Annotated in this window: 38 protein-coding genes, 1 pseudogene and 1 riboswitch (2 of these 40 cut by a window edge); of the genes and pseudogenes, 24 read left to right on the forward strand and 15 right to left on the reverse strand. The window is 60.6% G+C overall.

The features are described 5' to 3' along the window. A protein-coding gene (gene putA / locus BLR16_RS14535) for a trifunctional transcriptional regulator/proline dehydrogenase/L-glutamate gamma-semialdehyde dehydrogenase (RefSeq protein WP_074806754.1) crosses the window boundary here: on the reverse strand, positions 1-2,949 show its 5' portion. 1,008 nt of this gene lie to the left of the window's left edge; only the first 2,949 of its 3,957 coding nucleotides appear in the window; it begins with the start codon at positions 2,947-2,949; its stop codon lies off the left edge, out of view. 448 nt (positions 2,950-3,397) lie between these two features. Here putA and putP point away from each other — a divergent pair, with 448 nt between their 5' ends. Further along, positions 3,398-4,885, forward strand: coding sequence for a sodium/proline symporter PutP (gene putP, locus BLR16_RS14540; RefSeq protein WP_074806757.1), 1,488 nt, complete (start codon positions 3,398-3,400; stop codon positions 4,883-4,885). An 83-nt stretch (positions 4,886-4,968) separates the two neighbouring features. On the opposite strand, the gene BLR16_RS14545 is transcribed toward putP, so the two are convergent. Then, positions 4,969-5,640, reverse strand: a complete 672-nt coding sequence (locus BLR16_RS14545; protein ID WP_003366199.1) for a polysaccharide lyase family 7 protein — start codon at positions 5,638-5,640, stop codon at positions 4,969-4,971. A 317-nt stretch (positions 5,641-5,957) separates the two neighbouring features. On the opposite strand from BLR16_RS14545, the gene BLR16_RS14550 reads away from it, so the two are divergent. From BLR16_RS14550 to BLR16_RS14560, 3 genes are read left to right on the forward strand one after another with little or no spacing between them, the layout of a single operon-like run. Then, on the forward strand, positions 5,958-8,096 hold the full coding sequence (locus BLR16_RS14550; RefSeq protein ID WP_003366201.1) for a putative bifunctional diguanylate cyclase/phosphodiesterase: 2,139 nt from the start codon (positions 5,958-5,960) through the stop codon (positions 8,094-8,096). Positions 8,097-8,128: 32 nt separating this feature from the next. Further along, positions 8,129-8,653 carry a M48 metallopeptidase family protein gene (locus tag BLR16_RS14555; protein WP_003366203.1) on the forward strand — a complete coding sequence of 175 codons (525 nt, stop codon included), beginning with the start codon at positions 8,129-8,131 and terminating at the stop codon, positions 8,651-8,653. 26 nt (positions 8,654-8,679) lie between these two features. After that, a complete protein-coding gene (locus tag BLR16_RS14560) occupies positions 8,680-8,976 on the forward strand; it encodes a winged helix-turn-helix domain-containing protein (protein ID WP_044309330.1) in 297 nt (98 codons plus the stop codon). A gap of 7 nt (positions 8,977-8,983) precedes the next feature. Here BLR16_RS14560 and BLR16_RS14565 read toward each other — a convergent pair whose 3' ends face one another. Further along, complete coding sequence (locus tag BLR16_RS14565; protein WP_002551760.1) at positions 8,984-9,442, reverse strand: GNAT family N-acetyltransferase; 459 nt, start codon at positions 9,440-9,442, stop codon at positions 8,984-8,986. A gap of 294 nt (positions 9,443-9,736) precedes the next feature. Between BLR16_RS14565 and BLR16_RS14570 the strand changes: the two genes are divergently transcribed. Continuing rightward, positions 9,737-10,492 carry a substrate-binding periplasmic protein gene (locus BLR16_RS14570; protein ID WP_092194331.1) on the forward strand — a complete coding sequence of 252 codons (756 nt, stop codon included), beginning with the start codon at positions 9,737-9,739 and terminating at the stop codon, positions 10,490-10,492. On the opposite strand, the gene yccS is transcribed toward BLR16_RS14570, so the two are convergent. The 5 genes from yccS to aceE form a co-directional block, all read right to left on the reverse strand. Then, positions 10,455-12,653: a YccS family putative transporter gene (gene yccS, locus BLR16_RS14575; protein ID WP_058397738.1), complete on the reverse strand. Its 2,199-nt coding sequence runs from the start codon at positions 12,651-12,653 to the stop codon at positions 10,455-10,457. The two genes, BLR16_RS14570 and yccS, sit on opposite strands and share 38 nt — an antisense overlap. A 137-nt stretch (positions 12,654-12,790) precedes the next feature. After that, a complete protein-coding gene (locus BLR16_RS14580) occupies positions 12,791-13,969 on the reverse strand; it encodes a BaiN/RdsA family NAD(P)/FAD-dependent oxidoreductase (protein WP_072365044.1) in 1,179 nt (392 codons plus the stop codon). 281 nt (positions 13,970-14,250) lie between these two features. Next, positions 14,251-15,630, reverse strand: coding sequence for an ATP-dependent RNA helicase DbpA (gene dbpA, locus BLR16_RS14590; protein WP_074806761.1), 1,380 nt, complete (start codon positions 15,628-15,630; stop codon positions 14,251-14,253). Positions 15,631-15,930: 300 nt separating this feature from the next. Further along, positions 15,931-17,577, reverse strand: a complete 1,647-nt coding sequence (aceF, locus tag BLR16_RS14595) for a dihydrolipoyllysine-residue acetyltransferase (protein ID WP_074806764.1) — start codon at positions 17,575-17,577, stop codon at positions 15,931-15,933. 142 nt (positions 17,578-17,719) lie between these two features. Next, positions 17,720-20,365, reverse strand: coding sequence for a pyruvate dehydrogenase (acetyl-transferring), homodimeric type (aceE, locus tag BLR16_RS14600; RefSeq protein WP_003431997.1), 2,646 nt, complete (start codon positions 20,363-20,365; stop codon positions 17,720-17,722). 384 nt (positions 20,366-20,749) lie between these two features. Here aceE and glnE point away from each other — a divergent pair, with 384 nt between their 5' ends. The 8 genes from glnE to BLR16_RS14640 all read left to right on the forward strand — a co-directional run bounded on the left by glnE (position 20,750) and on the right by BLR16_RS14640 (position 30,819). Beyond that, positions 20,750-23,707, forward strand: coding sequence for a bifunctional [glutamate--ammonia ligase]-adenylyl-L-tyrosine phosphorylase/[glutamate--ammonia-ligase] adenylyltransferase (gene glnE / locus BLR16_RS14605; RefSeq protein WP_058416736.1), 2,958 nt, complete (start codon positions 20,750-20,752; stop codon positions 23,705-23,707). A 128-nt stretch (positions 23,708-23,835) separates the two neighbouring features. Continuing rightward, a complete protein-coding gene (gene waaF, locus BLR16_RS14610) occupies positions 23,836-24,870 on the forward strand; it encodes a lipopolysaccharide heptosyltransferase II (RefSeq protein ID WP_003366215.1) in 1,035 nt (344 codons plus the stop codon). 2 nt (positions 24,871-24,872) lie between these two features. Further along, positions 24,873-25,937: a lipopolysaccharide heptosyltransferase I gene (gene waaC, locus BLR16_RS14615; RefSeq protein WP_003366216.1), complete on the forward strand. Its 1,065-nt coding sequence runs from the start codon at positions 24,873-24,875 to the stop codon at positions 25,935-25,937. Beyond that, on the forward strand, positions 25,937-27,058 hold the full coding sequence (locus tag BLR16_RS14620) for a glycosyltransferase family 4 protein (protein ID WP_003366217.1): 1,122 nt from the start codon (positions 25,937-25,939) through the stop codon (positions 27,056-27,058). The genes waaC and BLR16_RS14620 overlap by 1 nt, the downstream gene beginning before the upstream one ends. Then, a complete protein-coding gene (gene rfaP, locus BLR16_RS14625; RefSeq protein ID WP_003431990.1) occupies positions 27,058-27,864 on the forward strand; it encodes a lipopolysaccharide core heptose(I) kinase RfaP in 807 nt (268 codons plus the stop codon). The genes BLR16_RS14620 and rfaP overlap by 1 nt, the downstream gene beginning before the upstream one ends. Beyond that, entirely contained in the window at positions 27,864-28,598 is a 735-nt protein-coding gene (locus BLR16_RS14630) for a lipopolysaccharide kinase InaA family protein (protein ID WP_003431987.1), read from the forward strand. The genes rfaP and BLR16_RS14630 overlap by 1 nt, the downstream gene beginning before the upstream one ends. After that, the gene (locus BLR16_RS14635; protein ID WP_060708593.1) at positions 28,595-29,374 is read left to right on the forward strand and encodes a lipopolysaccharide kinase InaA family protein; all 780 of its coding nucleotides are present in this window, start codon (positions 28,595-28,597) and stop codon (positions 29,372-29,374) included. The genes BLR16_RS14630 and BLR16_RS14635 overlap by 4 nt, the downstream gene beginning before the upstream one ends. Next, positions 29,374-30,819, forward strand: a complete 1,446-nt coding sequence (locus BLR16_RS14640; protein WP_003431983.1) for a lipopolysaccharide kinase InaA family protein — start codon at positions 29,374-29,376, stop codon at positions 30,817-30,819. Before BLR16_RS14635 ends, BLR16_RS14640 begins: the two co-directional genes overlap by 1 nt. Positions 30,820-30,946: 127 nt before the next feature. On the opposite strand, the pseudogene BLR16_RS14645 reads toward BLR16_RS14640, so the two are convergent. Further along, a pseudogene (locus tag BLR16_RS14645) lies at positions 30,947-37,075 on the reverse strand (dermonecrotic toxin domain-containing protein). 301 nt (positions 37,076-37,376) lie between these two features. On the opposite strand from BLR16_RS14645, the gene BLR16_RS14650 reads away from it, so the two are divergent. The 7 genes from BLR16_RS14650 to BLR16_RS14680 are packed head-to-tail and all read left to right on the forward strand — an operon-like array spanning position 37,377 to position 45,501. After that, positions 37,377-39,134, forward strand: a complete 1,758-nt coding sequence (locus BLR16_RS14650; RefSeq protein ID WP_003431977.1) for a carbamoyltransferase family protein — start codon at positions 37,377-37,379, stop codon at positions 39,132-39,134. After that, the gene (locus tag BLR16_RS14655; RefSeq protein WP_054081295.1) at positions 39,118-40,248 is read left to right on the forward strand and encodes a glycosyltransferase; all 1,131 of its coding nucleotides are present in this window, start codon (positions 39,118-39,120) and stop codon (positions 40,246-40,248) included. Before BLR16_RS14650 ends, BLR16_RS14655 begins: the two co-directional genes overlap by 17 nt. After that, positions 40,248-41,144 (forward strand): antimicrobial resistance protein Mig-14, encoded by an 897-nt coding sequence (locus BLR16_RS14660; protein ID WP_054081296.1) that lies wholly within the window; start codon positions 40,248-40,250, stop codon positions 41,142-41,144. Before BLR16_RS14655 ends, BLR16_RS14660 begins: the two co-directional genes overlap by 1 nt. After that, positions 41,141-42,550, forward strand: coding sequence for a PIG-L family deacetylase (locus tag BLR16_RS14665; RefSeq protein WP_072365029.1), 1,410 nt, complete (start codon positions 41,141-41,143; stop codon positions 42,548-42,550). Before BLR16_RS14660 ends, BLR16_RS14665 begins: the two co-directional genes overlap by 4 nt. A gap of 30 nt (positions 42,551-42,580) precedes the next feature. Then, positions 42,581-43,537, forward strand: a complete 957-nt coding sequence (locus BLR16_RS14670) for a glycosyltransferase family protein (RefSeq protein ID WP_074806768.1) — start codon at positions 42,581-42,583, stop codon at positions 43,535-43,537. Between the two features lie 31 nt (positions 43,538-43,568). Next, entirely contained in the window at positions 43,569-44,342 is a 774-nt protein-coding gene (locus tag BLR16_RS14675; RefSeq protein ID WP_074806771.1) for a glycosyltransferase family 2 protein, read from the forward strand. Continuing rightward, complete coding sequence (locus tag BLR16_RS14680) at positions 44,332-45,501, forward strand: hypothetical protein (protein ID WP_074806773.1); 1,170 nt, start codon at positions 44,332-44,334, stop codon at positions 45,499-45,501. Before BLR16_RS14675 ends, BLR16_RS14680 begins: the two co-directional genes overlap by 11 nt. A gap of 48 nt (positions 45,502-45,549) precedes the next feature. On the opposite strand, the gene BLR16_RS14685 is transcribed toward BLR16_RS14680, so the two are convergent. Then, complete coding sequence (locus BLR16_RS14685; protein WP_003366239.1) at positions 45,550-46,188, reverse strand: BUD32 family EKC/KEOPS complex subunit; 639 nt, start codon at positions 46,186-46,188, stop codon at positions 45,550-45,552. Between the two features lie 178 nt (positions 46,189-46,366). Here BLR16_RS14685 and msbA point away from each other — a divergent pair, with 178 nt between their 5' ends. Together msbA and hldE are read left to right on the forward strand one after the other, a co-directional pair. Next, positions 46,367-48,169, forward strand: coding sequence for a lipid A export permease/ATP-binding protein MsbA (gene msbA / locus BLR16_RS14690; protein WP_003431965.1), 1,803 nt, complete (start codon positions 46,367-46,369; stop codon positions 48,167-48,169). A gap of 128 nt (positions 48,170-48,297) precedes the next feature. Beyond that, positions 48,298-49,719 carry a bifunctional D-glycero-beta-D-manno-heptose-7-phosphate kinase/D-glycero-beta-D-manno-heptose 1-phosphate adenylyltransferase HldE gene (hldE, locus tag BLR16_RS14695; RefSeq protein ID WP_044309307.1) on the forward strand — a complete coding sequence of 474 codons (1,422 nt, stop codon included), beginning with the start codon at positions 48,298-48,300 and terminating at the stop codon, positions 49,717-49,719. A gap of 65 nt (positions 49,720-49,784) precedes the next feature. On the opposite strand, the gene BLR16_RS14700 is transcribed toward hldE, so the two are convergent. From BLR16_RS14700 to BLR16_RS14715, 4 genes are read right to left on the reverse strand one after another with little or no spacing between them, the layout of a single operon-like run. Further along, entirely contained in the window at positions 49,785-50,747 is a 963-nt protein-coding gene (locus tag BLR16_RS14700) for a hypothetical protein (RefSeq protein WP_003366246.1), read from the reverse strand. Between the two features lie 36 nt (positions 50,748-50,783). Then, positions 50,784-51,599, reverse strand: coding sequence for an aldo/keto reductase (locus tag BLR16_RS14705; RefSeq protein ID WP_003431963.1), 816 nt, complete (start codon positions 51,597-51,599; stop codon positions 50,784-50,786). After that, entirely contained in the window at positions 51,596-52,771 is a 1,176-nt protein-coding gene (locus BLR16_RS14710) for an NAD(P)/FAD-dependent oxidoreductase (protein ID WP_003431962.1), read from the reverse strand. The genes BLR16_RS14705 and BLR16_RS14710 overlap by 4 nt, the downstream gene beginning before the upstream one ends. A gap of 48 nt (positions 52,772-52,819) precedes the next feature. After that, positions 52,820-53,152: an SMR family transporter gene (locus tag BLR16_RS14715; protein WP_002551789.1), complete on the reverse strand. Its 333-nt coding sequence runs from the start codon at positions 53,150-53,152 to the stop codon at positions 52,820-52,822. A gap of 69 nt (positions 53,153-53,221) precedes the next feature. On the opposite strand from BLR16_RS14715, the gene waaA reads away from it, so the two are divergent. Continuing rightward, positions 53,222-54,502 carry a lipid IV(A) 3-deoxy-D-manno-octulosonic acid transferase gene (waaA, locus tag BLR16_RS14720; RefSeq protein ID WP_072365025.1) on the forward strand — a complete coding sequence of 427 codons (1,281 nt, stop codon included), beginning with the start codon at positions 53,222-53,224 and terminating at the stop codon, positions 54,500-54,502. A 191-nt stretch (positions 54,503-54,693) separates the two neighbouring features. Here waaA and BLR16_RS14730 read toward each other — a convergent pair whose 3' ends face one another. After that, positions 54,694-56,133, reverse strand: coding sequence for a TolC family outer membrane protein (locus BLR16_RS14730; RefSeq protein WP_003366255.1), 1,440 nt, complete (start codon positions 56,131-56,133; stop codon positions 54,694-54,696). A gap of 167 nt (positions 56,134-56,300) precedes the next feature. Then, positions 56,301-56,405: riboswitch (TPP riboswitch) on the forward strand. A 154-nt stretch (positions 56,406-56,559) separates the two neighbouring features. Between BLR16_RS14730 and thiC the strand changes: the two genes are divergently transcribed. Then, positions 56,560-57,671, forward strand: partial view of a phosphomethylpyrimidine synthase ThiC gene (thiC, locus tag BLR16_RS14735; protein ID WP_060708598.1) — the 5' portion only. It continues 778 nt past the right edge of the window; only the first 1,112 of its 1,890 coding nucleotides appear in the window; the start codon lies at positions 56,560-56,562; its stop codon lies off the right edge, out of view.

Here is a 57,671-nt window from a genome sequence, read left to right on the forward strand (position 1 = left end):
CTGGTAAACCGTGCGGCCCTTGTCGCGCATGGCCTGGATGTGTTTTTCGATACCTGCCTTGGCCTCTGCGTCGATGACCGGGCCGATGTCCACGGACAGGCGCTCCGGATTACCGAGGCGGTTCTCGGCCATCGCGCCCTTGAGCATTTCAATGACGCGGTCGGCAGAGTCTTCCTGCAGGCACAGCACGCGCAGTGCCGAGCAGCGTTGACCGGCGCTGTCGAATGCCGAAGACACCACGTCGATCACCACCTGTTCGGTCAGCGCCGAAGAGTCGACAATCATTGCGTTCTGGCCACCGGTTTCGGCGATCAGCGGAATGGGGCGACCCTGCGAGTCGAGGCGACCTGCCACGTTGCGCTGCAGCAGGCGGGCGACCTCGGTCGAGCCGGTGAACATGACACCTTTGACGCGTTCGTCGCCGACCAGCCCGGCGCCTACGGTTTCGCCACGACCGGGCAGCAATTGCACCACGCCTTCCGGGATGCCCGCTTCAAGCAGCAGACGTACGGCCTGCGCGGCGATCAGTGGTGTCTGCTCGGCAGGTTTGGCCAGCACCGGGTTACCTGCGGCCAATGCAGCCGCCACCTGACCACTGAAAATCGCCAGCGGGAAGTTCCACGGGCTGATACAGACCACCGGCCCCAGCGGACGGTGACCGTCGTTGGTGAAGTCGTTGCGCGCCTGCACGGCGTAGTAACGCAGGAAGTCCACGGCTTCGCGCACTTCGGCGATGGCGTTGGCGAAGGTCTTGCCCGCTTCACGGACCAACAAGCCCATCAACGGCTGGATTTCAGCCTCCATCAAGTCAGCGGCACGCTCCAGAATCGCGGCGCGCTCGACAGGCGGGGTGGCCTGCCAGATCGGACCGGCGCTCAAGGCGCACTGGATGGCGTTATCGACATCTTGCAGAGACGCTTCCTGCACATGACCGACCACGTCACGCAGATCCGATGGATTCAACGCAGCACTCAACGTGCCTGCGCTGGCCGGACAGCCCAGCATCGGGGCGGCTTTCCAGTCGTTGTGCGCGGTAGCCAGCAGGGCCGAAGACAGCGACGCCAGACGATGCTCGTTGGCCATGTCGATGCCGCTGGAATTGGCGCGTTCGGTTCCGTAGAGGTCTCGCGGCAGCGGAATACGTGGATGCGGCAGGCCGAAACCGCCTTCCTGGGTGGCCATGCGTTCGATCTGGCTGACCGGATCGGCGACCAGTTCCTGTATGGAGATCGAGTGGTCGGCAATCCGGTTGACAAACGACGTATTGGCGCCGTTTTCCAGCAGACGACGCACCAGATAGGCCAGCAGCGTTTCATGAGTGCCAACCGGGGCGTACACGCGGCATGGTCGATTCAGTTTGCCGTCGGCGACTTTGCCTACAACCTGTTCATACAACGGCTCGCCCATGCCGTGCAGGCACTGGAATTCATACTGGCCGGGGTAATAATTCTGACCGGCGATCTGGTAGATGGCCGCCAGGGTATGGGCGTTGTGCGTGGCGAATTGCGGATAGATGACTTCCGGTGCCGCGAGCAGCTTGCGCGCGCAGGCGATGTAGGACACGTCGGTGTACACCTTGCGCGTGTACACCGGATAGCCTTCCAGGCCTTCGACCTGGGCGCGCTTGATCTCGCTGTCCCAGTAAGCGCCCTTGACCAGACGGATCATCAGGCGATGGCGGCTGCGGCGCGCCAGATCGATCACGTAATCGATCACATAAGGGCAGCGCTTCTGGTATGCCTGAATCACGAAACCGATACCGTTCCAGCCGGTGAGCTGTGGTTCGAAACACAGGCGCTCGAGCAGATCCAGCGACAGCTCCAGGCGATCGGCTTCTTCGGCGTCGATGTTCAGGCCGATGTCGTATTGCTTGGCCAGCAGGGTCAGCGACAGCAGGCGCGGGTACAGCTCATCCATCACTCGCTCGTACTGGGCGCGGCTATAGCGTGGATGCAGTGCCGACAGCTTGATGGAAATCCCCGGACCTTCGTAGATGCCGCGGCCGTGGGAGGCTTTGCCGATGGAGTGGATGGCCTGCTCGTAGGACGCGAGGTACTTCTGCGCGTCATGTTCGGTCAGCGCCGCTTCACCCAGCATGTCGTAGGAATAGCGGAAGCCCTTGGCTTCGAAGCGGCTGGCATTGGCGAGGGCTTCACCGATGGTTTCGCCGGTGACGAACTGCTCGCCCATCAGGCGCATGGCCATGTCGACGCCCTTGCGGATCATCGGTTCGCCACTTTTGCCGATAATGCGGCTCAACGAGGACGTGAGGCCTGCCTCATTGTGAGTGGCAACCAGCCTGCCGGTGAGCAGCAGGCCCCAGGTGGCGGCGTTGACGAACAGCGATGGGCTGTTGCCCAGGTGCGGCTGCCAGTTGCCGTTGCTGATCTTGTCGCGAATCAACGCATCGCGGGTGCCCTTGTCGGGAATACGCAGCAGTGCTTCGGCCAGGCACATCAGCGCAACGCCCTCCTGAGAGGACAGTGAAAACTCCTGCAACAGGCCTTGAACGATGCCCGCGCGACCGCCAGCGCTTTTCTGGTTACGCAGTTTTTCCGCGATCGACGCGGCCATCTTGTTGGTGGCTTCGGCAACCGGGGCGCTCAGGCGGGCCTGCTCGAGCAGCATCGGCACCACTTCCTGCTCGGGGCGGCGGTAGGCGGAGGTGATGGCCGCTCGTAATACAGACTGCGGCTGGATGCTTTCGGCAAAATCCAGAAAGCATTGCAGCCCGGCATCTTCTGCCAGCTCACCGCGGTCTTCGTTGTCCTTTGCGCCGGCGGCACTGTTGAGTTCCAACAGGGTTGCACCACTCTCGAGCTTTTCCAGGTAATTGAAAATCGCCTGCTTGATCAACCAGTGCGGCGTGCGGTCGATGGAGTGGGCTGCGGCTTTCAATCGCTCGCGGGTAGGGTCGTCAAGTTTGACGCCAAGAGTGGTGGTGGCCATGTGTTGTCCTCTTTATAGCCACGCAGAAGTGGCATCGGCTTTGGCGCAGATTAGCGTCGGGACGGGGTGAGGTGCAACCGGGTGCAACCCGATTTGGAGAATATTTTGTGATGTGCCCGGCGAACGGCTCATAAAAACAGCGCTATGCGCAATGCTGGTGCGCGATTTTTTGTAAATAGTATTAAAGGCGCCCTAAAATGGCGCGTAAATGCACCTGCGTCAGGTTTTTTGTAACAGGTGCAACTTGCGCGATGAAATGGGTTGCACCTTGTTTGGTTTGTTTAATAGGATTCGTTTCCGCGGTGCAACCGCCAGTCATTGATTGCCGATCCTTGCGGAGCGATCAGTCAACGCGGTGTCGGGTGCAAAAGCAGGGATGTGCCGAATATCGGTCGCTATTCCCTTTGGCATCGGGTGCCAACATAAAAACAATGCCAAGGCAGAACTCATGAGTGTCAGCAACCCTACCTTGATCACGTTCGTGATCTATATAGCGGCAATGGTATTGATCGGCCTGATGGCCTATCGCTCTACCAACAACCTTTCGGATTACATCCTCGGCGGACGCAGTTTGGGCAGCGTGGTGACCGCTCTTTCAGCGGGTGCCTCTGACATGAGCGGCTGGCTGTTGATGGGGTTGCCCGGTGCCATCTATATGTCCGGCCTGTCGGAAAGCTGGATCGCCATCGGTCTTATCATCGGTGCCTACCTGAATTGGCTGTTCGTGGCCGGCCGTCTGCGTGTGCAGACAGAGCACAATGGCGACGCACTGACCCTGCCGGATTACTTCAGCAGCCGTTTCGAAGACAACAGTGGCCTGCTGCGCATCATCTCGGCCATCGTGATTCTGGTGTTTTTCACCATCTATTGCGCCTCGGGCATCGTTGCGGGGGCGCGTCTGTTTGAAAGCACCTTCGGCATGTCCTACGAAACCGCCTTGTGGGCCGGTGCTGCGGCGACCATTGCCTACACTTTCGTCGGTGGTTTCCTCGCAGTGAGCTGGACAGACACCGTGCAGGCTACGCTGATGATTTTCGCGCTGATCCTCACGCCGATCATCGTCCTGCTGGCAACGGGCGGCGTCGACACCACCTTTCTGGCGATTGAAGCGAAAGATCCGACCAGCTTCGACATGTTCAAGAACACGACTTTCATCGGCATCATTTCCCTGCTCGGCTGGGGCCTGGGTTATTTCGGTCAGCCACACATCCTCGCGCGCTTCATGGCGGCCGATTCGGTCAAGTCGATTGCCAGCGCCCGACGCATCTCCATGGCCTGGATGATCCTGTGCCTGGGCGGCACCGTGGCGGTCGGGTTCTTCGGCATTGCCTATTTCTCGGCGCATCCGGATGTTGCCGGGCCGGTGACTGAAAACCCGGAGCGGGTGTTCATCGAGCTGGCCAAGCTGCTGTTCAACCCCTGGATTGCCGGCGTGCTGCTATCGGCCATTCTGGCTGCGGTCATGAGTACGCTGAGCTGCCAGTTGCTGGTGTGCTCCAGTGCGTTGACCGAGGACTTCTACAAGGCTTATCTGCGCAAGGGGGCTTCGCAGATCGAGCTGGTCTGGGTCGGTCGGGCAATGGTGCTGCTGATCGCGATCATTGCCATTCTGCTGGCGGCCAATCCTGAAAACCGCGTACTGGGCCTGGTGAGTTACGCCTGGGCCGGTTTCGGCGCAGCCTTCGGCCCTGTGGTGCTGATTTCGGTGCTGTGGAAGGGCATGACTCGTAACGGCGCACTTGCCGGGGTCATTGTTGGTGCGGCCACCGTGGTGCTCTGGAAGCAATTCAGTACGATGGGGCTGTATGAAATCATCCCCGGGTTCATCTTCGCCAGCCTCGCCATCGTGATGTTCAGCCTGATCGGCAAGCCTGCTTCTGCGTCCATGCAGACCCGTTTCCTGGCAGCCGAGCAGGACTTCAAAGCCAACCGCTGACAGTGTCTGACTGAAACAGAAACGGCCCGTTCTTCTTCGTGAAGCGCGGGCCGTTTTGTATGTGGGCTTAAGGCGCGTGCCGCTCAGCTCTGGTTGTGATCGATATCCAGGTTGTAGAAGGTCGCCTTGCCGCCCTCCGAGGTGTACCCGGTGTTGTCCTGGGTATACACCCCCGCCTTGAAGTACAGAGGCTTGTCCCGCCAGGTCTCACTGATGCGCGTGCTCCAGTCCTGATCCTTGGCGCTGACCGACAGTTTGCCGCCCTTGCTCAGGTGAATGACGTAATTGAATGTCTCATTCAGCTTCACACCTTCTACGATGGTGTAAACCTTGCTTTCATCGTCGTCATAGCGATTGCGGACTTTTGCAACGATATCGCCAGTTTTGGTGTCTTCCTTGTATTGAAACTCGACTTTCAGGAGCGGCTCTGTGCTCTCGTATGCGTGTATTTGTCCGATGACAACCTTGCCAGTGGAAGGTACTTGGTCGACTTCCAGTTTGGCATTCAGATAGTTGTCGGCATCCGGGTATACCCAATTATGCAACGAGCCATCGGACCACGTTTCTCGAAGTTCGCTGCGGGCATATTTTGCGTTCTCGGTTTTACTGCCTGTGACGGGCGACCAGAACACAATGGAGTCGGTTTTTGATTTGAAATATTTACCGTCATAGCCTTTTACTAACTGAGCGGTTTCGATGGTCTTGGGGGGCGACCCCACAGGGATGCTGAGATTCCACGATCCAAGATCTACCATTTTGTCTCCGTCCGTAAATGTCTTTATATCGCTCATAGAAAAAGCCTCTGGCGCGAGACTTCAGGCGGGTTTTATACGGCTCGTAGGACAATTTGTTAATAAAAAAATGTCGAACGGATGGCGTCAAAGTGCTGTCACTTCTTCTGCAGGGCAGAGTCTGTAAGGGGTGTAGCGAATGACCGTTAGTCGGGTAGATCGAACTTTGACAGTAGGGAACAGGCGCCTTGCTTCTGCTTTTGGCGAGACGAGGCTAGAGTTATTCCAAAGTATGACGGTCGTCCTGAGTCTCAGGCGTCATGCCCACATAGAGAAGCAGCATGGAACGCGTGCCAACCCAGCCAGATGATGGCTCTTCAGTTTTACTCGTTGTAGACGATTACCCGGAAAATCTGGTGACGATGTGTGCTGTTCTGCAAAGAACGGACTGGCACATTGTGACTGCAAGTTCCGGAATCGAAGCATTGACCGTACTTCTCGAGCAGGAAGTCGACCTGGTTTTGCTGGATGTGCAAATGCCGGGCATGGACGGCTTCGAGGTCGCGCGACTGATGCGCGGCAGTCAGCGTACCCGCCTTACGCCGATTATTTTTCTCACCGCCAATGAGCAGACTCAGGATGCGGTGCAGAAGGGTTATGCGAATGGTGCGACGGATTATCTGTTCAAACCGTTCGACCCGAATGTGCTCAAGCCCAAGGTACAGACTTTGCTTGAACAGCAGCGTAATCGCCGTGCGCTGCAACAGCTGTCGCTGGAGCTGGAATCGGCTCGTGCGTTTAATGCATCGGTGCTGGCCAATGTCGCCGAAGGCATTCTGGTCGTTGACGAAGCAGGCACCATCAGCTTTGCCAATCCGGCCATCTGTCAGTTATTGAACACCTCCGTCGATCAGCTTCGCGGCACTCAGGTGCTGGACTACATCATCGAGCCGAAGGAGGGGCACTGGCTGGACTCGGGCTTTTATCAGCACTATCGCAAGTCCGATACCTATCGGGTGCATGACGCCATTCTGCGCACTGCGCAAGGCACACAACTGCCCGTGGCGTTGTCCTGCGCGGCGCTGCCTGCCGAACAGAAGGCAATGGTACTGACGGTTCTCGATATGTCGGTGGTCCGTGATCTTTATCAGCAGCTTGAAAAACAGGCCGTCACCGATGCATTGACTGGCCTGCTCAATCGCCGCGGGCTTTATCAGGCGGTTGAAAGCATGCTGTTGCGTAACGAGCGGGCTGATAAATACCTGGTCGTGCTGTTCATGGATCTGGATGGCTTCAAGCAGATCAATGATGCGCTTGGCCATGAAGCAGGGGATCAGGTACTGCTCTGGGTTGCCGAACAGTTCAAGGACAGCATGCGCCCCTATGATGTGCTGGCGCGCATCGGCGGCGACGAATTCACTGTGGTGATCGACGGGCTCGATTACCCCGAGCAGGCGGCCAAGATCGCTGAAAAGCTCATCGAGCGGGTATCCGGAAGACGTCAGGTCGACGGTGTCGAGATCACGCTGGGTGCCAGTGTCGGCATTGCAACCTTCCCGGACTGCGGCTCGAATCTGGACGGTCTGCTGCGCGCGGCAGATATTGCCATGTACGAGGCCAAGCGTGCCGGGCGGCAGCAATACCGGTTCTATGATCAGAACATGAACGGGCGCGCCCGCTCGCGACTGATGCTTGAGGAAAGCGTGCGCACGGCCATCGACGGCCGGGATTTTTCAGTGGTGTACCAGCCTCAGATTCACATGGCGGATGGTCGCCTGCGTGGTTTCGAGGCATTGCTGCGCTGGCAGCATCCTGCGGTCGGAGAGGTCCCGCCTGCGCTGTTCATTCCGCTGCTGGAAGAGACCAGGCTGATCAATCGGCTCGGCGGCTGGATCTTTGATCAGGGCGCCGAGCAGCGTCAGGCATGGAGCCGTATCTTTGCGCCCGACATGGTACTGAGTGTCTGCGTCAGCCCCACGCAATTCTGTCTGCCCAATCTGGCTTCGGAATTGAAGCGCGCCATGGATCGCTTCGAGTTGAAACCGGGGCAGATCGAAGTGGAAATCACTGAAACCGCTCTGGTGAATAACCTCACGCACAGCCATAAACAGCTGAAGTTGTTGCATGACGTCGGTGTGCGCATTGCGCTCGACGACTTTGGTACGGGCGAATGCTCGCTGTCGCATTTGCGCAATCTTCAGCTCGACACTTTGAAGCTGGACAGGCGTTTTGTGGCCAGCATCGCAGGATCAAAGCGCGAAGCGGCAATGGCCAGCAGTATCATCGACCTGAGCCGCAACCTCGATATGCTGGTCATCGCCGAAGGCGTCGAGACGGCTGAGCAATATCAATGGCTGGCCGACAACGGTTGTCAGGTCATTCAGGGCTTTTTGATCGCTCACCCGATGGGCCCGGAAGAGGCGTTGCGCTTTCCCGGGCACTTTGACGTGGCAGGCTTGAGACAGAAGAGATTGTTGTAGAATGGCGTTTTTCGATCTTATGCAAAGGCCCCATGACTGCATCCAGCCATGCTCCGCTCAAATACCTGCAGGCCTATCCGCAGGCCCTGCAGGACCAGGTGCAGCAGTTGATTGCCGACGATCGCCTGGCGGATTACCTGCAGCAGCGCTACCCCGCGCGGCATCAGATTCAGAGCGACAAGGCCCTCTACGCCTATGCGCTGGCGCTCAAGCAGGATCACCTGCGCAATGCGCCAGCCATCAAGAAGGTTCTGTTCGATAATCGCCTTGACCTGACTCATCGCGCACTGGGCCTGCATACCAAGATATCCAGAGTGCAGGGTGGCAAGCTCAAGGCCAGCAACGAGATTCGCGTAGCAGCGCTGTTCAAGGAAGCGCCGCCGGAGTTTCTGAAAATGATCGTGGTGCACGAGCTGGCCCACTTTCGTGAGTCGGACCATAACAAGGCGTTCTACCAGTTGTGCGAGCACATGTTGCCTGGTTATCACCAGCTGGAGTTCGATTTGCGCGTGTACCTGACGTACCGCGATCTGCAGGCCGCGCATGCGCCATGCTGAACCAGGCACTGAAAAAGGATTCGACGATGCAGGTCAGCAAGACCAAAAGCAGTTTCTATCGCCGCCTGTACGTGGCGTATCTGATCGATTCACGGATCGCCAGCAGTGTCCCTGAGCTGATGACGGCAACCGGCATGCCTCGTCGTACCGCTCAGGACACCATCAGTGCGCTTGCCGATCTGGACATTGTGTGCGACTTCGAGCAGCTCGAAGGTGGCCGCAATCACGCCGGCAGCTACCGGATCCGTGACTGGGGCGCCGTTGACAAGGGCTGGATTGCCGACAATCTGCCACGCATCAAGGCTGTGCTGGAGTATCCCTGAGCGGTTTTCAGTCCAGATCGCGACGCATGCCGATATGCGGGATGTCGTCTTCCAGGTAGACCTCGCCCACCGGATTGAAGCCATAGCGGCTGTAATAGCCCTGCAAATGGGCCTGGGCCGATAGGTAGATGGGCTGGTCGGGCCATTTGCGTTCGGCGTTTTCCAGGGCCTGCTCCATCAGTTCATGGCCGATACCCCGACTGCGAATCGAAGGCGCAGTCACCACCCGGCCGATGGTCACGTCGCCGCCTTGCTGGATGGGGTCGAGCAAACGCAGGTAGGCGACCAGCTTGTCTTCCTGCCAGGCCATCAGGTGGCAGGTGTCGCCCGTCAGGTCCTGTCCGTCGACGTCCAGATACACGCATTGCTGCTCGACCACAAACACCTCGGCACGCAGTTGCAGCACGGCATAGAGCTGCTGGATGCTCAGCTCGGTGTGATGTTTGCAGATCCATTTGATAGACATGTTGCAGACTCGCAGGGAAACCAGAAGCGAAGTCTAAACGTATCCGGCGACATTCCCAATAAACGCCGTCAACGATATGAATGCTACGTCGGGTGAGCATGTTGCTCACCCGGCTTGTCTACTGCCTGCTTCAGGTCTTCAATTAAAAACGGCAGGTGCTCTAGGCTCTGTACGAAAAGTGGAACAGGCTCGCCTGACCTTCGCTCGCCGACTTTTCGTACAGAGCCTAACGCGCGAGCGTTTTCCTGCCGATAGGATTAAATCGGGCACGCCGCCCCTTTCAGGAACCTGAGCATGTCGCAGTTGCTTCGAGCGGTGGGGTTGCTGGTCTTCATGCTGATGGCGCCCGCCAATGCAGCTGAAAAGTTGCGTCTTGTCGCTGACCCCTGGCCGCCTTTTACCGACGCGCTGCTGCTCAACGGCGGGTTGGCAACCGACATCGTCAATACGGCGCTGCGCCGTGCCGGGTACACCACACTGTATGAGCAAGTGCCCTGGGCGCGGGCGATGCTCGGCTTGAGCCAGGGGCGTCATGACGTGCTGATCAATGCCTGGTTCAGCGAGGAACGCACGAAAATTGGCCAGTTTTCTGCGGAGTACCTGCTCAATCGGGTGCGTTTCATCAAGCGCAAGGAGTCGCCCATTGGCACCCTGACCCATGAGCAATTGCACAAGTACATGATCGCGGTGGTGCGCGGTTACGCTTATGCCCCTGCGTTTGACAACGACGCCGAGTTGCAGAAAGTTCCTGTGCAAAACTTCTCCACCGCCATACGCATGCTTGCTGCCGAGCGTGTCGACCTGACCCTGGAAGACGAATACGTCGCTCGCTACAACCTGGCGATGGAACCGGACGAGGTGCGTGACCGGGTCGAGTTTCTACCGGGTTCGTTAAGCGATAACAGCCTGCATATTCTGGTCAGTCTGAAAAATCCGCATCACGAAAAGATCGTTGCTGACTTCGATCGCGAAATTGCCGCCATGAAAGCGGACGGCACTTACGATGAATTGCTCAGACTGCATGGGTTACAGCAGTCTCCGGAGCTTTGATCAGGTGCGCGGCGAGGGTGCGCAGCGGTGCCAGTTGGCGGCAGATCAGTGCCAGTTGGGCCTGCACCAGCCGCTGGCTCTCGTCCATGTCCTCGGGCAGTTGCTCCAGTTGCGCGGCCAGCCCTTCCTCGACATCGCTCTGTACCGCAACCGGCCTCTTCTCGGCCAGCCCTGCGGCGATTTCGTCGATGCTGGCGGCCAGCGTGGCGCCGACGTTATCGATCAGGTGTTCGCGGACATCGCTCGGCAACTGCGTATCACGGTGCGCGCCGAGACCTGAAAGGTAGCTCAGCAGCGTGTGCGACAGCACCAGAAAGCGGAAGCCGACGTCGGCCTCCTTGCGGAAGTGGCCGGGCTCCATGAGCATGTTCGCCAGCGTGGTCGACAGCGCCGCGTCGGCGTTGTGGGCATTGCGCCGCGCCAGTCGGTAGGCCAGGTCGTCACTCTTGCCCTTGGCATACTGTTGCATGATCTGCCGCAGGTAGATGCTGTTGCAGGTCAGGGTATTGGCCAGCACCTTGTTCAGGCGCCGCCCCTGCCAGTCCGGCAGAAACAGGAACACTGCGAGGCCGGCGATAAGGCTGCCCAGCAGGGTATCGAACAGCCGGGGCAGGAACAGGCCGTAACCGTCGCCGACCTGATTGAAGCAGAACAGCACCATCACTGTGATGGCGGCGGTCGACAGGGTGTAGCGCGTGGTCCGGTTGACGAAGAACACCACCCCGGCCAGCACCGCGCACATCGATTGCAGAATCGGACTGGTAACCAGATCGAACAGCACCCAGCCGACAGTCAGGCCAATCGCGGTGCCGATGATCCGCTGGCCGAGCTTGAGCCGGGTGGCGCCGTAGCTGGGCTGGCAGACGAACACCGTGGTGAGGATGATCCAGTAGCCCTGTGACGGGTGAATCAGGTGCACCATCGCGTAACCGATGGTTAATGCCAGCGGCAGGCGCAGGGCGTGACGAAACAGCAGCGAGGTCGGGGTCATCTGCAGGCGCAGGCGTGTCCAGACATCCTTGAGGTTGCGCGGCGAGCGGTCCAGCAGGCTGCTGTCGGTGGCATCGGCTACGGCGTCCGGGTTGCTGGCGTCGCTGATCAGACGATCCAGGGTGCCGAGGTTGGCAGCCAGCGCGCGCAGTGAACGCAGCAGGCCGCGCCAGGCAGGGTTGCTCTGGATGCGCAGATGCTCAAGGGATGCGTGCAGGTCTTCCATGGCTTCGGCGAAGCTGGGGTCATACACGAACGGCTGCCGCAGCTGGATGGATTCTGACAGCGCCTGGCAGGCAACGCCCTGTTGACGCAGCAGGCGCTGACAGCGGAACAGCACGTCGCTGTGGAAAAACGCTTCGGCCAGTGAGTTGTAGGGGTAATGCGACGAGCTGGCGCGCTCGTGGATGTCCTGAGCGATGAAGTACAGCTTCAGGTAGCGGCTGACTTTGGAGCCGGGCCGGCCGCTGCCGACGCGGTGCAGAATGATTTCCTTGGTGGAGTTCAGCGCAGCGACCACTTTGCCGTTCTGCTGCGCCAGTTCCAGACGACGTGCCTCCACGTTGAGCGTACGAATCGGTTCAAACAGGGTCGACTTGAGTTTCAGGTACTGGCCCAGCTCACGAAACAGTCGCGCCAGCGCCTGTTGCACCGGCTGGTTGGAAAACAGCATCTGCCACAGCACTGACAGCAGTCCGTACCAGGCCGCGCCCGCCACCAGCAGCATCGGTTCATGCCAGAAGTCCAGCACTTCACCGCCACGTTGATCGACGCCGATCATGGTGTAGACCGAAAGGATCAACGTGCCGTAGGCGATTGCGCCATACCGCTCACCCAGCGCGCCCAGCATGGTCAGGCAGAAGCTGGCCAGCGCCAGCGAGCAGACAAACAGGATGGGGTAGGGGAAGAGCAATTCGACGGCGAGGGCGGCGATGCTGAAACACACCAGTGTCACGGCCAGGGCATTGAGTCGGCCCTGCCAGCTGTCGTCAGTCTCGGCCAGGGCGCAGGCAATAATCCCCAGAAACAGCGGGATCAGTAATGCCATTTCGTTTTGATACCAGCACAGCGCCATGCTGCCGGTCAGTGCGATAAAGACTCGAACGCTATAGCTGAATTTATCCAGCGCCCACAATCGACGGAATGTATGACGGAGAGATTTCGATGCCATGGGTTAGCTTGACGGCCCTGTTCGCAATTGATCGATCGTGCAGGAGGATATGTACAGACCAAATGACTGGCTGTACATCCGCCTCGCAAAATTTATACCGGTTTGTCGTGTCGTGATGTTGCGTATCAGCGACTACGTCACACGTAGTGTGCGGCAGCATAGGCCGACGCCCAGGCCCACTGAAAGTTGAAACCGCCCAGATGACCGCTCACGTCCAGCACTTCGCCCACAAAATAAAGACCGGGGGATTTCAGCGATTCCATGGTCTTGGACGATACTTCGCGGGTGTCTATACCGCCCAGCGTCACTTCGGCCGTGCGATAACCCTCGGTGCCCGCCGGCACCACCTGCCAGCTCGCCAGCTTTTCGGCGATATCGGCCAGCTCGGCGTGGGTGTACTGCTTCATCGGTTTGGAAACGAACCAGTGTTCGGCGATCAGGTTGGCCATCTTCTTGGTGAAAATCTCGCCCAGCAGGGTTTTCAGCTCACTGTTGGGGCGCTCGGCCTGCTGCTGGTTGAGCCAGGCGGGCACGTCGTGATCGGGCAGCAGGTTGATTTCCACCGTGTCACCGGGCTGCCAGAACGAGGAAATCTGCAGGATCGCCGGGCCACTGAGGCCGCGGTGGGTGAACAGGATGTTTTCGCGGAAGCTGGTGTCGTTGCAGCTCACCAGACAATCCACCGAGGTGCCTGACAACTCGGTGCACAGCTCCTTGAGCTGATCGGTGATGGTGAACGGCACCAGCCCGGCGCGGGTCGGCAGCAGCGTGTGGCCGAACTGCTTGCCAATCTGATAGCCAAAACCTGTAGCGCCCAGCGTCGGAATCGACAGCCCGCCCGTGGCAATCACCAGCGACTGGCAGTTCAGGGGGCCCAGCGTGGTCTGCAGGCTGTAGCCGGCGTCGGTCTTTTCGATCTGCTGCACGGAGGTGTCCATGTGCAGGCTGACACCGGCCTCGCGGCACTCTTCCAGAAGCATTTCCAGAATGTCGCTGGACTTGTTGTCGCAAAACAGCTGGCCGAGCTTCTTCTCGTGATAAGGCACGCCATGCTTGGCGACCATCGCGATGAAATCCCATTGGGTGTAGCGGGCCAGGGCCGATTTGCAGAAATGCGGGTTCTGCGACAGGAAGTTGGCCGGCTCGGTGTACATATTGGTGAAGTTGCACCGCCCGCCACCGGACATCAGGATCTTCTTGCCGGGTTTGTTGGCATGGTCGATCAACATCACCTTGCGCCCGCGAGCGGCAGCGGTGAACGCACACATCAGACCGGCAGCGCCGGCGCCAATGATTACAACGTCAGTAACGGGCACAGCGTGGTTCCTCGATCTTCAGGTCACGATCGTTCCCATGCTCCGCGCCAAGCTATGCACAAGCCTGTTTTTGATTCTGGCCGAAGGCCGTGGGAGCGAACTTGTTCGCGAAAGGGCCGGTATGTTCTCCGAAGATTTATCGTCTGAACTACCATCTTCGCGAACAAGTTCGCTCCTACGCCCTGCGGGCAGAAGCCTGAAAACCGTGTTTTCAGGACCTTCAAGGCCTGTATATGACGCTCGGCGCGGCGTGTAGGGACTATCAGGGTCAACGATAAACTTTACAAAATCCGCACGCGCAGCGACTTGCCCTTGATCTTGCCGTTGTTCAAGCGCTCCAGGGCCTGTTTGGCCATGCTGCGCTCGACGGCAACGTAGGCCTGGAAGTCGAAAATCGCGATCTTGCCGACCTGAGTGCCCGGAATGCCTGCCTCGCCGGTCAGTGCGCCGAGGATATCGCCCGGACGCAGCTTGTCCTTGCGGCCCGAACCGATGCACAGGGTGGTCATGGCGGGCAGCAGCTTGCCGCCTTCCTTGATGCTCAGTCTGTCGTATTGCTGCCAGTTCAACGGCGCTTTCTGCAACTCTTCGATGGCACGCGCGCGTTGGCTTTCCGACGGAGCCACCAGGCTGACCGCGATGCCTTTCTCGCCTGCGCGACCGGTACGGCCGACGCGGTGAATGTGGATTTCCGAATCACGCGCCAGCTCGACGTTGATCACCATATCCAGCGCGTCGATGTCCAGACCGCGCGCGGCCACGTCAGTGGCGACCAGTACCGAGGTGCTGCGGTTGGCAAACATCGCCAGTACCTGATCACGGTCACGCTGTTCGAGATCGCCATGCAGGCCGACGGCAGACATGCCCTTGGCGGTCAGGTGATCGACTACTTCCTGCACCTGCTGCTTGGTGAAGCAGAACGCCACGCAGGACGTCGGACGGAAATGGCCGAGTACCTTGACCACTGCTTCCAGGCGCTGCTCCGGAGAGATCTCGTAGAAAATCTGCTCGATCTGGCTGTCGGCGTGCAGTGCTTCGACTTTCACGGTCTGTGGATCACGCATGAATTTCGAGGACAACTGCTTGATACCGACCGGGTAGGTCGCCGAGAACAGCAGCGTCTGGCGGCGCAGCGGGGTCTGCTCGATGATGTCGGCGATGGCGTCGTAGAAACCCATGTCCAGCATGCGGTCGGCTTCATCGAGAATCAGCGTGTTCAGGCCGTCCAGGACCAGCGAGCCCTTGCGCAAGTGCTGCTGTATGCGACCCGGAGTACCGACGATGATGTGCGCGCCATGCTCCAGCGAGCCGATCTGCGGGCCGAATGAAACGCCGCCACACAGGGTCAGGACCTTGATGTTGTCCTCGGAACGCGCCAGACGGCGGATTTCCTTGGCCACCTGATCCGCCAGTTCGCGGGTCGGGCACATGACCAATGCCTGGCAACCGAAGAAACGCGGGTTGATAGGGTTGAGCAGGCCGATGCCGAACGCAGCGGTCTTGCCGCTGCCGGTCTTGGCTTGCGCGATCAGGTCCATGCCCTTGAGGATCACCGGCAGGCTCTGCGCCTGAATCGGTGTCATTTCGGCATAACCAAGCGACTCCAGGTTAGCCAGCATGGCAGCAGACAGGGGCAGAGAATTGAAAGCGGTGTTAGTCACGACGGTGAACCTGCAAAACAAAAATGTCGCGTAGTGTATCACCCGCCAGTCAGACCTGGCACCGCGATAAAGGTCGTGGGAGCGAGCTTGCTCGCGAAGGGGTCCGTACAACCCCCGAAGATGGGTCGTGAGCAATGCGGATCGCCGCCCCGGTCACCCCCACAGGATCCAGCAATCAGCGCGGAGCATGGGCGCGATAGCCAGACAAAAAAATCCCCGCTGGAGGGCGGGGTTGAGGTTCGAGCGTGGCAGCTCGCAAAGGTGTACAGCAAGGCCCGTCCGGGAACGGGCCTGCAGGGCTTACAGCAGGATTGTGCGGATGTCCGCCAGCAATTCGCTCAAGCGCTTGGTGAAGCGAGCAGCAGCTGCGCCGTTGATCACGCGGTGATCGTAGGACAGCGACAGCGGCAGCATCAGTTTCGGCTGGAAGGCTTTACCGTCCCAGACGGGCTGGATGGTTGCCTTGGAAACACCGAGGATCGCCACTTCCGGCGCGTTGACGATCGGCGTGAAGCCGGTGCCGCCAATGTGGCCGAGGCTGGAGATGGTGAAGCACGCGCCCTGCATGTCGTTCGCAGTCAGTTTCTTGTTGCGCGCCTTTTCCGCCAGTGCGGCGGCTTCGGCAGCCAGTTGCAACAGGCTCTTCTGGTCGACGTCGCGGATGACCGGGACCAGCAGGCCGTCCGGGGTGTCCACGGCAAAGCCGATGTGCACGTACTTCTTGCGAATCACGGCCTTGCCGCTAGGTGCCAGCGAAGCGTTGAAGTCCGGCAGCTCCTTGAGCAGGTGGGCGCAGGATTTGAGCAGCAGTGGCAGAACGGTCAGCTTGACGCCAGCTTTCTCGGCAGCGCCTTTCTGCGCCACACGGAAAGCTTCCAGGTCGGTAATGTCGGCCTGGTCGAATTGCGTGACGTGCGGGATGTTCAGCCAGCTGCGGTGCAGACCGGAAGCGCCGAGTTGCATCAGACGCGTCATCGGCACTTCTTCGATCTCGCCGAAACGGCTGAAATCGACTTCCGGAATTGGCGGGATGCCCGAGCCGCCGCTTGCGCCGCCAGCTGGCGCTTCCTTGGCCTTCTGCATCATGGTTTTGACGTAAGCCTGAACGTCTTCTTTCAGCACACGGCCGTGCGGGCCGGTGGAACTGACCGCGTTCAGCTCGACGCCGAATTCGCGGGCCAGCTGACGAACGGCCGGGCCTGCATGAACCTTGGCGCCGTCTTTGGCCGGAGCCGCTGGAGCAGCCGGCGCAGGTGCCGCTTCTGCCTTGGGAGCAGGGGCGGCAGGAGCCGCGGCTTCAGCCTTGGCAGGGGCAGCAGCGGGTGCGCTGGCGGCAGGCGCCGGAGCAGCGGCAGGGGCGGCACCTTCAACTTTCAGTTTCAGGATCAGGTCGCCGGTACCGACTTCCTGGTCCAGTTTGACTTCAATGCTCTCGACAACGCCTGCGGCCGGAGAAGGGATCTCCATGCTGGCCTTGTCGGATTCCAGGGTAATCAGCGACTGATCGGCCTGGATGCTGTCACCGACCTTGACCATCAGTTCGATGATCTTGGCCTTGCCCGACGAACCGATGTCCGGCACGTGGATGTCCTGAAGGCTGGCGCTGGCTGCCGGAGCAGGCGCAGCGGCTGCGGGCGCGGCGTCAGCCGGCTTTTCGGCGGCGGCCGGGGCCGCGGCAGGTTCGGCAGCAGGTGCCGGGGCCGCAGCCGCTTCGCCTTCCACTTCCAGTTCGAACAGCTCGTCGCCTTCTTTCAGGCGGTCGCCCAGCTTGACCTTCATGGTCTTGATGACGCCAGCCTTGGGAGCAGGGATTTCCATGCTCGCCTTGTCCGACTCAAGCGTCAGAATGCTCTGGTCGGCCTCGATGCGATCACCGACCTTGACCATCAATTCAATGACTTCGCCTTCACCGTTGCCGATGTCGGGTACACGAATTAACTCACTCACTATGTCTCTCCTTAGGAGAACCTGTTCACTCACGAATACGCTGGTTCAGTTACAACGAAACAGCGTTGGATGCTCATTTACGGCAAGTAAATTCCGCATCCTCGGCTGTTCACGCTCTGATCAGCGCTCTTGAAGCAGACTCTTAGCAGTCCAGTGGATTGCGTTTTTCAGGATCGATGCCGAACTTGGCGATGGCTTCAGCCACGACCTTGGGTTCGATATCGCCACGATCAGCCAAGGCTTCCAGGGCCGCCAGCACCACGAAGTGACGATCGACTTCAAAGAAGTGACGCAGCTTCTTGCGGCTGTCGCTACGGCCGAAACCGTCGGTGCCCAGGACTTTGTATTCCTTGGTTGGAACCCACTGACGAATCTGATCAGCGAACAGCTTCATGTAATCCGTCGATGCGATGACCGGACCTTTGCGGCCGTTGAGGCACTCCTCGACATAGCTCAGCTGCGGCTTCTGGCCAGGGTGCAGGCGGTTGTTGCGCTCTGCAGCCAGACCGTCGCGACGCAGCTCGTTGAAGCTGGTGACACTCCAGACGTCGGCGCCGATATTGAACTCGTCACGGAGAATCTTCGCCGCTTCGCGAACTTCACGCAGGATGGTGCCCGAGCCCAGCAACTGGACGTGGTGCGCCGCTTCCTTGGTGTCTTCTTCGAGCAGGTACATGCCCTTGACGATGCCTTCTTCCACACCGGCCGGCATGGCTGGCTGGGTGTAGGACTCGTTCATCACGGTCAGGTAGTAGAAAACGTCCTGCTGCTCTTCGAACATCCGGCGCATGCCGTCCTGGATGATCACTGCCAGTTCGTAACCGTAAGTCGGGTCGAAGGTGCGGCAGTTCGGGATGGTCGATGCCAGGATGTGGCTGTGACCGTCTTCGTGCTGCAGGCCTTCGCCGTTCAGCGTGGTACGGCCGGCGGTGCCACCGATCAGGAAGCCACGGGTGCGGCTGTCGCCAGCGGCCCATGCCAGGTCGCCGATGCGCTGGAAACCGAACATCGAGTAGAAGATGTAGAACGGAATCATCGGCTGGTTGTGGCTGGAGTACGAAGTACCGGCAGCGATGAAGGAGGACATGGCGCCCGCTTCGTTGATGCCTTCTTCGAGGATCTGGCCTTTCTTGTCTTCGCGATAGAACATCACTTGTTCTTTATCGACTGGCTCGTAGAGCTGGCCGACCGACGAGTAGATGCCCAGCTGGCGGAACATGCCTTCCATACCGAAGGTACGCGCTTCGTCCGGGATGATCGGCACGATGCGCTGACCGACTTCCTTGTCCTTGACCAACTGCGCCAGGATGCGCACGAAAGCCATGGTGGTGGAAATTTCACGGTCGCCCGAACCGTCAAGGATGGCCTTGAGGGTGTCGAGTGGCGGCGTCGGCAGGTTGAAGCTCTGCGCGCGACGCTGAGGCACGAAGCCACCCAGCGCAGCACGACGCTCGCTCAGGTAACGGGCTTCGGCGCTGCCTTCTTCCGGCTTGTAGAACGGCAGGGCTTCGAGTTCGGAGTCCTTGACCGGGATGTCGAAACGGTCACGGAAGTGACGCAGGCTGTCGACATCGACCTTCTTGGTGTTGTGCGCAGTGTTTTTTGCTTCGCCTGCGCCGGTGCCATAACCCTTGATGGTCTTGGCCAGAACCACGGTCGGTTGACCCTTGTGGTTGACGGCTTCGTGGTAGGCCGCATAAACCTTGTACGGGTCGTGGCCGCCACGGTTGAGTTTCCAGATCTCGTCGTCGGACAGATCGGCAACCATCGCCTTGAGTTCAGGCGAGTTGAAGAAGTGCTCGCGGACGAACGCGCCGTCCTTGGCCTTGTAGTTCTGGTATTCGCCGTCGATGACTTCGTCCATGCGACGTTGCAGGATACCGTCGACGTCCTTGGCCAGCAGTGGGTCCCAGAAACGGCCCCAGATGACTTTGGTGACGTTCCATTGGGCGCCGCGGAACACGCCTTCGAGTTCCTGGATGATCTTGGCGTTGCCGCGAACCGGGCCGTCGAGGCGCTGCAGGTTGCAGTTGACGACGAAGATCAGGTTGTCGAGCTTCTCGCGACCGGCCAGGGCGATGGCGCCCAGCGATTCCGGCTCGTCGGTCTCGCCGTCACCCAGGAAGCACCAGACTTTCTGCTTGCCTTCCGGAATGTAACCGCGGTGCTCCAGGTACTTCATGAAGCGCGCCTGGTAGATCGCCTGGATCGGGCCAAGGCCCATCGATACAGTCGGGAACTGCCAGAAATCCTTCATCAGCCACGGGTGTGGATAAGAGGACAGGCCATTGCCGTCGACTTCCTGACGGAAGTTGTTCATCTGGTCTTCGGTAATGCGGCCTTCGAGGAACGCACGGGCGTAGACGCCTGGCGATGCATGACCCTGGAAGTAGATCAGGTCGCCGCCGTGTTCGTCGGTCGGGGCCTGGAAGAAATAGTTGAAGCCGATGTCGTACAGCGTGGCGCTGGAGGCGAAGCTGGAGATGTGGCCGCCCAGATCCGGGTCGTTCAGGTTGGTTTTGACGACCATGGCCAATGCGTTCCAGCGCACCAGCGAGCGAATGCGGCGTTCCATGAACAGGTCGCCAGGCATGCGTGCTTCGTGGGTGACAGGAATGGTGTTGCGATATGGCGTGGTGATGGCGTACGGCAGCTGCGAACCACTACGGGTGGCCAGCTCGCCCAAACGGGTCATGAGGTAGTGAGCGCGGTCTTCGCCTTCTTTGTCGAGAACCGATTCCAGGGCGTCCAGCCATTCCTGGGTTTCGACGGGATCGAGGTCTTGCATGGCTTGCTCCAGGGCGGAAAGGCTTCCAGAATCGGTTGCCTGAGTTTGCGACTGGCCTTGTGGGCAGACGACATAAATTCTTGGATTACCGGAGGGTGGGATCCGGCGGCGTGTAGTTTTACTACAAATCGACGACGATTTCAGCCCTCCGAGTATCGGACCCAGTAGTAAAACTACAGAGAAGCGTCTTAATCGCTCCTGTTGTCGTGTAGCTTAAAACGTTACTGTTGATCGCTATTGAATATCTTGCAGGGAAAAAGCGGATTTTTATGCTTCTAATTTGATTTTTCCAGCAATTTATAACCTTTGTTCGACAAGCGGTGCTGGCAGACGCGTCTCGCCATAACGACGGACGGGCGTCTGCACGCCGATCAAGGATAGACCATGAGCCTGCCTTTACTGGCCGAATTTCCGGCCATTCTGCTGCCATCGATTACCCGCGCTCGCCAGATGTTTCAGGCCGCGCTCACTGTCCTGTCCGAGGACGCGCAGGCCTCATTCAAGGCCTGGCCCGAGGCGCGGCAGGCAGCATTCGACCGGGTCTGCGCTGCCAGTGATTTTGTAACCGAACAAGTCTGCCGTGATCCGCAGATGCTCCTGCAGCTGGCCGATTCGGGCGAGCTGGAGCGTAGCTTCTCTGCCGGCCAATTGCGCGGGCAGATTGCCGACGCGCTGTCGAGCGCTGCCAGCGATGATGAATTGGGGCGTAATCTACGTCGACAGCGCGCACGCCAGCAAGTACGGATTATCTGGCGCGACCTGACCCGTCAGGCAAACCTGATCGAAACCTGCCGTGACCTGTCGGACATGGCCGATGCGTCGATCGATCTGGCTTACCGGTGGTTGTACCCCCGGCACTGCCAGCAGTTCGGCACCCCGACCGGTCGTCATTCCGGGCAGCCGCAGCACATGGTCATTCTGGGCATGGGCAAGCTCGGTGCGGTCGAACTGAACCTGTCCTCGGACATTGACCTGATCTTCGGCTACCCCGAGGGCGGCGAGACCGTCGGCACCAAGCGTGCGCTGGACAATCAGGAGTTCTTTATTCGTCTGGGCCAGCGGCTGATCAAGGCGCTCGACCCGGTGACCGTCGACGGTTTCGTATTCCGGGTCGACATGCGTCTGCGCCCCTACGGTTCGTCCGGCGCCCTGGTGCTCAGCTTCAATGCGCTGGAACAGTATTACCAGGACCAGGGCCGGGATTGGGAACGTTACGCGATGATCAAGGCGCGCGTGGTCGGGGGCGATCAGGCTGCCGGTGCCGAATTGCTGGCGATGCTGCGTCCGTTCGTGTACCGCCGCTATCTGGATTTCTCGGCCATTGAAGCGCTGCGCACCATGAAGCAGCTCATTCAGCAGGAAGTGAAGCGCAAGGGCATGGCGGAAAACATCAAGCTGGGCGCCGGCGGTATTCGTGAGGTGGAGTTCATCGCCCAGGCCTTTCAACTGATTCACGGCGGCCGCGACCTGAGTCTGCAGCAGCGGCCGTTGTTCAAGGTGCTGAAAACTCTTGAGGGGCAGGGCTATCTGCCCTCGGCGGTGACCGAAGAGCTGCGCGAGGGCTACGAGTTTCTGCGTTATACCGAGCACGCCATTCAGGCGATTGCCGACCGTCAGACGCAGATGCTCCCGGACAACGAACAGGATCAGGCGCGCGTTGCGCTGATCATGGGCTTCGCTGACTGGGCTGCCTTTCACGAACGACTGATGCACTGGCGTGGCCGTGTGGCCTGGCACTTCCGCCAGGTCATTGCGGACCCCGACGCCGACCCGGATGATGAGCAGGAAGAAGATGGTGAAGTGGTGGTGGGAGGCGAATGGCTGCCGTTGTGGGAAGAGTCCCAGGACGAAGAGGCCGCAGGTCGCCAACTGTTGCAGGCCGGCTTTGTTGACGCCGAGAAGGCGCTGAAAAATCTGGCCAGCCTGCGCAGCAGCCCCAACCTGCGTTCGATGCAGCGTCTGAGCCGTGAGCGGCTGGACGCGTTCATCCCCCGTCTGCTGGCTCAGGCGGTGGAACATGAGAAGCCCGACCTGGTACTCGAGCGCGTGCTGCCCCTGGTAGAAGCGGTCGCCCGGCGCTCGGCGTACCTGGTGCTGCTCACGGAAAACCCCGACGCGCTGCGACAGCTGCTGACCCTGTGTGCCGCGAGCCCGTGGATTGCCGAGCAGATCGCGCGTTTCCCGTTGTTGCTCGATGAGTTGCTCAATGAGGGACGCCTGTTCAATCCGCCGCTGGCCCCGGAACTGAAGGCCGAGCTGCGCGAGCGGCTGATTCGTATCCCCGAGGACGACCTTGAGCAGCAGATGGAAGCCTTACGGCATTTCAAGCTGGCGCACAGTCTGCGCGTTGCGGCCTCCGAGATATCCGGCAGCCTGCCGTTGATGAAAGTCAGTGATTACCTGACCTGGCTGGCCGAGGCGATTCTCGATCAGGTGCTCGCGCTGGCCTGGCGCTACAGCGTGGCCCGGCACGGTACGCCTTTACGTCCGGACGGCACGTTGTGCGATCCGGGTTTCGTGATCGTCGGCTACGGCAAGGTCGGCGGCATCGAGCTGGGGCATGGCTCCGATCTGGATCTGGTGTTCATTCATGATGGCGATCTGGAGGCCGAGACCGACGGTGCCAAACCGATCGACACCGCGCAGTTCTTCACTCGGCTGGGGCAGCGGGTGATCCATTTGCTGACCACGCAAACCAACTCCGGTCAGCTGTATGACGTCGACATGCGCCTGCGGCCTTCGGGGGCATCCGGCCTGCTGGTCAGCTCTGTGGGGGCTTTCGCCCGTTATCAGGCCAATGAAGCCTGGACCTGGGAGCATCAGGCGCTGGTTCGTGCGCGGGTCATGGCCGGCAGCCGGGATGTGGGCGAGCAATTCGAGAAAGTCCGTGCCGATGTGCTGGGGCGCGAACGCGATCTGGACAAGCTGCGCGCCGAAGTCAGCGAAATGCGCGCCAAGATGCGTGACAACCTCGGTACCCGCGTGACAGCGGCCGGCAGGGCGGCCAATGCCTTCGAGGCGGCGGTGCCATTCGACCTCAAGCAGGACGCCGGAGGTATCGTCGATATCGAATTTATGGTGCAATACGCCGCCTTGGCGTGGTCCAGAGAGCATCCCGCGCTGCTGCAATACACCGACAACATCCGGATTCTCGAAGGGCTTGAAGAAGCCGGACTGCTACCGGATACGGATGCCGGCCTGTTGCGCGAAGCCTATAAGGCGTATCGCTCGGCGGCACATCGCCAGGCCTTGCAGAAGCAGGCGGGCGTGGTCAGCGGCGATCAGTTTCACGCCCAGCGGCGTGAGGTGATGCGGATCTGGACGCAGATGGGGTTGAGCTGAGCCTCACGGCACGCCACATTCCACTGCAACACTCTATAAAGCTATGACAGGGAGGCGACAGGTTGTGTGGGAATGTCACGCAGTCTGATCGGCCTCCCTGGTCGTTTCTGGTCGTTTTTGGATAGAACATGAAAATTCTGATCGTTGGGCCTAGCTGGGTCGGTGACATGGTGATGGCACAAACGCTGTTCCAGTGTCTGAAACAGCGTCATCCCGAGTGCGAAATCGACGTGCTGGCCCCTGAATGGAGCCGTCCGATACTGGAGCGCATGCCGGAGGTTCGCGCTGCGCTGAGTTTTCCGCTGGGGCACGGTGCCCTGGAACTGGCGACCCGTCGCCGGATCGGCAAGTCTCTGGCCGGCCAATACGATCAGGCTATCCTGCTGCCCAATTCGCTGAAATCCGCACTGGTGCCGTTTTTCGCCGGCATTCCGAAACGTACCGGCTGGCGCGGCGAGTTTCGCTACGGCCTGCTCAACGACGTGCGGACCCTCGACAAGCAGCGCTACCCGCTGATGATCGAACGTTTCATGGCCCTGGCCTTCGACAAGGGCACCGAGTTGCCGCGTCCTTACCCGCGGCCGAGCCTGCGTATCGACCCGACCACGCGTGATGCCGCACTGAGCAAATTCGGTCTGACCCTGGATCGCCCGGTATTGGCGCTATGCCCCGGCGCGGAGTTCGGTGAGTCCAAGCGCTGGCCCGCCGAGCATTACGCACAGGTCGCCGACGCGAGCATTCGCGAAGGCTGGCAGGTCTGGCTGTTCGGCTCGAAAAAAGATCACCCGGTCGGTGAGAGCATTCGTCAGGAGCTGATTCCCGGCCTGCGCGAGGAGTCCGTCAACCTCAGTGGCGAGACCTCGCTGGCCGAAGCCATTGACCTGCTGTCGTGCGCCGATGCCGTGGTGTCCAACGATTCCGGCCTGATGCACGTGGCCGCAGCGCTGAACCGTCCGCTGGTGGCTGTCTACGGTTCGACCTCGCCGGGCTTCACGCCGCCGCTGGCCGACGCAGTCGAGGTGGTGCGTCTGGGCATCGAGTGCAGCCCGTGCTTTGAGCGCACCTGCCGTTTCGGCCATTACAACTGCATGCGTCTGCTTGAGCCGGACGCCGTGACTCAGGCGCTGAGCCGCCTGAGTAGCACGCCGGTGGAGGTTGCCTGATTTTGCGGGTACTGCTGATCAAGACGTCTTCACTGGGTGATGTGATTCATGCCTTGCCCGCGCTGACCGATGCGGCGCGTGCGCTGCCCGGCATTCGCTTCGACTGGGTGGTCGAGGAGGGCTTCGCGGAGATTCCCGCCTGGCATCCGGCGGTCGACAGGGTGATCCCGGTGGCGATTCGCCGCTGGCGCAAGCACCTTTGGCAAACCTTCAGGTCCGGGGAATGGCGGCGCTTCAAACAGCAGGTGCGCGAACAGCGCTATGATCTGGTGATCGATGCGCAGGGCCTGTTCAAAAGTGCCTGGCTGACACGCTATGTCGATGCACCGGTGGCCGGTCTGGACCGCGATTCGGCACGCGAGCCGGTCGCCAGTCGCTTTTATGATCGCGCTTTTCCAGTGGCACGCGGGCAGCATGCGGTCGAACGGTTGCGCCAGTTGTTCGCTCAGGCACTGGGTTATTCACAGCCGTCCGGCATGGGCGATTACGGTCTCAAGCCCCTGGCGACTCTGGATGACAATTTGCAGGCCCCGTTCGTGCTGTTCCTGCATGGCACGACCTGGGACACCAAGCACTGGCCTGAGCTGTACTGGCGACAGCTGGCCGAATTGATGGCAGCACGCGGCCTGCAAGTGCAGTTGCCGTGGGGCAACCCGGCAGAGAAGGCCCGCGCCGAGCGCATTGCCGAGGGTCTGAGCAGTGCCCACGTGCTGCCAAAGCTCAATCTGGCAGGCGTTGCGCGGGTGCTGGCCAGCGCGCAGGCGTGCGTCGCGGTAGACACCGGCATCGGGCACCTGGCCGCTGCACTGGATGTGCCGACCATTTCCCTGTTCGGCCCGACCAATCCGGGCCTGACCGGGGCCTACGGCAAGTCGCAGGTGCATCTGGCCAGCGACTACCCGGGCTGCACGCCGTGCCTGCAAAAGAAATGCACGTACCAACCGACCGCCGACGATCAGCGCCGGTTCGACCTTAAGCGCGAGTGGCCGATGTGCTTCACTCGCTTGAATCCCGAGCGAGTAGCGAGCCAATTGGGCGCGCTGTTGCTGGCAAAGGAACCTGGCTGATGCAACTGGCTTTTGTACTCTACAAATACTTCCCGTTCGGCGGCCTGCAACGCGACTTCATGCGCATCGCGCTGGAGTGCCAGCAGCGCGGCCATCAGATCCGTGTGTATACCCTGATCTGGGAAGGCGATGTGCCACCCGGTTTCGAGGTACTGGTGGCGCCGGTCAAGGCGTTCTTCAATCATCGGCGCAATGAAAAGCTCAGCGCCTGGATGGAGGCGGACCTGGCCAAACGCCCGGTGGACCGCCTGATCGGTTTCAACAAGATGCCCGGTCTGGATGTGTATTACGCCGCCGACGGCTGCTTCGAGGACAAGGCGCAGAACCTGCGCAGCCCGCTGTATCGCAAGTGGGGCCGTTATCGCCACTTTGCTGACTACGAGCGCGCGGTGTTCGCCAAGGACTCGAAAACTCAGGTGTTGATGATTTCCGAAGTGCAGCAGCCGCTGTTCATCAAGCATTACGACACCCCGCCGTCGCGCTTCCATTTGCTGCCGCCGGGGATTTCCCAGGATCGCCGCGCGCCGCCGGATGCCCCTGACATTCGTGCAGGCTTTCGCAAGGAATTCGGCCTGGCCGACGATGACCTGCTATTGGTGCAGATCGGCTCTGGTTTCAAGACCAAGGGCGTGGATCGCAGCCTGAAGGCACTCGCGGCTCTGCCCGCCGAGCTCAAGAAACGCACGCGGCTGTTTGTAATCGGTCAGGACGACCCCAAAGTATTCCAATTGCAGAGCGCGGCGCTCGGCCTGGGTGATCAGGTGACCTTCATGAAAGGGCGCAGCGACATTCCGCGTTTTCTGCTGGGCGCCGACCTGCTGATTCATCCGGCCTACAACGAAAACACCGGGACCGTGCTGCTCGAAGCGCTGGTTGCCGGTTTGCCGGTCCTGGTCAGCGCGGTCTGTGGTTACGCTCACTATATAGCCGAGGCCGATTGCGGGCGGGTGCTGGACGAGCCGTTCGAGCAGGCGCAGCTCAATCGCTACCTGTCGGACATGCTTGAGGACGATGCCGCACGCAGCGCGTGGTCGCGCAATGGCCTGACCTTTGCCGACACGGCGGACCTTTACAGCATGCCGCAACACGCTGCGGATGTGATTCTGGCGGAGCACTATTGATGAAGCTGTTCCTTGCTGAGCCGTTCAAGAGCCTGTGGGCGGGGCGCGATGCGTTCGTCGAGGTCGAAGGCCTGAGCGGCGAGGTCTACCGAGAACTGGAAGGGCGCCGCACGCTGCGCACCGAGGTCGACGGGCGCGGTTACTTCGTCAAGATCCACCGCGGCATTGGCTGGGGCGAGATCGCCAAGAACCTGGCAACCGCCAAGCTGCCGGTACTTGGCGCGGGCAAGGAGTGGGACGCCATCGAGCGTCTGCATGAAGTCGGCGTCCCGACCATGACGGCCGTGGCCTATGGTGAACGTGGCAGCAACCCCGCCGCGCAGCACTCGTTCATCGTCACCGAAGAACTGGCACCGACCACCAGCCTCGAAGATGTCAGCCTCAACTGGCGCAACGAGCCGCCCGAGCCGCGTCTGAAGAGAGCCTTCATTACCGAAGTCGCCCGCATGGTCGGCATGATGCACCGCGCAGGCGTCAATCATCGCGACTGCTACATCTGCCATTTTCTGTTGCACACCGACAAGCCGGTGACCGCTGACGATTTCAAACTGTCGGTCATCGACCTGCACCGTGCCCAGACCCGCCGTGCGATCACGCCGCGCTGGCGTAACAAGGACCTGGCCGCGCTGTACTTTTCGGCGCTGGACATTGGCCTTACTCGCCGCGACAAACTGCGTTTTCTCCAGGGCTATTTCCAGAAGCCGTTGCGCGAAATCCTGCTCAAGGAAGCGGCATTGCTGACCTGGCTGGATAAAAAAGCCGACAAGTTGTATCAGCGCAAAGTGCGCTACGGAGATGCACTCTGATGGCGGGCTGGAAGCTCGAGCCCGAGTACGCTTTCCTGGAGCCGGAATTCGGTAGCCTGGACGCCGTGTTTGCCCTGCAGGGCCAGCAGTTGACCCGCGACCCGCTGTCCGACGTCATCCGCGTCGAGCGCGCCGGTGTCTACTACTACGTCAAGCGCTACGTGGGTGCGGGCAAGGGCCTGCGCCGTTATATGGGCAGGCCGAGGGTCAAGTCCGAATGGCAGAACCTCAAGCGCTTCGCCAAATGGGGCATCCCGACTGCAGAGGTGGTGGCCTGGGGGCTGGAGCGCAACGGCGCGGCGTATGATCGCGGCGCACTGATCACGCGTGGCTTGCCGAACACCGAAGACTTGTCGGCACTGGCGCAACGCAAGGATCCGCGACTGACCGACCGCCATTGGGTCGACGCGATCAGCCGCCAGCTGGCTGCCTTCACCCGGATCATGCACGACAACCATTTCACACATAATGATTTGAAATGGCGCAACCTGTTGGTCGATAACGAAGGCAAGCTGTTTTTCATCGATTGCCCCAACGGCGCATTCTGGTGGAGCTTCATGCTGCGCTATCGGATCACCAAGGATCTGGCCTGCCTGGACAAGGTCGCCAAGTATCACTTGTCGGCCACCCAGCGCCTGCGCTTCTACCTGCAATACCGCCAGCGAACGCGTTTGAACGCCTCCGACAAAAAACGTATCCGACATATCGTCAGCTTTTTCGAGGGCCGTGAATGAGCGTTTTTATTGCCAGTGCCGACCAGCCTTTACTGGCGCGTCACAACCTGGCTGATTTTGAATCGCTTTGGAACATCAGACTCGATGCGGTCGATGAGCCCAATACCGGGCGCGGCGGCTGGAGCAGTGTGTTCCGCCTCGATCTGGACGGTCAGGGTTTTTACCTCAAGCGTCAGAGCAATTACCTGACTCACACGTTGCATCATCCGTTTGGCGAACCGTCGTTCTCGCGCGAGTTTCGTAACATCAGTCGCTATCGCAAGCTGGGGATTCCTGCACTGCAAGCGGTGTTCTATGGCGAGCGCAAGGTCGACGGCGAGCGCCGGGCGATCCTGATGACGCGTGCGCTGGACGGCTGGACCGATCTCGACGAACTGTTGCAGCAGTGGAACCAGATGGAGGCCGCTCAGCGTCTGGCAATACTGCACGCCTGCGGGCAGCTGGCGCGCACGCTGCACGGCGCCGGACAGGTGCATGGCTGCTTCTATCCCAAGCATATTTTTCTTCAGGCAGCCGGTACGGGGTATCAGGCGCAATTGATCGACCTGGAAAAAACCCGCCCGGTGATCTTCGGCAAGCGTGACCTTGCCCGCGACCTCGAACCGCTGCTGCGCCGCGCGCCGATGTGGAATGACGCGGATCGGCGCGAGCTGCTGGCGGCTTATCTGCAAGCTACGCCGAACAGCCTGCTGGTTGACGCCTGGAGTGCGCGTCTGGGCAAGCGCGGCGCTCACAAACGAGACATTCAACACCGCGATGATAAAGAGACCCGTTGATGCGTTTGTCTGAACTCAAGACCGCTGGACGTACCCCCGAGTTGCCGATGAGCCTGACGCTGGCCGATGCTGCCGGACCGGCTGAACTGCAATTGCTGACCCTGCTGCGCGTATTGCCGGGGCAGCGCTATGTCGGGGCCGGTGTCTGGCGAGGCCGAACGGTGCTGGCAAAATTGCTGGTGGGCGACAAGGCGGCCCGACACTTTCAGCGTGAGCTGGCCGGGGTACGGCTGCTTGCCGAACAGGGCCTGACCACACCACTGCTGCTGGCCGACGGTTTGCAGGACGGCGAGGGTGGCTGGCTGTTGTTCGAGTTTCTGGAACAGGCACCGAGCCTGGGCGATGCCTGGAACGCTGTTCAGCACCTGCCACCGCTGGCAGACGAGCAGCAAGCGGTGCTCGGCGACGCGCTGTCGGCCATTGCCCGGCAGCACGCTAAAGGCCTGTGGCAGGAAGACCTGCACCTGGACAACCTGCTGCGCCACAACGGGCAGCTGTATTTGATCGATGGCGCCGGGATTCGTGCTGAACAGGCTGGCACGCCGTTGTCCCGGCAAAAAGTGCTGGAAAACCTCGGTGTGTTTTTTGCCCAGTTGCCCAGGTCTTTCGAACCTTTCACCGAAGAGCTGCTGGTGCATTACCTGTTGAGCAATGCCGAGCATGGTTTGCCGATGGAAGCGCTGCAAAAGCAGATCGACAAGGTGCGCAGTTGGCGGCTCAAGGACTTCATGAGCAAGACCGTGCGCGACTGCAGTCTGTTCAGTGTCGAGGACAGCGCTTCGGTGTTCCGCGCCATTCGCCGCGAGGAAGAGCCTGCGATGCTGCCGGTGCTGAGTCAGGCGGATGCCTTGCTCGACAAGGGGCATCTGTACAAGACCGGTGGCGCGGCGAGTGTCGGGCGGGTTGAGGTCAATGGTCGTCAGCTGGTCATCAAGCGCTACAACATCAAGAATTTCAGCCACTGGCTCAAGCGCTTCTGGCGCCCCAGCCGAGCCTGGCATTCATGGCGCGAAGGCAACCGGTTGATGTTCCTTGGCATTGCCACACCCAAACCGCTGGCAGTGCAGGAAAAGCGCTTTCTCGGCTTACGCAGCAAGGCCTGGCTGGTGACCGAGTTCATCGATGGGCCGGACATCATCGAACGCTTCGCTCCCTATGTGGAAAGTGGTGATGCACCAGAGGTCGAACTGTTGGCGCTGGACCGGCTTTTCGCGCAGCTTATCCAGGCGCGTATCAGCCATGGCGATTTCAAGGGGCATAACCTGTTCTGGCACATCGATCGCTGGGCGATGATCGACCTTGACGCCATGCAGCAGCACAGCTCGCAATCGTCATTCGCCGCGGCCTACGCCCGAGACCGGGCTCGCTTCATGCGCAACTGGCCGACGCAGAGCGCGCTGCACCAGGTGCTGGAACAGCGCTTGCCGAAGCTTGTGACAGACTGAGCCCAGCTGACTCTCGTGCCAGCGCAGAGCGCTCACCGGTAGGTGCAGATTATCGTGCCAATGCTCCGCGTTGGCATGCAGTTCCGGACGCTCCGCGTCCTCTGTGTGACGCGGAGCATCGGCATCCTCAGGTGATGCGTGTGAGGTTCATTGCTTCGAGTGCTGCCACCAGTGCATCAATGTCGTCGAAGGGTTTGAGGTGGATGCGCGGCCAGCGCAGACGTTCGATGTACAGTTTGCCTTCGGCATTGCGCAGTACCGGTGTGTGGTGAATCCAGGTGTCGCGTGCGCGATGGACGATGGTTTGCAGATTGCCTTCACCCTCCTGTATCAGAAACATTCCAGGCCTGGAAAGGCGTTTCTCGATGCTTGGCAGCCTGACCGGCTGTGAGCGCAGTACCTCCATCTCCACCCGATAATCAGCTTTGATGTAGACCTTTTCATCCGCTATGCCACCCGAGACGAGCTCCCCCGGATCCAGCGTTATTCCCCTCGAATGCCCCGGAGCCACATCGACGACCCGCAGGCCGATCCCGCCTTCCAGTTCGGCAATGCCAGGCACGACGCCCTGATAGGTATTGGAGTGGCTGTTGCCCACCAGCGCGATCCATTTATGCGAGCCCATCACGTCCTGATGCCTGCGGATCGTGCGCGAGGCAAAGTAATTCATCATTTGCTGGCGGGTAATGGACTCTTGATCGGCGATGCCTTTGAGGTGGTAACTGCTTGCGCAATCGATGGCGCGAATCTCCAGACCTTGCTGCCGTGCCCTGATGATCAGCCGTTCGAAGGTGTAGATCCCGGCCGGATCGGTGTGATACCCGCGGTCCAGGGTTTTCAGGTCATACAGCAAGGTTTTACTCATCTGCCCCGTTTCAAGGAAATGATCCAGATCCGCCTGATGCAGATCGCTCAGCAGGTGCTCCATGTACAGCGTTTTGACGTTCTGCTGCGACAGCAGCGGCAGGTTGTCGATGATCAGCTTTTTGCTGGCGAGCGAAGAGTGTGACTCGCCAATAACCAGGCCTTCGGTATGGCGATACAGGGTTTCAAGCAGTCCGGCAGTGCTTGTCTGCGCTTCGATCGCCGGTAACGTCGGGCGAGGCGGCAGTTGAGCCGCGCTGATCCGGGCGGCGTCCTGTCGTAGCGTCGTGCGCCGCAGGTCGAATGTATTGCGCACAGTGTCGAGTTCGATGTCTTCAAAAAAATACTCCATATCAAGGCCCTTCTTTTCGAAGTTCGCCAGGCCATGCAGCGTTGTTCTGGTCTCCATCGGCATTTCGTAGGTGGCATCGGTCAGCGATTGCTGGATGGCGGTCATCGGCCTGTCAACGCTCCAGTCATCGGGCTCCACGCGTAGCCAGGTATCGTTTTCGTCCAGAACAAACCCGTAATCACCCGTCCAGCGCTCACCCCCGGCAATCGCGGCCGGGTCGCCCAGCTCGCGGATCAGCACGTCATCCAGCGCAGTGGCAGGCGGCAGCGGTTGGGCGGGCAGCGTCGGGTCGGCAAACGCTATGCTGAAGTCATAGTGAGTCGGCGTGTTTTCATGTATCAGGTCCGCGCTTCGCCTGATGCGTGTCGGTCGTCCGGCGGGTATGTCCTGGACATGCACGCTGACGGCCCCTTGCATTTCAGCGATGCCGGGCACTTGATCGTGGGTCGTGGCAAGCTTCTGGTCGAGCAGTGCTACCCAGCGTCTGGCAGAGGCCGGCTCGATGTCGTGGCTGATAACCTTGTGGCCGAAGAAATTGCTCATTTTCATGGCGGCTGCCGGGTCATCGGCAGCGCTCAGCACCGTATGGCCGAGAAACGGATAGCTGATCGACGAACTGAACGGGCGCACCTCGATCCCGTAACGGTGGGCTGCCTTGATCAGGTGGTAGTAATCGAATTCGGTGCTTGTGTTGTTCAAGGCGCCGCGATTGGTCTCTTGCAGGTAATACTTGAGTTCATGAGAGCCGGAGCGACTCTTTTTACCCAGTTGGCGATACCTGGCCAGCTTGCGAAGGTGTTTGTCGATCAGCAGGTGCTCGATGTACAGCACCTCGACACGCTGCTCTGCGAGCAAGGGCATGTTGAGCAGGAGCAGACGCTTGCTGGCCACCGACTTCGGGGCTTCGCTGAACACCAGCCCGTTAGTGTGACTGAAGATGTGCTTGATGAGTGTGTCGACACTGCCGGGCAGTTCATAGGTGGGCAGGGGCGGCCTGGGTGGAGGCGTGAATCGGGCAAAAAAGGCCTGGGCGTCCTGATAGAGCTTTTCCCGGCGTGCAGTGAAGGCCCGACGCACCTCGGTGAAATACGTTTCGAAATAGACTTCCAGGCCTGCGCCGGTCGGATCGAAGGCTTCCTTGCTGATGACGACATCCAGATGCGCGCGCATGCCGCCAGGCATCTGATAGTCGCTCAGGATATTCAGGGAGCTTGAGCTTGCGCTGGCTTCCTCAGGCAGCGGGCGATAAGTGCCCGGATCGTCCAGCCCGCCGCCGCCCAGGCGCTGCCGTTGGACGACTTGCCACAGGCCCTGGTCATTCAGGCGAACCGGCTGTTTGCCGAAGAAGGCGAACGGATTGGCGGGGTCGATGATCTGCCAGTACCGCCCGTGTGCGTCGTATTGAACCTCAAAGGCCCGGTCTGACAGCTGGATATAGTGTTTTCCATTGATCGCATGCACGCCCTTTGCGTGACCATCAGCGATACGTGGCACGTTATCCAGCGAAATGTCGACGGCCAGGTCGAGGCGCAAACCGGATGGTGCGTGCTGCGCTGCTGGGGGCAGGGGGAGAAGTGGCTGCCAGGCGCCACCGAGTTCGCGTGCAGCGAACTGACCGGTTGCCCGCGGGGGTGCCGAGGCGACAGGGGACGCTTGGAAAACCGCAGCATGCCCGTGGACGTTGGGCGTGCCGAGCAGCAATACCTGCTCTTGCAGCTCTACCGGGTACAGATCCTCGTAACGCGGCAGAGAAGGCTGGCGCTGGAACGAACGTAGCACCGGGGTCGAATGCTGACCGCTCTCAAGTTGATGCAACACACCGCCAAGTCCTTTCAGGCCCACCAGCAAATCGCTGCCTGCACCGAGGCCGTTGAGCAGTGCCGACAGCATTTAGCTCGTGGCGCGCTCCCGGTCGCCCGCGCTCAGCGCAACCAGTGCCTGCCCGCTGTCATGCAATGAAATCAGGCTGCCCACCGCAAAGCTTGCCGGCGGAAAGGGCAGGGTCAGGGCCGTGGCAATGATTTCGACACTGACCCAGATCAGCTTCGCCAGCATGTCGTTGCGACCCGTGGTGGTTTCTTCCACATCACGCAACCTGCGCTCCAGCGGCCGGTTGAAACAGGTATCGGCAACGTCTGAGATAAATGCCTTGGGGATGACCGGAGGCTTGTTGGCATTGCCCTTCTGCATGTCCCGCAGGAAGAACGACAGGGTCCGGCGTGCCTTGATGCGGCAGCGATCCTTGTAGTAATCGATCATCCCTTCGCTATCCAGCGAGCTCACGAAGTCGCTGAACAGGCGGAATTCGATACCGTCAGGTGCCTGCGGCGTATAAAGCAGCGCGGCGTGTCGGATCTGCGTCGGCAAAATGACCAGGCAGCCCTGAACGGTTTCGATGTGGGTCAGCAGCGGGCCGGGGATAACCAGTTGATCGACATCGGTCAGGCCCGAGGCGATCAGCGGTTTATCCACATGTATTTGCAGGGGATAGAGCGGGTATCGCTCGCGTGAAGCCGAGTCGCTCAGGTGCGCGTTATCCAGTGATTGCTTGAGCCAGACATACTGCGTACGCTCGATATGACCTTTCAGAAGGCAGCGCAGTGCAGCGGCCTTCATCTGCAGTTGGGTGATCATCACGCTGCATTGGCGGCGGTAGGCGTAGCCATCGTTTTCGCTGTTCAGCAGGGTGTTTCTGATCAGCGCAATGTACTCGTCGGCCAGCCACTGGCCACGCACCGAGCCTGCGACCGCCGCAGGTGACAGTGCGCTCAGGTCGATACCCGGCGGGCCGCTGAACGTGGCGTCGGTGGCTGCCGACGTGCGCAAGGGGTCGATGCTGTCGTTGTAGCCGTTGAGCAGCATGTCGGTGTAGGTCAGCGTTTCGCGCTCGCTGGTGATCACGATCAGGTCAGGGTCTACCGTACCTGCAGGGACGCCCAGCAGTTTGCCGATCTGCTGGCTGGCACGCTGGTGTACGTAATCCTGGAACGACTGAACCCTGGTGTGCGGCTGGGCCTGATAGTTGCCGAGCGCGCCATCGATGGCGCGCTCAAGGGCCAGTAATTCCCGGCGCTGGGCACGGCTGGCGCGCAGGTACCAGTCCGGGGTATGGCGGGCCTGCTCTGAGAGCAATACGCGGGTCTGCTCGTCGGTAAAACTGCGCAGTGCCGTCTCGCAGTCGGGGTGATCGATGAATTGCAGAAAGTCCTTTGCGGGCTGGGGTTTTTCGCTGAGGGCCGTCAGTTGCGCGGCCAGTTCCGGACGCGCTGCGACCGCTACCTGATCAAGCAGCCAGGCCATCATTGCGGGCGATGCGGTCCAGCCGACCACTTCATGCAACAGCTGGGTGTCGGTGTCGAAGGCCTTGAAATACTGCTGCCCGGGTGCCTCGCTGGCGAACATGATCAGCCGTTGCGTCTGGCCTTGGGCATCCTGCTTGCGGAACACCAGTAATCTGGCCACCACGTTACGGTCGTTCAGTTTGATCTGCTGCACGCGTACCGTGGGATCAGGCGCACTCGCCGCCGTGCTGGTCAGCGCTTCAACAATGGCAAAATCATCGGGCTGGATATGCCCCTGCATCTTCGCCGCCCAGCCGAGCGTGGTCATTCGGACCCGCGCCAGTGCGCGCAGCATCCGTTGGTTGTGTTCCTGCTGACAGGCCTCGCGCTGGAAATTGCCAAACACCGCGCGCAGGTCGAGTTCATCAATCACCCCGGCAAGGTAGGTCGGGCTCAATGTCGAGTACGCAGCGTCCAGCGGCTGGCCATCGAGGGTAATAACCGTCTGGTCGAGGAAGTCCGAGCCTGCTGTCTCGTCGCCCGGATGCAGGCCATAGAGCGCCAGTTCGGTCAGTGGCAGCGTCACGTGGTAGGTCTCGCTCGTCGCTGGCAGCGTGCGACGGGTGTCGATGATCAAGGCCCGAGGGTCCAGATCATGACCCAGGTCATTGGCCAGGCGCGCGCGCAACTGCATTTCGGCAAACCGCTCCGGCGACGCTGCGCTGCCCAGCACACTCAGCATTGCGGCATGCGCCGCGTCGTAGCGTTGCAGGTGCCGGGCATAGGTCTGCAGGTCAGCCTCGCTGGCGATCTTCATCCATTCGGGCAAGTTGCGCTGGTACTGACGTTGTCTGTTGGTCAGTTCCCGCAGCTCGAGCATGGCGGCGGGGCCTAGCAGGCCTGGCATGTCGATGGCCTGCTGGATTTGCGACTGACGCGTGAGCCGATCCGCCGTGCCGTGCTGTTCGCAGGCATAACGGATGTCGTTGCGTTGTTTGTTCAGCAGCCTGTCGAACGCGTGAAGGAACGGTGCCGTGGTAACGGGCTGCAATTGCACATCGGCAGCCGTGAACGGTTCCAGGTACAGGTCGGCGTCCTGAGCTATCTCGGCCAGCCGGTCCTGATGCTGTCGTTCCGCGCTGCTGAACAGCGCATCGCGCAGTGTTGGCGTGTTGAGCCACTGCGCAAGGGTTTTGGCCATCATGGGCGGCGTGGCAAAAGCGGTGATACCAAGCCCTGGCAGCATCAATAGTGTGCGCCCCTGACCTTGAGAAATCACCAGCACGCCGGCCATTTCAATCTGTTCGTCATCGTGCAGCTGCACCCACACGGTCGAACAGGCGAGTGCCGGGCCTTGCGCCTGCTCGGGCGCCTCGGGCAGGCAGGCCAGGTAGCCACTGTCGAAATCGCGCTCGTGAATCCTGACGTGGACTTCGTCATACACAGCCCTTTGCAGGGCTGGCAAGAGGCGATCACGGCGGCTTTCACCGGTTTCGCCCGGGGCCGTCCAGTAGTCGTCGATCTGCTGCAACAGGCTGACGATCTCCGGTTCGCGTTCGGACACGTCATCGTTGTCGAGGGCGCTCAGCAAGGCCTCGCCGGCCCTGGGCAGCGCGTCCAGTTCCCTGGCCAGAAGGGTGCGCAGTTCGTCGAGCCTTTTCAGCGCTGCGGACGCTTCAGGCCAGGTATCGCCGGGCGTCGTCGGTACAGGGCTCGGCGTTGAAAGGTTGAAATCCAGAGAGGGTGGTGTTTGTGTCATGACAGGCTTTCCATTGCGCAATGCGCTGAGGTTTGATCGGCGGCCTCGGGGGCTGCGACTAAAGGCCTCAATTAATCAGATGCAACGGGCAGCAACGCCGTAGATAAATATGCAGCATGGCGAAAGAGACGTTTCGTACACCGTCTGGCGGGCCGCCTTCAGTGACATTTCAGCGCGTCGAGCCAATCGTTGGTCATTACGCTATAATCCCGCCCTTTAGCTGCCCTCAGCCCGCTGTGCGGGGGCACACCTTTTCTCGGGCGCCCTGCGCCTGCATGCAGACTAAAGAGGCTAGACACTAGTGGCATTGACGATCCTTGGCCTGTCCGGCGCCCTTAGCCATGATCCTTCCGCAGCGCTTTACATCGACGGCAAGCTGATAGCAGCGGCCGAAGAAGAGCGCTTCGTTCGTGACAAGCACGCAAAGAACCGCATGCCCTACGAGTCGGCGAAGTTCTGTCTGGAACAGGCAGGCATCAAGCCTTCGGATGTCGACGTGGTCGCGATTCCGTTCGCCCCGATCAGCCTGTTCGGCAAGGCCCGCTGGCACTACGCCAAGCGTTACTGGTACGCGCCGGATCGCGCCCTCGATGCGCTGCTGATGGGTAATCGCCGTTACAAGCGCTATCGCAACAAGATTGTCTGGTGCCTCGAGCAACTGGGCTTCGATCCGAAAAAGATCAAGATCGAGCCGGTCGAGCACCATCTGGCCCATGCTTCCAGTGCCTACCATTGTTCCGGTTTCACCGAGAAAACCGCGATCATGGGCATCGACGGCAAGGGCGAGTACGCCACGACCTTCTTCGGCTACGGTGAAAACGGCAAGATCCACAAGATCAAGGAATTCTTCGATCCGGACTCGCTGGGCGGCCTGTACGGCGCGATTACCGAGTTCCTCGGTTTCGAGATGCTCGACGGCGAATTCAAGGTCATGGGCATGGCACCGTACGGCGATGCCAGCAAGTATGATTTTTCGCGTCTGGCGACCTTCGAGAATGGCGAGCTGGTCATCAATACCGAGCTGGCCAACGTCATCGGCCTGCGTCGCTACAAAGAGAACGGCAAGGGCTTCTACTTCTCGCCGAAACTGATCGAATGGCTCGGCCCGAAACGCGTGGGTGACGTGGCCGACGAACCTTACATTCACTACGCCGCGAGCATGCAGGCGCTGTTCGAAAAGCTCGCGCTGCAGATGATGGATCACTACCTGGGTGACATCCTCAAGGAAACCGGCAAGATCGCCTTCGCCGGTGGCTGTGCGCTGAACGTCAAATTGAACCAGCGCATCATCGCCCGCCCTGAAGTCAAAGAGCTGTTCGTGCAGCCTGCGTCCGGCGATGCCGGTACGGCGGTGGGCGCGGCGGCTTACGTATCGCACGCCCGCGGTGTGCCGGTCGAGAAGATGGAACACGTCTACCTCGGCCCTGCGTACAGCAACGAAGATGTAATCGCGGCCTGTGCCCGTCACCCAAGCAAGCCGGTCTGGCGCCAGATCGACAACACGCCGGAGCGGATTGCCGAGATCATGGTCAAGGGCAACCCGGTTGCCTGGTTCCAGGGGCGCATGGAGTTCGGTCCGCGCGCACTGGGCGGTCGTTCCATCATTGGTTGCCCGAGCGTCACCGGCGTGGCCGACCGCATCAACCATCAGATCAAGTTCCGTGAGCGCTGGAGGCCTTTCTGCCCGTCGATGCTCGACACCGTCGCCCCGCAGATGATCAAGATCGATCACCCGGCACCGTTCATGACCTTCACCTTCGAAGTGGCCGAAGAGTGGAAAACCCGCGTTCCGGAAGTCGTCCATGAAGACGGCACCTCCCGAGCCCAGGTGCTCAAGCGCGAATACAACCCGCGCTATTACGACATGATGAAAGCGCTGGAAAACCTGACCGGCAATGGCGTGTCCCTGAACACCTCGCTGAACCGCCGTGGCGAACCGATGATCTGCTCGCCGACCGATGCGCTGAACATGTTCTTCGGCTCGGACCTTGAGTACCTGATCATGGAAGACATCCTGGTGGTAAAAGAGGGCGTCGAGGCTTATGACACGCTCGGTTGAACGTCACGTACTGCAGTTCTGTCACGGCTATGACGGGCCGTTTCTGGACTGCGCGCGGCAATACGCCAGCCTGTTCGCCGGCAAGGGCTATCGGGTGACGACGGTGTTTCTGACCGGTGCCGCCGATCCGGATGTCGTCGCTGACTGCGGTTCGGACGAAGTGCTGTTCATGGAATACAGCTCCAGCGCCATTCGTGGCCTGAAGCTGGGCGCCATTCGGGACCTGCGCAAGATTGCCGCGACGCGCTCGTTCAGCTTTTGCATCGCGCACCGTTTCAAGCCGGTGTACATCGCCCTGTTGGCGACGAAGTTGCCGGTGATCGGTGTGCATCATGCGTTCGGCGATTACCACCGGCGCAGTCGCAAGCTGTTCGCCAACCTGTTTCGCAAGCGCCTGAGCCTGCTCGGTGTTTCCGACGCGGTTCGCGACGACCTGCGCAGCAGCCTGCCCAAGTGGCCGGCCGAGCGCATTCAGACGTTGTACAACCGGATCGATGTCGAGCAACTGCAGGGCAGTCAGTTTTCCGCTGAAGATGCCCGCGCAGAGCTGGGTCTGTCGGCATCGGCCTGGATTGTCGCCAATGTCGGTCGCCTGCATCCCGACAAGGATCAGGCCACGCTGTTGCGCGGTTTTGCCGAGGCGCTGCCCGATCTTCCCGAGAACAGCCAACTGGTGATTCTCGGCAAGGGTCGCCTGGAAGAAAGCCTCAAGGCCCTGGCGCTGGAGCTGGGCATCGGCCCGCAGGTGCTTTTCCTCGGCCAAGTGCCTGATGCGCGCCGCTACTTCAAGGCATTCGACGTGTTCGCCCTGAGCTCGGACCACGAACCGTTCGGCATGGTCCTGCTGGAAGCGATGGTCGCCGGTGTCCCGCTGGTTGCAACCTCATGCGGCGGTGCCAGGGAAGTGGTCGAAGACGTCGGCCTGCTGTTCCCGTTGGGTGATGTACATAGCCTGGCAAACGGCCTGGTGCATATGGCCGGCCTCGACGCCGAACAACGTCAGGACTGTGCCGAGCGCATGCTGTTGCGCTTGCGCGAGCGGTTTTCCGACCATGCTGTGCGTAATGTTTTCTGGCGTCTGCCACAAGTCTCCAGCCTGACAGCGGGGGCCTGATGCTCAATCGATTCAAAGGCTGGCGCGAGCGTGGCTGGGTGCAGATCGATGCGGCTGCCTACGAGCAGGCCTGGCAGCGGTTTGGCGGCAGCGTCGCCACTCATCCGTTGGTGGTTGCGCGTCTGTCGGCCTTTTCCGGCATCGCTGTGCGTTATCTGGCCTGGGAGCAGGGCGGTGAAGTAAAGGCCGCGATCGCCACCTGGGATCGCTCGCTGGCGCTGTCCAAGGACGAACTCAAGCGCCATGGCAAAAAAGGGCTGTTTGACCTGGGGAATGCCGAGCTGATTCTGCCGGTGGCCGATGATATCCAGGTGCCGGTCCGCCATCGGGCCCGCTATGTGTCTTCGCTCAACGAAGGCCGCATCAGTACCTTCAAGCCACAGGCCGAATCCCTGGCGATGGCGCGCACGCCTGAAGAGCTGTCCAAGAAATTTCGTTACAACCAGCGTCGTGAGCTTCGCCTGCTCGAAGAAGCTGGCGGTACGGTAAGGCCTGTCAGCGAGTTCAGCAGCACCGAACTGGCGAATATGTACTGCGATCTGTTTCAGCGTCGCTGGGGCTTCGAAGCGACCGGTGCCCGGCACAAGGCCGAGGTCATCGAGCTGTTGCGCGAACTGCTGATCGGTTCGGTGGTGTTTCTCAACGATGCGCCGATTGCCATTCAACTGGTGTATCGCGTCGAAGCGCCGCAGTGGGTCAGCATCGAGTACGTCAACGGCGGTGTCGATCCCGAAACCCGGGACTTCAGCCCGGGCAGCGTGCTGAGCTTCGTCAATACCCAGTCCGCCTGGGAGAACGCCCGCGCACTGGGCAAATCACTGCGTTTTTCCTTCGGTCGTGCCGACCGTGAGTACAAGGACCGATGGTGCAACCCCGTTCCGGTGTTCCAGATTTGAGTCGCAAGCAGCAACTACTCAAACGCCATCGCCGTAACAAGCGGCTGGCGTTGCTGGGTGGTCTGTTCCTGTTGATTGCGGTCGGCGTGCTGGTGGCCTGGTGGCTGGCGCCGCTGCTGGCTGTGTGTGCCTGGGTCGCTCATGAGGCCTGGTTTGCCGATCATCTGTTTTATTCGCCGTCTGACGACTATCAGTACACCTTTGCTGCCGACAGCGAAGTGCCGGGCGTCCGCCTGGACGGCGGCACGTTGCTGATCGACCCCGCCTTGCAACTGAATGGCGACGAGACGCTGGTACTGGCGCTGACGGTCAAAAGCACCTGGCTCGGACGTTTTCTCGATCCGGTGGTCGAGTTGCAAGGTCAGGGCCTGAGCGACCGGCAGGCGTTCGAGCGCGGCGTCAGTGGTGTGCGTTATCTGAACCTGACCGGGCTGGGCGAGCCGCTGGCCGCAGGTGTGCTGAAACTGCGCGGGCGTTGCTGCCGTCTGGCCGGTACGCCGCGGCTCTGGCTGTTTCGCCAGCCGGATGCGCGAAAACAGCGTGTCATGGTCATCGCACCGCACGCCGATGATGCCGAACTGGCCGCGTTCGGACTGTACAGCCAGGCCGAGGAGGCGTGGATCATCACGCTGACCGCCGGTGAGATCGAGGCCGAGCATTATCGGCAGATGGGCATGGAGCGCGCCGAAGCTGCGCGCATGAAGGGCCGCTTGCGGGCCTGGGACAGTATCGCCGTGGCGCGCTGGGGCGGGGTGCCCGAGTCGCAGTGTGTGCAATTGGGCTATTTCTGCCTGCAACTTCCCGCCATGCAGGCTGCGCCGGATATGCCGATTGGCTCGCGGGAGGCGGATCTGACCGATACCCGCCTGTTCCGTCAATTCAATACCCTGCCACTGCCCGGCGACGACGGCCAGCCGACCTGGAACAACCTGCTCGCCGACCTGCGCGCGCTGATTCTCAAGGCCCGGCCGCAGGTTGTGGTGATGCCGCATCCTGCCATCGACCCCCATCCCGATCACATCTGCGCCCAGGCTGCGGTGCGTGAAGCCCTGCTCGGGCTCGAATGGCAGCCGGACGTAGTGCTCGGTTATGCCAACCACCTGCACGACAACGACCGTTGGCCGATGGGCGATGCCTACAGCGGCATCAGCCTGCCACCGGTATTCGATGCCGCGCTGCCGCTGGTGCCGTACAGCCTTCAATTGTCGGTCGCCGCGCAACGCGACAAGGCCATGGCGTTGGGCATGATGCATGACCTGCTGCCGCCGATGCCGTTCAAGCGCCGTGTGCGCCGTGCGCTGCAGCGCGTTCTGGCCGGTCGCCACTGGCCGGCCGAGGGCGAAAACGAATTCTTCCGCAAGGCGGTGCGACGACACGAGTTGTTCTGGTGCAGCCGTGATCTCTGATTCAGCAGGCGCAGTACTGCAAGGAAAACCATGAAAGTTCTACTGCTGGTCCAGAAAGAGCAGCGTGCGATTCTGGACCGTCTCTATGACGGCATCGCCGCACACTGTGAATGCGAAGTGCGCTGGCTGAGCTCTGCGGAGCAACGCAACCTGCGTGGCTATTTCCGCCGTGAGGTGGACGTCAGCCGCTATGACCGGATCGTGTTTTTCCTGCGTTTCAAGCAGGAAGTGCGTCAGGTCGGCTTCATCCGCACGATTCCCAATCTGGTCATCCTCGAACACGATGCCTACCAGAACTACATTCCGTGCAAATACACCGGCAAGTTCAGCGCGCACTACCGCAAGCTGCCCTGGGCGCGGGTGATCTGTTCGGGGTTCATGGTCAGCGAGCGTCTGCGTCAGGAAGGCTTCGATGCGGTGTTCGTGCCCAAGGGCTATGACCAGAGCCTGCTGCAGTTGCAGGCACGCGAGCGTGACATTGAGCTGGCCTTCGTGGGCAGCACCAACAGCGTGGCCTACAGCGGCCGCAAGGCGTTGCTGGACGAGTTGGGCCAGGTCGAGAATCTGCTCGTCACGCGGACCAAGTCCGGCGAAGAGTATTGCGACACCCTGAACCGCATCCGTTTTTTCGTCAGTGCCGACGTGGGCATGGGCGAGTACATGATCAAGAATTTCGAGGCGATGGCATGCGGCTGTGTGCTGCTTGCCTTCGATCAGGGCGCTGAAGAAAACCGCGCGCTGGGCTTTGTCGACATGCACAACATCGTGCTCTATCGCGACATTCCCGAACTTCGCGAAAAGCTGGCGAAATTGCGCGATAACTTCACACTGGCCAGTGAAATATCCCGTAATGGGCAGACTTTGGTCGAGGAACGCTTTACATTCCATGCCCTTGGAAAAGCCATCGTGGACGCCATGCGTGCGCCACTGCGCAGCATGCCGGCGGCGAATTGGGTCGACCGCCTGCGGTCACGATTGGGATGGTAGGGAATTATGAATATTCAATGATTGGGAACGAATGATGGTATTCAGCGAAAACAGCGACATTACGCTGGTTGTCACCAGTTGTGGTCGGTTCGACCTGTTGAAGCGCACTCTGGAAACGTTCGACCATTTCAACACTGCGCCCATACGCCATGTGCTGATTACTGAAGACTCCGGCGATGCCCGGGTCCAGGCGTGCATTCCCGAGCACTGGCACCCCCATACGCGCTTCATCATCAACAACCCCAAGCTGGGGCAGATGCGCTCTGTCGATGCGGCCTATTCGCTGATCGAAACGTCCTGGGTGTTCCATTGCGAAGACGACTGGGATTTCTACCGTCCGCACTTCATCGAAGAGTCGATGACGCTGCTGGAACACGACCCTCAGGCCTTGCAGGTCTGGTTGCGCAGCTACAATCATGATCTGCGTATCCACAGCCCTTACGTTTACCTGAACGAGCGTGATGTGGTCGAGGGTATCCCGTTTTACAAACTGGGCTCGCATAAGCCGGAATGGCAGGGTTTTTCCTTCAATCCGGGGCTGCGCCGCCTGGCTGATTACCTGCAGCATGCGCCTTATGCCGAACACGGTGGCGAGAAGAAACTTTCACAATTATTCGCCGCGCAAAACCGTTACGCTCTGATTCTGGAAAATGATGCCGTGTTGCACACCGGGTTTGGTGAGCACGTGGAGGTGCCGCAGGAGCGGCTTGACAAACAGCGTCGCAAACGTCGGGATCGCATCAAGCTGATCGTCGCAGTGCTCGCTGGCCTAGTAGCAGGTTGGTTGCTTAATAATGTCAGTTGACCCGATAAGAGTACCCGGCAACAAAGTGCAGCAGTACTTTACGGCTGCCATCGTCATCTTCCTGCTGAGTTTCATCCTCAACCCCTCAGCCAAGATCACCAACAATCTGTTTTATGCATTCACGGCGCTGCCGGGCTTGTTCTTCCTGATCAAGTACCGCGGCGCTGGCGTGTTTGCCAAGCCCCTGGGCATCGCCTGGGCGGTGTTCATGGCCTGTTTTCTGGTCCCCGCGCTGCAGGCGCAGGAGTTCCAGTATTACAAGCACATCATTTACGTCAGCCTGTTTGTCTTCATCGTGGCCGGGATCACCGACAACGGTTTCTTCAGGCGCGGTGTATTCGTGCGCAGCATGTTCTGGGCGCTGTGCCTGTACATCCTGCTCAGCAGCATTCACAGCTGGGTGACCGGGCAGTTCGAGTTCGGCCAGCGTGTGGCGATTCTGCCGGGGCGAATGGAGAACGTGATCTACGCCAGTGCCTGGCTGGTCTGCAGCCTGGCGTTGGCCATGCCGCTGTGGGCAAGAGAGCGGCGCTGGGTCGAGGCCGTCTGCGCCCTTCTTGTCACGCTGGTGATAACCGCCTTTGTCGTGCAGACGCGCACTGCGCTGGTGGGTTGCGCGGTTCTGTTCGCCGTCTGCACCGCCTATGCGCTGTACCGTTTTCCACTGCGCACGATAGTCGCCTTGTTGGCGCTGGGCGTCGTGGCGGCGGCAGCCTTCTGGTTCGTCAAGGATGAACAGTGGGTCGCCCTGCTGATGGTCAGAGGGGATTCCTACCGCATCGAGCTGTTTGAAATCATGACCGGTGAATGGCGTCGCTGCGGCTGGGTGCTCGGCTGTGGTGTCGATTTCTACACGACCCAGACCCTGACGGGCGGCATACCGATCCAGCACCCGCACAATATTTTCGTGTCGCTGGGGCTGTATACCGGTGCCGCTTCGCTGGTGATGTTTCTGGTCGTGATGGCGATGACACTGTGGGACGCGGTGCGCAACGGCGATGCCTGGGGTCTCTACCTGGTGTGTGCGCTGGTCATGCTTAACTTCGACGGCGGCCAGTTGGTCGGCAACCCAGACGAGCTTTGGGTGCTGGTGCTGCTACCGGCGACCATGGTGCTCGGGCGAGTGGTGCAGACGCATCGGCTCAGGCAGCAGCAGTAGCGTCAAAAAATGGCCGCTTCGAAAGCGGCCATTTTTCATGGGGCAGGTTTATTGAACAGCCTGGGCCAGTTCAGAGGTGTCGCACAGGGTCTGCGCGCTCATGTAGCCATCGAGGAAAGCCGGGTTGCCGTTGTCCAGCAGCCATTGGCGGTCTTCCTGATAACGCAGCATGTGTTTGAAGTTGCGCAAGCGAAGGCTTTTGCGCAAGGCGCGGCGATAGGTTTTCATGTCGGCGATGTCAATCAGGCCGAGGCTGCCTTCCGGCGTGAGGATCACGTTGCCAAGATGGGCCGAGCGAAAGTAGATGCCCTTTTCATGCAGCCCGGCAATGAAGCTTCCCAGTTGCCTGCGCAGCTTGTCGTCGGCCACCGCACTGCCCAGCAGCTGACGCAGGGTGAAGCCAGCCAGCGGATCATAATGCACGGCATCGCGCTCGATCTCGGCGATGCGGCTGACCGAGCGTATGCGCGGGCAGGGAATGCCGCGTTTGATCAGCGTTTCACAGTTGTCTGCGAAGCGCTGCGCGTAGGGGTACCAGGCTGCGGAGCTGACAATGCGTTTGCGCCGAAACAACTTCAACATGGAGCCGTCACGCAGACGGAGTACTTTGTCGCCCGTGCCGTCGGCTTCAAGCACTTCGGCACCTTGAACCAGTTCAAGGTAATGGGCGTGGTCAAACGCTTGCATCGATACTCCGGTTTTTACGCCCCAGGGGTTCCTGGTCGTCATACAGAAGCCAGACGTGCAGGCTTCAGGCAGCGATCAGAATCCCCGGGGAATGGACGAGCCGCCTATGTTACCGCAGCAGGCAGCCGCGAAAACTGCTGTGATACAATTCGGCCTCTTTTTAACACGACGGATTCTCATGACAACCTCCGAATCGTCCACAACCTCCAGCGTGAAAATCTATTTCCGCCTGTTGTCTTATGTGCGTCCGTATGTGGGCATTTTCCTGCTCAGCATCATTGGTTTCGTGATCTTCGCCTCGACCCAGCCGATGCTCGCCGGCATCCTGAAATATTTCGTCGACGGTCTGACCAATCCCGAAGCGGTGCTGTTTCCCAATGTCCCTTATCTGCGCGAGTTGCAGCTGTTGCAGGCCGTGCCGCTGCTGATCGTGCTGATCGCCGCATGGCAGGGGCTGGGCTCGTTTCTGGGCAACTATTTCCTGGCCAAGGTTTCCCTCGGGCTGGTGCATGATTTGCGCGTAGAGCTGTTCAACAAGCTGCTGGTGCTGCCCAATCGCTACTTCGACACGACCAATTCCGGCCATCTGATCTCGCGCATCACCTTCAACGTCACGATGGTGACCGGCGCTGCCACCGATGCCATCAAGGTGGTGATTCGCGAAGGCCTGACCGTGGTGTTCCTGTTCATCTATCTGCTGATGATGAACTGGAAGCTGACGCTGGTGATGCTCGCAATTCTGCCGTTGATTGCCGTCATGGTCGGCACCGCGAGCAAGAAATTCCGCAAGCAGAGCAAGAAGATCCAGGTGGCGATGGGCGATGTCACGCATGTTGCCTCGGAAACCATTCAGGGCTATCGCGTAGTCCGCAGCTTCGGTGGCGAGTCCTACGAGCAGGCGCGCTTTGCCCAGGCCAGCAACAGCAACACCAAAAAGCAGCTGCGCATGACCAAGACCGGCGCCATCTACACGCCGATGCTGCAACTGGTGATCTACAGCGCCATGGCGGTGCTGATGTTCCTGGTGCTGTTCCTGCGTGGCGACGCGACTGCGGGTGATCTGGTTGCCTATATCACCGCTGCGGGCCTGCTGCCCAAGCCGATTCGTCAGCTGTCGGAAGTCAGTTCGACGATCCAGAAAGGTGTCGCTGGTGCCGAGAGCATTTTCGAACAGCTGGATGTGGAAGAGGAAGTCGATACCGGCACCATCGAGCGTGATCGCGTGACCGGCCACCTCGAGGTGAAGAACCTCAGCTTCTTCTACCCGCAGACTGCGCGTCAGGTGTTGAACGACATCAGTTTCTCCGCTGCGCCGGGGCAGATGATTGCCCTGGTAGGGCGTTCCGGCAGCGGCAAGTCAACCCTGGCCAACCTGATCCCGCGTTTCTACGGGCACGACATGGGCAACATCCTGCTCGATGGCGTTGAAATCAACGATTATCGCTTGCGTAACCTGCGCAGGCACATTGCTCAGGTCAATCAGAACGTCACGCTGTTCAACGACACGATTGCCAACAACATTGCCTACGGCGATCTGGCTGGCGCGCCGCGTGCCGACATCGAAGCGGCTGCCGCTGATGCGTACGCCAAGGAATTCATCGACCAGTTGCCGCAGGGTTTCGATACCCAGGTGGGCGAAAACGGGGTGCTGCTGTCCGGCGGTCAACGCCAGCGTCTGGCCATTGCCCGCGCGCTGCTCAAGAACGCTCCTTTGCTGATTCTCGACGAAGCCACCTCGGCGCTGGACACCGAGTCCGAACGGCACATTCAGGCGGCGCTGGATCACGTCATGAAGGGCCGTACCACGCTGGTCATCGCCCACCGCCTTTCGACCATCGAGAAGGCCGACCTGATTCTGGTCATGGATGCCGGGCAGATCGTCGAGCGCGGTACGCACTCTGAGCTGCTGGCGCAGAACGGCTATTACGCCCGCCTGCATGCCATGGGGCTGGACGAGCCTTCGCCTGTCGGCGCTGTCTGACCTGACGTTCACCGGGCGGACCCAGGCGGTCCGCCTGCCTTTTGGGTGGTGTGATTCAACAGCCTGTCGGTTGCAAACCCCTGTGCTAAGATTCCGCCCCTGTCCATTTTTCAAGTACGGGTTGTTCCATGAAGCTATCCATGCCGCGCTTTGATCAGGCCCCTGTCCTGGTGGTTGGCGATGTCATGCTCGACAGATACTGGCATGGTGGTACCTCGCGTATTTCCCCCGAAGCGCCAGTGCCTGTGGTCAAGGTCGATCAGATCGAGGACCGTCCGGGCGGTGCTGCCAACGTGGCCTTGAATATCGCTGCGCTGGGCGCCCCCGCTTCGCTGGTCGGTGTGACGGGGGATGACGAGGCGGCTGAAAGTCTGACCAACAGCCTGAAGGCTGCTGGTGTGCTGGCGCGCTTTCAGCGCATCGCCGATCAGCCGACCATCGTCAAACTGCGTGTCATGAGTCGCCACCAGCAATTGTTGCGCATCGATTTCGAAGAACCGTTCAGGACCGACCCGCTGGCCCTGAGCGCAGAGGTTTACAGCTTGCTGGACGGCATCAAGGTGCTGGTCCTGTCCGACTACGGCAAGGGCGCACTGAAAAACCATCAGGCGCTGATTCAGGCCGCCCGCAAGCGCGGCATTCCGGTGCTGGCCGATCCCAAGGGCAAGGATTTCGCGATCTATCGCGGCGCGAGCCTGATCACGCCGAACCTCAGCGAATTCGAGGCCATCGTCGGTCATTGTGTCGATGAGGCACAACTGGTCACCAAGGGTGCGCAGTTGATGCAAGAGCTCGATCTCGGCGCGCTGCTGGTGACCCGTGGCGAACATGGCATGACCCTGTTGCGTCCTGATCAGCAGGCGCTGCACCTGCCGGCCCGTGCCCGCGAAGTGTTCGATGTGACCGGCGCTGGTGATACGGTGATCTCTACCCTGGCGGCAGCGATTGCTGCCGGCGAGGAGCTGCCACATGCGGTGGCGCTGGCCAATCTGGCGGCGGGCATCGTGGTCGGTAAGCTGGGCACGGCGGCCATCAGCGCCCCGGAGCTGCGCCGGGCGATTCAGCGCGAAGAGGGCTCCGAGCGCGGCGTGCTGGGGCTGGAGCAACTGCTGCTGGCGGTCGATGATGCGCGCGCGCACAAGGAAAAGATCGTCTTCACCAATGGCTGCTTCGACATTCTCCACGCAGGTCATGTGACCTACCTGGAGCAGGCGCGTGCCTTGGGTGATCGCCTGATCGTTGCGGTCAACGACGATGCGTCTGTCAGCCGCCTGAAAGGGCCGGGCCGACCGATCAACAGCGTTGACCGGCGCATGGCGGTACTGGCAGGTCTGGGGGCCGTGGACTGGGTGATCAGCTTCCCGGAAGGAACCCCGGAAAACCTGCTGACCCACGTCAAGCCCGACGTGCTGGTCAAGGGCGGTGATTATGGTGTCGATCAGGTGGTCGGTGCCGATATCGTTCAGGCTTACGGCGGCGAGGTACGTGTGCTGGGGCTGGTGGAAAACAGCTCCACCACCGCGATTGTCGAGAAGATTCGCGCCCAGTAACCGCAACGTTGTCGTTTGAATGCCGGCGCGCTCAAGGTTTCAGTGCCTTGCAGCCGCTGGCCGACTTACTTGCTCAGGCTGCCACGCGCCATCTGCAGCAGCTCCCGGGCCTTGCCGGTCAGGCGTTTGAGCCCTGACTTCTTCGCCGGTGGGGCCATGCCCTGCTGACGCAGCCAGTCCTTCCAGCGAATCCGCTCTTCACGCACCACCCAGCCATCCTGCGCAGCGAAGCTCTCGGCCAGGTACAGCCCTCTCGTGCCGGCCGGACTCAGCTTGTCACGCTTGAGCGTGTACAGCTCGGGCAGAGGGGCGCCGTTCTCCAGCGGCATCAGGTACAGGTCAGGTTTGCTACGGTTGAGGCGGGCGACCAGTTGATCGTTTTCCAGAGCTTCGTCGACATGGAAAAGGCTGACCGGGCGCGCTTCCTTGGGGATTTCCAGGCGCATGTCGTAAATCAGCTGCAAGGACGCCGTGGGCAAATGCACATAGGCCCGTGGACGTTCCAACAGGGTCAGGCTGCCGGTTCGCACCGGTCTCGCGGCGCCGGAGAGGGGGCTCAGGCGAAAGGGCATGGCCTCGCGATAATGCAGCGCGGCGGCGTAGGGCGCAGGCAGCCAGGTCTCCTTGAACAGCCCGCTGAGCCAGCCCTGCGGTGTTTCGATCAGGCACTCTTCGGCCACTTCCTGAATCGCGGTGTGCAGCGGCAGCGTCAGCTCATGGGCCGGGACATAACCCGAGATCAGCTTGAGCACGACGTCGCCGCGATCCTGACGACGCTGGCGGACCAGCACCCAGTAGTCGCGGTTCTGCCAACTGACGGTCAGGCGAACGGAGACCCCCAGATTGGCCAGCTCGGTGGCGAAATGTTCGGTGTCCGGCACGTCGATCTTGCGCCGCCGCTGCAAGGTCTGCGCGAAGTTCATCGGCATGCCGACGCTCTGGTAGCTCAGGCTTTCCGCAGTGGCCTCGACAAACAGCGGCAGGGTCTTGAAGTTGCTGGGATTCTTCCGGATCAGTGTTCGCGGCATAACGGCTCCTTCTTGCGTTGGGGTCGGCCGCCTTAATCAGGCTTGACGGCAAATCACGGCAGCGGCAGTTGCAACGTTGTGTGCCAGGTGCAACGGGTTGATGGTGCCGACAATAGCACTGGCAACCGCCGGATGTTCAAACAGTAGCTGGAAACTGGCGTGGACCGGATCCATGCCGGGTGTCAGGCAGACATGACCACTGGCCAGTGCCTTCTTCACCAGAATGCCTTTGCCATGAGCCTGCGCGTAATCCAGTACCGGCTTTTCATCCTGTTCGTTGAGATTGTAAGTGACCATTGCGCAGTCACCCTCACGCAGCGCCAGCAGGCCGCCTTCGACGGTCTTGCCGGAAAAGCCGAAGCCGCGAATCTTGCCTTCGCGCTTGAGATCAGCGAGTGTCTGGTACACCTCGGCGTCGTTGAGAATCGCCAGATCGTTGCCGTCCGAATGCACCAGGACCAGATCGAGAAAGTCGGTTTCAAGACGTTTCAGGCTGCGCTCGACCGATGTGCGTGTATGGGTCGCGCTGAAGTCATGGCTAGACTGGCCGTTGACGAACTCCTCGCCAACCTTGCTGACGATCACCCAGTCCTGGCGCTGACCGCGCAGCAGCGGTCCCAGGCGCTCTTCGCTGGTGCCATAGGCAGGTGCCGTGTCGATCAGGTTGATGCCCATGTCGCGGGCCATGCGCAGCAGCATCTGCGCCTGCTGGTCATCGGGAATCTTGAAGCCGCTGGGGTATTTGACGCCCTGGTCGCGCCCCAGTTTGACGGTGCCCAGCCCCAGCGGCGATACGTTCAGGCCGGTACTGCCCAGCGGGCGATGCAGATCGTGCAGGGTTTTCAGGCTCATGGCAGCAGCTCATCCCAGACAGGTATGGCCATTGGAGGCCGTGGCACATCGCTCAGCGGAGCTTGCGGGGTCGGGTGGATACCGTCTCTGGACAGCTGCGACAGGACTCGGTCGGCGAAGTCCGGAGCCAGGGCCAGCTTGGTCGGCCAGCCGATCATCAGACGTTGTTGGCTGTCGAGGAAGGCGTTGTCCGGGCGCACCAGTCCTGATTGAGCAGGCTCGGCACGATCAACACGCAGGGTCGCCCACTGCGCCTGACTCAGATCGACCCACGGCAGCAGCGCCTCGAGCTCTTTGCGCGCAACGGCGATCTGCTCGTCCGGTTGGCGCGCCACACCATCGGCTTCGGCCAGGTCGCCGCCCAGATACCACACCCACTGGCCATCTGCTGCCGGATGCGTGGTCACGGTGATGCGTGGCTTTGGCCCGCCGCCCAGGCAGTGAGCGAACAGCGGCTTCAGGGTCGGCCCCTTGACCAGCACCATGTGCAACGGGCGGCGCTGCATCTGCGGTTGCGATACGCCAAGCGCGTTCAGCAGGTCGGCATTACCGCCGCCGGCACTGAGTACGATGCGCTGCGCATGGATATCGCGACCGTCGACGCGCAGACCGATCAGTTCATCGCCCTCGAAGAGCGGCTCGATGTGCTGACCGGCCAGCAGGCTGTCACCGGCCAGTTCGGCGAGACGCCCGATCAGACTGGGTACATCGACCACCAGCTCGGCAAGCCGATAGACCTTGCCTTTGAATTTGGGGTTTTGCAGGGCTGGCGGCAGTTGCTCGCCCTTGACCTGATCCACGCGACCGCGCACGGCCTTGCTGGCGAAGAAACTGGTGAGATTGCCGGCGATGGTGCCTGGCGACCACAGGTAATGGGCCTCGGACAGCAGGCGTACACCGGAAAGATCCAGCTCGCCCTTGCCATCGAGGGCCTCACGCCAGCGACGCGGCATGTCGGCAATGGCTTCGGAGGCGCCGGACAGCGCGCCGTGCAGCGCGTACTTGGCGCCGCCGTGGATGATCCCCTGAGACTTGAGGCTTTGCCCGCCACCCAGGCTGGCGCTTTCTACCAGCACTGTCGAGAACCCTTGACGACGCAACCGGGCATTGAGCCAGAGACCGGCGACGCCAGCCCCGACAATCAGCACGTCAGTGGAAATAACCGATGGCATGAGCACCTCAGTGAGCGAAAAGTACGAGCATTATAAAGGATCGGGTTTTCAATGCCCGGCGGTTTTCGAGAACAGCTGAATGACCGCCACGCCTGCCACGATCATGCCCATGCCCAGCAGCGCGGGCAGGTCGAGTTTCTGGCCGTAGATGAAGAACGCGGCGATGCTGACCATGACGATGCCCATGCCCGACCAGATGGCGTAGGTGATGCCCACCGGGATAGTGCGCATTACCAGAATCAGCATCCAGAACGCGATCGCATAGCCGGTAATCAGTAGCAACAGGGGCAGCGGGGTACTGAATCCCTTCACGGCTTTCATGGACGTGGTAGCGATGACTTCCGCGCAAACGGCGATAGCCAGCAGGTAATAAGCGTTCATGGTGCATTCCTTTTCGTCAGGCTGCGCATTCTAGCGGCTTGTGATGGCGGGCTGATAAACTCCGCGCCCATGAATAGAACTCTTTATACCGTACTGTTTCATCTCGGCCTGCCGCTGGTTGCCCTGCGTCTGTGGTTGCGTGCGCGCAAGGCTCCGGCGTATCGCCAGCGCATCGGCGAGCGCTTCGCCCGCGGCTTGCCGGTCATGCAGCGGGGCGGTATCTGGGTGCATGCGGTGTCGGTGGGTGAAAGCATCGCCGCAGCGCCCATGATTCGGTCGCTGCTGGTGCAATATCCGCAGTTGCCGATCACTGTGACTTGCATGACGCCCACAGGTTCGGAGCGAATCAAGGCGCTGTTCGCCAGTGAGCCGCGAATTCAGCATTGCTACCTGCCCTACGACCTGCCGTGGGCGGCTGCTGGTTTTCTCGATCAGGTACAGCCACGGCTGGGGATCATCATGGAAACCGAGCTGTGGCCCAACCACATCCATCAGTGTTCCCTGCGCGGGATTCCTGTGGTGCTTGCCAACGCCCGGCTGTCGGAGCGTTCGGCGCGGGGTTACGCACGCTTTGCCGGGCTGACGCGACCGATGCTGGCGGAAATGGCCTGGTTTGCGGTGCAGACTGAAGCTGAGGCGCAGCGCTTTCGTGATCTGGGCGCGCGTCCCGAGTGCGTGGCGGTGACCGGCTCGATCAAGTTCGACCTGAGCATCGACCCGCAGCTTCTGCAGCGTGCCGCCCACCAGCGCGAACAATGGCAGACCACGCAGCGGCCTGTCTGGATCGCGGCCAGCACACATGCGGGCGAGGATGAAAGCGTGCTGGCGGCTCATCGCACGTTACTGACCAGTCACCCCGATGCGCTGCTGATTCTGGTGCCGCGTCACCCCGAGCGTTTCGACAGTGTGCATGCGTTGTGTCAGCAGCAGGGCTTTGCGACGGTAAGGCGCTCATCCGCGCAGGCTGTCACGTCTGACGTCTCGGTGCTGATGGGCGATACCATGGGGGAATTGCTGTTTCTCTATGCACTGGCTGACATCGCTTTCGTTGGCGGCAGCCTGGTGCCCAATGGCGGACACAACCTGCTGGAGCCTGCGGCACTGGCCAAGCCGGTGCTCAGCGGCCCGCACCTGTTCAACTTCCTCGAGATCGCCGCCATGCTGCGCAAGGCCGGTGCGTTGCAAGAGGTCAACGATGCAGCAGCGCTGGCCATCGCCGTGCAGGGTCTTTTCGACCAGCCGCAGCAGGCGCGCAACATGGCCGATGCCGGGCTTGAGGTGATGAAGGCCAATCAGGGCGCACTGCAACGCCTGCTCGACGGGATCGGGCGGTTGATGGGCAGGCGCTGAGTCGGAGGACGCATAGCGTCCAGAACGGCATACCGACGCAGAGCGTCGGCACGATAGTTGAGCTCGTCCAGACGCCTATCGTTCCTCACGCTCCAGCGTGGGAATGCCTTGGGTGACGCTCCGCGTCACAAATCTGCGTCGCGCTGCATGACTTGAAGTCGGGCGCAGAGCATCCAGATCGGTCAGCAATCTCAGCGCTTTGCAGGTCGCTCGAAGTTCTTCTGCGCGGCAGTCGCCAGGTCCGGCGGCAGGAAGTCTTTGTCCGGGTTGTAGTCGGCCTTCAGGTAGCGCGACAGGTCCTGCAGGTCGCCCGGGTTAAGGGTGCCTGCTGCCTGCTTGAGACGCAGGTTGTCGAGGATGTAGTCGTAACGCGTGTTGTTGTAGTCACGCACCGAGGCATACAGCTGGCGTTGCGCATCCAGCACGTCGACGATGTTGCGGGTGCCGACCTGATAACCGATTTCCGTGGCTTCCAGCGCGCTCTGGTTGGAGATGATCGACTGCTTGCGGGCCTGGACCTGCTCCACATCGGTATTCACCGCGCGATGCAGGTTGCGCGTGTTTTCCACCACCTGACGACGCAGGCTTTCACGGCGCTGCTCGCTCTGGCTCAGGCGCGCATAGGCTTCGCGTACCTGTGAACTGGTCAGGCCGCCGCTGTAGATCGGGATATTCAGCTGCACGCCGATGCTGCGCTGCTCGACGTCGCCGCCGTAGTTGCGGCCGGTGTAGTTGGGGTTGCTGAAACCCAGTGCATCGTTATCGCCACGCTGATAGGTCGCCACGGCATCGAGCGTCGGCGCGTGCCCGGCCTTGCGCTGACGCAGGGTTTCTTCGGCGGCACTGACTGCGTAGTTGCTGGCCAGCAGATTGAGGTTCTGCTGCGCGGCAGTATCGACCCAGGCCTTGGCGTCATTGGGCGTCGGCGCCAGCACCGGCAGGGTATGCACGATGCCTTCGATCGAGTTGTATTCGCGGTTGGTCAGCGTCACCAGCGCCTGAAAGGCGTCGTCGACCTGACGCTGGGCAATCAGTCGGCTGGCGCGTGACGTGTCATAGCTGGCCTGCGCCTGCAGCACATCGGTCTTGTCCGACAGGCCGACATCGAAGCGCTCGTTGGCCTGATCCAGCTGGCGCTTGAAGGCCGCTTCCTCGGCTTTGGTCGAGGCCAGATTGTCCTGTGCACGCAATACGCTGAAATAGCTTTGCGCCGATTGCAGGATCAGATTCTGCTCGGTAGCCGACAGTTCCAGTGCTGCCTGTTCGTTGCTCGCTTCGGCAGCCTGCAACTGGAACCAGCGGTCAGCGCGGAAGATCGGCTGGCTCAGCGTGGCCTGATAGAGGTTGCCGCTGCGGGTGGCCACGGCTCTGGGCTGATCGATGCTGGTGCGGGTGCTGCTGTTCTGGGCGCTGCCGGAAATATTCGGCAGCAAACCGGCGCGGGCCTGCGGCACGGCTTCCTTGCGCGCATCGTAATCGGCGCGTGAGGCTGCGAGGTCGGCGTTGTTGTCCACAGCCTGCTGATAAACGCTCAACAGCCCTGTCTGCGTTGGCATTGGCAATTCGGCTGCCCAGGTCAACCCGCTGGACGCAAACGAAACAGCCACGACCAACGAAAGTTTGCGCAACATGAGGCATTCCCTGTTCATGAAGAAAATAATTACAGTTCGGGTTGAAGAGAAACCGGGCTAGGGAGTGTAGAGCCAGACGCTTTTGGCAACAATCGTCGATTTGCGCCATTTATCGAGCCCCGTGCAAATAGGCTGGCGTTGCGACGGCACCCCGTCATAGACTGGCGGCGTTCTTGTCGGGGTGCCTTGCTATGAGGCTGAGATCGGTTAAACCGGATCCCGTTGAACCTGATCAGGTTAGCGCCTGCGTAGGGAACAAGATTTCTCGTCTCCCGGCGAGTCCTCTTGAGTGCCGTCCGGGGTCGATTGTTCAAATAATGAACAGTTTCGCCTCCTTTCGATACTCAGCACCAGCACTGGTGCACCCGTCCGTCACGTCAGGTCACTCCGACAATAAATCCGCAACTGGATGTCTGGAGAGCCGTGATGAGTATAAAAGCAAAAAACGCAGCCCATTTGAGCGAGTCGGCGCAAGTCGACTCCGGATCGGTACAGCCGTTTACCCGTTCGCAGAAAATCTACGTTCAGGGCTCGCGCCCGGACATCCGCGTGCCCATGCGCGAAATCACCCTGGACGTCACCCCGACCGACTTTGGCGGCGAGATCAACGCCCCGGTCACGGTCTATGACACCTCCGGCCCCTACACCGACCCCAATGTGATCATCGACGTGCGCAAAGGCCTGGCCGACGTGCGTTCGCCATGGATCGACTCGCGCAATGACACCGAGCGTCTGCCGGGCCTGAGTTCCAGCTTCGGCCAGCAACGCCTGAGCGACGCCGAACTCACCGCGCTGCGCTTTGCCCATGTGCGCAACCCGCGCCGGGCCAAGGCCGGCGCCAACGTCAGCCAGATGCACTACGCGCGTCAGGGCATCATCACCGCCGAGATGGAATACGTCGCCATCCGCGAGAACATGAAGCTTCAGGAAGCCCGCGCCGCAGGTCTGCTGACCCAGCAACATGCCGGGCACAGCTTTGGCGCGAGCATCCCGAAGGAAATCACTGCCGAGTTCGTGCGCGAAGAGATTGCCCGGGGCCGCGCGATCATCCCGGCCAACATCAACCACGTCGAGCTTGAGCCAATGATCATTGGCCGCAACTTCCTGGTGAAGATCAACGGCAACATCGGCAACAGCGCATTGGGTTCTTCCATCGAAGAAGAAGTCGCCAAGCTGACCTGGGGTATCCGCTGGGGCTCGGACACGGTCATGGACCTGTCCACTGGCAAGCATATTCACGAAACCCGCGAGTGGATCATCCGCAATTCGCCGGTGCCGATCGGTACGGTGCCGATCTATCAGGCGCTGGAAAAGGTGGGCGGTGCAGCCGAGGACCTGACCTGGGAGCTGTTCCGCGACACGTTGATCGAGCAGGCCGAGCAGGGCGTCGATTACTTCACCATCCACGCCGGTGTGTTGCTGCGTTACGTGCCGCTGACCGCCAAGCGTGTCACCGGTATCGTCAGCCGTGGCGGTTCGATCATGGCCAAATGGTGCCTGGCGCACCACAAGGAAAACTTCCTTTACACCCATTTCGA

This window comes from Pseudomonas sp. BS3767 (assembly GCF_900099665.1).
GTDB lineage: Bacteria > Pseudomonadota > Gammaproteobacteria > Pseudomonadales > Pseudomonadaceae > Aquipseudomonas > Aquipseudomonas cerasi.

Bases quoted from the DNA above. Each gene is read 5' to 3' on its own strand.
- aceE (WP_003431997.1), bottom strand. From the start codon at position 20,365: ATGCAAGACCTCGATCCCGTCGAAACCCAGGAATGGCTGGACGCCCTG.
- BLR16_RS14550 (WP_003366201.1), top strand. From the start codon at position 5,958: ATGGAACGCGTGCCAACCCAGCCAGATGATGGCTCTTCAGTTTTACTC.
- BLR16_RS14715 (WP_002551789.1), bottom strand. From the start codon at position 53,152: ATGAACGCTTATTACCTGCTGGCTATCGCCGTTTGCGCGGAAGTCATC.
- msbA (WP_003431965.1), top strand. From the start codon at position 46,367: ATGACAACCTCCGAATCGTCCACAACCTCCAGCGTGAAAATCTATTTC.
- BLR16_RS14710 (WP_003431962.1), bottom strand. From the start codon at position 52,771: ATGCCATCGGTTATTTCCACTGACGTGCTGATTGTCGGGGCTGGCGTC.
- BLR16_RS14630 (WP_003431987.1), top strand. From the start codon at position 27,864: ATGGCGGGCTGGAAGCTCGAGCCCGAGTACGCTTTCCTGGAGCCGGAA.
- BLR16_RS14620 (WP_003366217.1), top strand. From the start codon at position 25,937: ATGCAACTGGCTTTTGTACTCTACAAATACTTCCCGTTCGGCGGCCTG.
- BLR16_RS14670 (WP_074806768.1), top strand. From the start codon at position 42,581: ATGAAAGTTCTACTGCTGGTCCAGAAAGAGCAGCGTGCGATTCTGGAC.
- yccS (WP_058397738.1), bottom strand. From the start codon at position 12,653: ATGGCATCGAAATCTCTCCGTCATACATTCCGTCGATTGTGGGCGCTG.
- BLR16_RS14570 (WP_092194331.1), top strand. From the start codon at position 9,737: ATGTCGCAGTTGCTTCGAGCGGTGGGGTTGCTGGTCTTCATGCTGATG.
- BLR16_RS14675 (WP_074806771.1), top strand. From the start codon at position 43,569: ATGATGGTATTCAGCGAAAACAGCGACATTACGCTGGTTGTCACCAGT.
- BLR16_RS14635 (WP_060708593.1), top strand. From the start codon at position 28,595: ATGAGCGTTTTTATTGCCAGTGCCGACCAGCCTTTACTGGCGCGTCAC.
- BLR16_RS14545 (WP_003366199.1), bottom strand. From the start codon at position 5,640: ATGGTAGATCTTGGATCGTGGAATCTCAGCATCCCTGTGGGGTCGCCC.
- glnE (WP_058416736.1), top strand. From the start codon at position 20,750: ATGAGCCTGCCTTTACTGGCCGAATTTCCGGCCATTCTGCTGCCATCG.
- BLR16_RS14685 (WP_003366239.1), bottom strand. From the start codon at position 46,188: ATGCAAGCGTTTGACCACGCCCATTACCTTGAACTGGTTCAAGGTGCC.
- BLR16_RS14705 (WP_003431963.1), bottom strand. From the start codon at position 51,599: ATGAGCCTGAAAACCCTGCACGATCTGCATCGCCCGCTGGGCAGTACC.
- BLR16_RS14730 (WP_003366255.1), bottom strand. From the start codon at position 56,133: ATGTTGCGCAAACTTTCGTTGGTCGTGGCTGTTTCGTTTGCGTCCAGC.
- BLR16_RS14555 (WP_003366203.1), top strand. From the start codon at position 8,129: ATGACTGCATCCAGCCATGCTCCGCTCAAATACCTGCAGGCCTATCCG.
- BLR16_RS14560 (WP_044309330.1), top strand. From the start codon at position 8,680: ATGCAGGTCAGCAAGACCAAAAGCAGTTTCTATCGCCGCCTGTACGTG.
- BLR16_RS14565 (WP_002551760.1), bottom strand. From the start codon at position 9,442: ATGTCTATCAAATGGATCTGCAAACATCACACCGAGCTGAGCATCCAG.
- BLR16_RS14640 (WP_003431983.1), top strand. From the start codon at position 29,374: ATGCGTTTGTCTGAACTCAAGACCGCTGGACGTACCCCCGAGTTGCCG.
- BLR16_RS14700 (WP_003366246.1), bottom strand. From the start codon at position 50,747: ATGCCGCGAACACTGATCCGGAAGAATCCCAGCAACTTCAAGACCCTG.
- waaA (WP_072365025.1), top strand. From the start codon at position 53,222: ATGAATAGAACTCTTTATACCGTACTGTTTCATCTCGGCCTGCCGCTG.
- BLR16_RS14680 (WP_074806773.1), top strand. From the start codon at position 44,332: ATGTCAGTTGACCCGATAAGAGTACCCGGCAACAAAGTGCAGCAGTAC.
- hldE (WP_044309307.1), top strand. From the start codon at position 48,298: ATGAAGCTATCCATGCCGCGCTTTGATCAGGCCCCTGTCCTGGTGGTT.
- waaF (WP_003366215.1), top strand. From the start codon at position 23,836: ATGAAAATTCTGATCGTTGGGCCTAGCTGGGTCGGTGACATGGTGATG.
- putP (WP_074806757.1), top strand. From the start codon at position 3,398: ATGAGTGTCAGCAACCCTACCTTGATCACGTTCGTGATCTATATAGCG.
- BLR16_RS14660 (WP_054081296.1), top strand. From the start codon at position 40,248: ATGCTCAATCGATTCAAAGGCTGGCGCGAGCGTGGCTGGGTGCAGATC.
- BLR16_RS14655 (WP_054081295.1), top strand. From the start codon at position 39,118: ATGACACGCTCGGTTGAACGTCACGTACTGCAGTTCTGTCACGGCTAT.
- rfaP (WP_003431990.1), top strand. From the start codon at position 27,058: ATGAAGCTGTTCCTTGCTGAGCCGTTCAAGAGCCTGTGGGCGGGGCGC.